This is a genomic window from Streptomyces sp. Y2F8-2, assembly GCF_014905555.1.
In the GTDB taxonomy this organism is placed as follows: domain Bacteria; phylum Actinomycetota; class Actinomycetes; order Streptomycetales; family Streptomycetaceae; genus Streptomyces; species Streptomyces cynarae.
In genome coordinates this window covers 169689-226793 of the sequence record NZ_BNGS01000010.1, presented here as the reverse complement: position 1 = coordinate 226793, position 57105 = coordinate 169689, and the positions used below count along the sequence as shown (strand labels likewise).

The 57105-nt window shown below is 68.3% G+C and carries 51 protein-coding genes, 1 tRNA gene and 2 pseudogenes (2 of these 54 running past the window's edge); 26 read left to right on the top strand and 28 right to left on the bottom strand.

From position 1 onward, the window contains the following. A protein-coding gene (locus SY2F82_RS30280; RefSeq protein ID WP_200422337.1) for an ArsA-related P-loop ATPase crosses the window boundary here: on the top strand, positions 1-918 show its 3' portion. The gene continues 60 nt to the left of window position 1, outside the view; the window shows 918 of its 978 coding nt (coding positions 61-978); its start codon lies beyond the left edge, outside the window; the stop codon is at positions 916-918. Continuing rightward, entirely contained in the window at positions 915-2381 is a 1467-nt protein-coding gene (locus tag SY2F82_RS30275; RefSeq protein ID WP_236041879.1) for an ArsA family ATPase, read from the top strand. Before SY2F82_RS30280 ends, SY2F82_RS30275 begins: the two co-directional genes overlap by 4 nt. A 396-nt stretch (positions 2382-2777) precedes the next feature. Here SY2F82_RS30275 and SY2F82_RS30270 read toward each other — a convergent pair whose 3' ends face one another. Next, positions 2778-3116, bottom strand: a complete 339-nt coding sequence (locus SY2F82_RS30270; protein ID WP_200422454.1) for a WhiB family transcriptional regulator — start codon at positions 3114-3116, stop codon at positions 2778-2780. A gap of 409 nt (positions 3117-3525) precedes the next feature. On the opposite strand from SY2F82_RS30270, the gene SY2F82_RS30265 reads away from it, so the two are divergent. After that, positions 3526-5811 carry a transglycosylase domain-containing protein gene (locus SY2F82_RS30265; RefSeq protein ID WP_200422336.1) on the top strand — a complete coding sequence of 762 codons (2286 nt, stop codon included), beginning with the start codon at positions 3526-3528 and terminating at the stop codon, positions 5809-5811. An 81-nt stretch (positions 5812-5892) separates the two neighbouring features. Here SY2F82_RS30265 and SY2F82_RS30260 read toward each other — a convergent pair whose 3' ends face one another. After that, positions 5893-6360, bottom strand: coding sequence for a GatB/YqeY domain-containing protein (locus tag SY2F82_RS30260; RefSeq protein WP_103837934.1), 468 nt, complete (start codon positions 6358-6360; stop codon positions 5893-5895). 155 nt (positions 6361-6515) lie between these two features. Between SY2F82_RS30260 and SY2F82_RS30255 the strand changes: the two genes are divergently transcribed. From SY2F82_RS30255 to SY2F82_RS30235, 5 genes are all read left to right on the top strand, one after another. Beyond that, entirely contained in the window at positions 6516-7457 is a 942-nt protein-coding gene (locus SY2F82_RS30255; RefSeq protein ID WP_200422335.1) for a metallophosphoesterase, read from the top strand. Positions 7458-7524: 67 nt separating this feature from the next. Further along, positions 7525-8301: a Pr6Pr family membrane protein gene (locus SY2F82_RS30250; protein WP_200422334.1), complete on the top strand. Its 777-nt coding sequence runs from the start codon at positions 7525-7527 to the stop codon at positions 8299-8301. A gap of 32 nt (positions 8302-8333) precedes the next feature. Further along, positions 8334-8407: transfer RNA gene (locus SY2F82_RS30245), tRNA-Pro, on the top strand. A gap of 236 nt (positions 8408-8643) precedes the next feature. Beyond that, the gene (locus tag SY2F82_RS30240) at positions 8644-9501 is read left to right on the top strand and encodes a TIR domain-containing protein (RefSeq protein WP_236041878.1); all 858 of its coding nucleotides are present in this window, start codon (positions 8644-8646) and stop codon (positions 9499-9501) included. Position 9502: 1 nt separating this feature from the next. Continuing rightward, on the top strand, positions 9503-9967 hold the full coding sequence (locus tag SY2F82_RS30235; RefSeq protein WP_058081349.1) for a hypothetical protein: 465 nt from the start codon (positions 9503-9505) through the stop codon (positions 9965-9967). Between the two features lie 78 nt (positions 9968-10045). On the opposite strand, the gene SY2F82_RS30230 is transcribed toward SY2F82_RS30235, so the two are convergent. The 3 genes from SY2F82_RS30230 to SY2F82_RS30220 are packed head-to-tail and all read right to left on the bottom strand — an operon-like array spanning position 10046 to position 12316. Further along, the gene (locus tag SY2F82_RS30230) at positions 10046-11578 is read right to left on the bottom strand and encodes a LacI family DNA-binding transcriptional regulator (protein ID WP_058081348.1); all 1533 of its coding nucleotides are present in this window, start codon (positions 11576-11578) and stop codon (positions 10046-10048) included. A gap of 51 nt (positions 11579-11629) precedes the next feature. Next, complete coding sequence (locus SY2F82_RS30225; RefSeq protein WP_058081347.1) at positions 11630-12010, bottom strand: helix-turn-helix domain-containing protein; 381 nt, start codon at positions 12008-12010, stop codon at positions 11630-11632. Between the two features lie 48 nt (positions 12011-12058). Beyond that, positions 12059-12316, bottom strand: a complete 258-nt coding sequence (locus tag SY2F82_RS30220) for a helix-turn-helix domain-containing protein (protein ID WP_058081346.1) — start codon at positions 12314-12316, stop codon at positions 12059-12061. 512 nt (positions 12317-12828) lie between these two features. Between SY2F82_RS30220 and SY2F82_RS30215 the strand changes: the two genes are divergently transcribed. From SY2F82_RS30215 to SY2F82_RS30195, 5 genes are all read left to right on the top strand, one after another. Beyond that, positions 12829-13761, top strand: a complete 933-nt coding sequence (locus SY2F82_RS30215) for a hypothetical protein (protein ID WP_200422333.1) — start codon at positions 12829-12831, stop codon at positions 13759-13761. After that, positions 13758-14459, top strand: a complete 702-nt coding sequence (locus SY2F82_RS30210) for an ATP-binding protein (protein ID WP_200422453.1) — start codon at positions 13758-13760, stop codon at positions 14457-14459. Before SY2F82_RS30215 ends, SY2F82_RS30210 begins: the two co-directional genes overlap by 4 nt. A gap of 231 nt (positions 14460-14690) precedes the next feature. Beyond that, a complete protein-coding gene (locus SY2F82_RS30205; protein WP_236041877.1) occupies positions 14691-15974 on the top strand; it encodes a hypothetical protein in 1284 nt (427 codons plus the stop codon). A gap of 183 nt (positions 15975-16157) precedes the next feature. Further along, entirely contained in the window at positions 16158-16649 is a 492-nt protein-coding gene (locus SY2F82_RS30200; protein WP_200422331.1) for a plasmid mobilization relaxosome protein MobC, read from the top strand. Further along, the gene (locus tag SY2F82_RS30195; RefSeq protein WP_200422330.1) at positions 16646-18379 is read left to right on the top strand and encodes a relaxase/mobilization nuclease domain-containing protein; all 1734 of its coding nucleotides are present in this window, start codon (positions 16646-16648) and stop codon (positions 18377-18379) included. The genes SY2F82_RS30200 and SY2F82_RS30195 overlap by 4 nt, the downstream gene beginning before the upstream one ends. Positions 18380-19156: 777 nt before the next feature. Here the strand turns inward: SY2F82_RS30195 and SY2F82_RS30190 are convergent. Both SY2F82_RS30190 and SY2F82_RS30185 read right to left on the bottom strand, forming a co-directional pair. Continuing rightward, positions 19157-19978 (bottom strand): DUF317 domain-containing protein, encoded by an 822-nt coding sequence (locus tag SY2F82_RS30190; protein ID WP_058081340.1) that lies wholly within the window; start codon positions 19976-19978, stop codon positions 19157-19159. 37 nt (positions 19979-20015) lie between these two features. Next, positions 20016-20369, bottom strand: coding sequence for a DUF317 domain-containing protein (locus SY2F82_RS30185; protein WP_058081339.1), 354 nt, complete (start codon positions 20367-20369; stop codon positions 20016-20018). A 191-nt stretch (positions 20370-20560) separates the two neighbouring features. On the opposite strand from SY2F82_RS30185, the gene SY2F82_RS30180 reads away from it, so the two are divergent. Further along, the gene (locus SY2F82_RS30180) at positions 20561-21265 is read left to right on the top strand and encodes a nucleotidyltransferase domain-containing protein (RefSeq protein ID WP_200422329.1); all 705 of its coding nucleotides are present in this window, start codon (positions 20561-20563) and stop codon (positions 21263-21265) included. 48 nt (positions 21266-21313) lie between these two features. Here the strand turns inward: SY2F82_RS30180 and SY2F82_RS30175 are convergent, their stop codons facing one another. From SY2F82_RS30175 to SY2F82_RS30105, 15 genes and pseudogenes are all read right to left on the bottom strand, one after another. Then, positions 21314-22267, bottom strand: coding sequence for an FAD-dependent oxidoreductase (locus tag SY2F82_RS30175; RefSeq protein ID WP_200422328.1), 954 nt, complete (start codon positions 22265-22267; stop codon positions 21314-21316). Between the two features lie 102 nt (positions 22268-22369). Then, complete coding sequence (locus tag SY2F82_RS30170; protein ID WP_200422327.1) at positions 22370-22585, bottom strand: hypothetical protein; 216 nt, start codon at positions 22583-22585, stop codon at positions 22370-22372. Positions 22586-22801: 216 nt separating this feature from the next. Next, positions 22802-23227, bottom strand: a pseudogene (locus SY2F82_RS30165) (restriction endonuclease); the annotation flags it as partial. 384 nt (positions 23228-23611) lie between these two features. Next, on the bottom strand, positions 23612-25138 hold the full coding sequence (locus SY2F82_RS30160) for an amino acid permease (RefSeq protein ID WP_200422325.1): 1527 nt from the start codon (positions 25136-25138) through the stop codon (positions 23612-23614). 44 nt (positions 25139-25182) lie between these two features. After that, positions 25183-26034 (bottom strand): hypothetical protein, encoded by an 852-nt coding sequence (locus tag SY2F82_RS30155; RefSeq protein ID WP_200422324.1) that lies wholly within the window; start codon positions 26032-26034, stop codon positions 25183-25185. Between the two features lie 141 nt (positions 26035-26175). Continuing rightward, positions 26176-26826, bottom strand: coding sequence for an L-threonylcarbamoyladenylate synthase (locus SY2F82_RS30150; protein WP_200422323.1), 651 nt, complete (start codon positions 26824-26826; stop codon positions 26176-26178). A 3-nt stretch (positions 26827-26829) separates the two neighbouring features. Continuing rightward, on the bottom strand, positions 26830-27594 hold the full coding sequence (locus tag SY2F82_RS30145; protein WP_200422322.1) for a phytanoyl-CoA dioxygenase family protein: 765 nt from the start codon (positions 27592-27594) through the stop codon (positions 26830-26832). After that, entirely contained in the window at positions 27578-28417 is an 840-nt protein-coding gene (locus SY2F82_RS30140) for a creatininase family protein (RefSeq protein WP_200422321.1), read from the bottom strand. The genes SY2F82_RS30145 and SY2F82_RS30140 overlap by 17 nt, the downstream gene beginning before the upstream one ends. Next, the gene (locus SY2F82_RS30135; protein WP_200422320.1) at positions 28414-29211 is read right to left on the bottom strand and encodes a trans-aconitate 2-methyltransferase; all 798 of its coding nucleotides are present in this window, start codon (positions 29209-29211) and stop codon (positions 28414-28416) included. The genes SY2F82_RS30140 and SY2F82_RS30135 overlap by 4 nt, the downstream gene beginning before the upstream one ends. After that, positions 29208-29873, bottom strand: a complete 666-nt coding sequence (locus SY2F82_RS30130; RefSeq protein ID WP_200422319.1) for an HAD family hydrolase — start codon at positions 29871-29873, stop codon at positions 29208-29210. The genes SY2F82_RS30135 and SY2F82_RS30130 overlap by 4 nt, the downstream gene beginning before the upstream one ends. Next, positions 29870-30316, bottom strand: a complete 447-nt coding sequence (locus SY2F82_RS30125) for a hypothetical protein (protein WP_200422318.1) — start codon at positions 30314-30316, stop codon at positions 29870-29872. Before SY2F82_RS30125 ends, SY2F82_RS30130 begins: the two co-directional genes overlap by 4 nt. Further along, complete coding sequence (locus tag SY2F82_RS30120; protein WP_200422317.1) at positions 30298-31368, bottom strand: enolase C-terminal domain-like protein; 1071 nt, start codon at positions 31366-31368, stop codon at positions 30298-30300. Before SY2F82_RS30120 ends, SY2F82_RS30125 begins: the two co-directional genes overlap by 19 nt. Continuing rightward, positions 31365-33410 carry a hypothetical protein gene (locus SY2F82_RS30115; protein ID WP_200422452.1) on the bottom strand — a complete coding sequence of 682 codons (2046 nt, stop codon included), beginning with the start codon at positions 33408-33410 and terminating at the stop codon, positions 31365-31367. Before SY2F82_RS30115 ends, SY2F82_RS30120 begins: the two co-directional genes overlap by 4 nt. Beyond that, on the bottom strand, positions 33410-34504 hold the full coding sequence (locus SY2F82_RS30110) for a hypothetical protein (protein ID WP_200422316.1): 1095 nt from the start codon (positions 34502-34504) through the stop codon (positions 33410-33412). The genes SY2F82_RS30115 and SY2F82_RS30110 overlap by 1 nt, the downstream gene beginning before the upstream one ends. Positions 34505-34651: 147 nt before the next feature. Beyond that, positions 34652-35350, bottom strand: a complete 699-nt coding sequence (locus SY2F82_RS30105) for an HAD family hydrolase (RefSeq protein WP_200422315.1) — start codon at positions 35348-35350, stop codon at positions 34652-34654. A gap of 98 nt (positions 35351-35448) precedes the next feature. On the opposite strand from SY2F82_RS30105, the gene SY2F82_RS30100 reads away from it, so the two are divergent. Then, complete coding sequence (locus SY2F82_RS30100) at positions 35449-36198, top strand: helix-turn-helix domain-containing protein (RefSeq protein ID WP_200422314.1); 750 nt, start codon at positions 35449-35451, stop codon at positions 36196-36198. A gap of 7 nt (positions 36199-36205) precedes the next feature. Beyond that, complete coding sequence (locus tag SY2F82_RS30095) at positions 36206-36673, top strand: NUDIX hydrolase (RefSeq protein WP_200422313.1); 468 nt, start codon at positions 36206-36208, stop codon at positions 36671-36673. Positions 36674-36677: 4 nt separating this feature from the next. On the opposite strand, the gene SY2F82_RS30090 is transcribed toward SY2F82_RS30095, so the two are convergent. Then, positions 36678-37253: an HD domain-containing protein gene (locus SY2F82_RS30090; protein ID WP_236041876.1), complete on the bottom strand. Its 576-nt coding sequence runs from the start codon at positions 37251-37253 to the stop codon at positions 36678-36680. A 224-nt stretch (positions 37254-37477) separates the two neighbouring features. Here SY2F82_RS30090 and aspS point away from each other — a divergent pair. The 3 genes and pseudogenes from aspS to SY2F82_RS30075 form a co-directional block, all read left to right on the top strand. Then, positions 37478-38374, top strand: a pseudogene (gene aspS, locus SY2F82_RS30085) (aspartate--tRNA(Asn) ligase); the annotation flags it as partial. 71 nt (positions 38375-38445) lie between these two features. Then, the gene (locus SY2F82_RS30080; RefSeq protein ID WP_200422311.1) at positions 38446-39069 is read left to right on the top strand and encodes a nucleotidyltransferase domain-containing protein; all 624 of its coding nucleotides are present in this window, start codon (positions 38446-38448) and stop codon (positions 39067-39069) included. An 81-nt stretch (positions 39070-39150) separates the two neighbouring features. Then, positions 39151-40008, top strand: coding sequence for a hypothetical protein (locus tag SY2F82_RS30075; RefSeq protein ID WP_200422310.1), 858 nt, complete (start codon positions 39151-39153; stop codon positions 40006-40008). Positions 40009-40096: 88 nt separating this feature from the next. Here the strand turns inward: SY2F82_RS30075 and SY2F82_RS30070 are convergent, their stop codons facing one another. Then, a complete protein-coding gene (locus tag SY2F82_RS30070) occupies positions 40097-40747 on the bottom strand; it encodes a hypothetical protein (RefSeq protein ID WP_055704534.1) in 651 nt (216 codons plus the stop codon). 494 nt (positions 40748-41241) lie between these two features. Between SY2F82_RS30070 and SY2F82_RS30065 the strand changes: the two genes are divergently transcribed. The 4 genes from SY2F82_RS30065 (at position 41242) to SY2F82_RS30050 (ending at position 48561) form a co-directional block, all read left to right on the top strand. Then, the gene (locus tag SY2F82_RS30065) at positions 41242-42717 is read left to right on the top strand and encodes an ATP-binding protein (RefSeq protein WP_200422309.1); all 1476 of its coding nucleotides are present in this window, start codon (positions 41242-41244) and stop codon (positions 42715-42717) included. 63 nt (positions 42718-42780) lie between these two features. Continuing rightward, positions 42781-45552 (top strand): Z1 domain-containing protein, encoded by a 2772-nt coding sequence (locus SY2F82_RS30060; RefSeq protein WP_200422308.1) that lies wholly within the window; start codon positions 42781-42783, stop codon positions 45550-45552. Continuing rightward, entirely contained in the window at positions 45549-46559 is a 1011-nt protein-coding gene (locus tag SY2F82_RS30055; protein ID WP_200422307.1) for a PD-(D/E)XK motif protein, read from the top strand. The genes SY2F82_RS30060 and SY2F82_RS30055 overlap by 4 nt, the downstream gene beginning before the upstream one ends. After that, the gene (locus SY2F82_RS30050) at positions 46552-48561 is read left to right on the top strand and encodes an AIPR family protein (RefSeq protein ID WP_055704538.1); all 2010 of its coding nucleotides are present in this window, start codon (positions 46552-46554) and stop codon (positions 48559-48561) included. Before SY2F82_RS30055 ends, SY2F82_RS30050 begins: the two co-directional genes overlap by 8 nt. Before the next feature lie 28 nt (positions 48562-48589). Here the strand turns inward: SY2F82_RS30050 and SY2F82_RS30045 are convergent, their stop codons facing one another. After that, complete coding sequence (locus tag SY2F82_RS30045) at positions 48590-48778, bottom strand: hypothetical protein (RefSeq protein WP_004939606.1); 189 nt, start codon at positions 48776-48778, stop codon at positions 48590-48592. Here SY2F82_RS30045 and SY2F82_RS30040 point away from each other — a divergent pair. Next, positions 48777-49331, top strand: coding sequence for a very short patch repair endonuclease (locus tag SY2F82_RS30040; RefSeq protein ID WP_308437798.1), 555 nt, complete (start codon positions 48777-48779; stop codon positions 49329-49331). The two genes, SY2F82_RS30045 and SY2F82_RS30040, sit on opposite strands and share 2 nt — an antisense overlap. Here SY2F82_RS30040 and dcm read toward each other — a convergent pair. After that, a complete protein-coding gene (gene dcm, locus SY2F82_RS30035) occupies positions 49270-51237 on the bottom strand; it encodes a DNA (cytosine-5-)-methyltransferase (RefSeq protein WP_055704539.1) in 1968 nt (655 codons plus the stop codon). The genes SY2F82_RS30040 and dcm overlap by 62 nt on opposite strands. Positions 51238-51658: 421 nt before the next feature. Here dcm and SY2F82_RS30030 point away from each other — a divergent pair, with 421 nt between their 5' ends. Together SY2F82_RS30030 and SY2F82_RS30025 are read left to right on the top strand one after the other, a co-directional pair. Further along, positions 51659-53899 carry a sensor histidine kinase gene (locus tag SY2F82_RS30030; RefSeq protein WP_055704540.1) on the top strand — a complete coding sequence of 747 codons (2241 nt, stop codon included), beginning with the start codon at positions 51659-51661 and terminating at the stop codon, positions 53897-53899. Continuing rightward, complete coding sequence (locus tag SY2F82_RS30025) at positions 53896-55131, top strand: response regulator (protein ID WP_004939595.1); 1236 nt, start codon at positions 53896-53898, stop codon at positions 55129-55131. Before SY2F82_RS30030 ends, SY2F82_RS30025 begins: the two co-directional genes overlap by 4 nt. A gap of 762 nt (positions 55132-55893) precedes the next feature. Here the strand turns inward: SY2F82_RS30025 and SY2F82_RS30020 are convergent. Further along, positions 55894-56301 (bottom strand): (2Fe-2S) ferredoxin domain-containing protein, encoded by a 408-nt coding sequence (locus tag SY2F82_RS30020; protein ID WP_200422306.1) that lies wholly within the window; start codon positions 56299-56301, stop codon positions 55894-55896. Beyond that, positions 56298-57105, bottom strand: partial view of a heavy metal translocating P-type ATPase gene (locus tag SY2F82_RS30015; RefSeq protein WP_200422305.1) — the end only. It continues 1163 nt past the right edge of the window; 808 of the gene's 1971 nt are visible here — the last part of the coding sequence; its start codon lies off the right edge, out of view; the stop codon is at positions 56298-56300. The genes SY2F82_RS30020 and SY2F82_RS30015 overlap by 4 nt, the downstream gene beginning before the upstream one ends.

Here is a 57105-nt window from a genome sequence, read left to right as displayed (position 1 = left end):
GCACTCGCGCTCGCCCTCGCGACCGAGGGCAAACGCACCCTTCTGGTCGAGGTCGAGGGCAGACAGGGCATCGCACAACTCTTCGAGACGGAGACGCTTCCGTACGAGGAACGGAAGATCGCGGTCGCCCCGGGCGGCGGCGAGGTGTACGCGCTCGCCATAGATCCCGAGCTGGCGCTGCTGGACTACCTCCAGATGTTCTACAAACTGGGCGGCGCGGGACGGGCCCTGAAGAAGCTCGGCGCCATCGACTTCGCCACCACCATCGCGCCCGGCCTCAGGGACGTGCTCCTGACCGGCAAGGCGTGCGAGGCCGTCCGCAGGAAGGACAGGAGCGGCCGGTTCGCGTACGACTACGTGGTGATGGACGCGCCTCCCACCGGCCGCATCACCCGCTTCCTGAACGTGAACGACGAGGTGGCCGGCCTCGCCAAGATCGGCCCGATACACAACCAGGCCCAGGCCGTGATGCGGGTGCTGAAGTCCCCCGAGACGGCTGTGCACCTGGTGACGCTCCTGGAGGAGATGCCCGTCCAGGAGACCGCGGACGGGATCGCCGAACTGCGCGCGGCGAAGCTTCCGGTGGGCCGGATCATCGTGAACATGGTGCGGCCCACGGTCCTGGACCAGGCGGACCTCGAGCTCGCGCACGCGCTGCCGCGGACGGCCATCGCCCAGTCCCTCTCGGGCGCCGGGCTCGGCGGCGCGCGGCGCGGTGGACTGGCAGAGCGGCTGGTGGGCCCGCTGCTGAGGCAGGCCGACGAGTACGCGGAGCGGTTCGGCCTTGAGCGCGAGCAGCGTGGCGTCCTCACGCGGCTGGGCCTGCCCCTGCACGAACTGCCGCTGCTCGCCGAGGGAATGGACCTGGCGGGCCTGTACGAACTGGCCACGGAACTGCGTCAGCAAGGGATCTCATGAGCTCGGACCCGGCCCCCACGCACAACGATCAGGCCCCCGCACAGGCCGACACGGCATCCACGCACGACGACACCCGCGACGACACGGCCCACCGGCACGCCGGGGCGGCCGATCCGGCCCACGATGCCCCGTACGCCCACGACACGGGCTCCACGCGCGCGTTGAACCCGGTGCCCGTCCTGGAGATCGACCCGCTCCTCGACGATCCGCAGACCCGCATCGTCGTCTGCTGCGGCTCCGGCGGCGTCGGCAAGACGACCACGGCGGCGGCCCTTGGGCTGCGCGCCGCCGAGCGCGGCCGCAAGGTGGTGGTGCTCACCATCGACCCGGCCCGCCGGCTCGCCCAGTCGATGGGCATCGACGCGCTCGACAACACCCCGCGGCGGGTGAAGGGCATCGACGACGCCGCGGGTGGCGAACTGCACGCCATGATGCTCGACATGAAGCGCACCTTCGACGAGATCGTCGAGGCGCACTCGGACCGGGAGCGGGCGGCCGCCATTCTGAGCAACCCCTTCTACCAGTCGCTCTCGGCGGGCTTCGCGGGCACGCAGGAGTACATGGCGATGGAGAAGCTGGGGCAGCTGCGGGCGCGGGACGAGTGGGACCTCATCATCGTCGACACCCCGCCCTCGCGCTCGGCGCTGGACTTCCTGGACGCCCCCAAGCGGCTCGGGTCCTTCCTGGACGGCAGGCTGATCCGGGTGCTGATGGCCCCGGCGAAGATGGGCGGCCGCGCGGGGATGAAGTTCCTGAACGTCGGCATGTCGATGATGACGGGCGCCCTGGGGAAGCTGCTCGGCGGTCAGCTCCTGAAGGACGTCCAGACCTTCGTGGCCGCCATGGACACCATGTTCGGCGGGTTCCGCACGCGCGCGGACGCCACCTACAAGCTGCTGCAGGCGCCCGGCACGGCGTTCCTGGTGGTGGCGGCCCCGGAGCGGGACGCACTGCGGGAGGCCGCGTACTTCGTGGAGCGCCTGGCCGCCGAGGACATGCCGCTGGCCGGCCTGGTGCTCAACCGGGTCCACGGCAGCGACGCCGCCCAGTTGTCGGCCGAGCGGGCGCTCGCCGCCGCGGAAAATCTTGACGAGTCCCGCATTGTGGATCAGCAGGGCGGGAAGGCTGGACTTCGTAACGCTCCCGACACGTACGGCAGTTCAGAATCCCCCTCATCCGGAGCCTCTGGCCCCGGCGCGGACTCCCCCACCGCCACGGACCAGGACCGGAGCGTCGAGCAGCTCACCGTGGGTCTGTTGCGACTGCATGCCGAGCGTATGCAACTGCTCTCCCGAGAGCAGCGCACGCGTGACCGTTTCACCGCGCTCCACCCCGAGGTGGCCGTGGCGGAAGTGGCTGCGCTGCCCGGCGACGTCCACGACCTCGCGGGGCTACGGGACATCGGTGACCGCCTCGCGGCCAACCAGCCCGATCGGCCCGAGGAGCGCGAGGCATACGCCTGAGGACCCCGACGGTCGCCGGGACGCAGCCGAGACCGGTGTACGACCTCCGGATGCCCGGGGCGCTCGGAGGACCGAGGCAGGCATTCAGCCGTGCACGGGCCCAGGGCGCGGCAGTCGGCCTCGCCGGGCCGCGCAGGCAGGGCTGCTGACGCCTGCGCGCCGCCCGTGTCGGCGCGCCCGCCCGGTCGTGCCCCGCCGCCCGTGGCACAGACGTGCGGCCGCGCAGGCCATGACACACCCGCCCCTGGCGGCACCTTCCTTGAAGAGGGCCCTCGAAGAGGCCCGTTGAAGGACACCTGCGAAGAGACCCAGGCCGGAGTGGAAGGCACGCCGAGGGCACCATGAGGTGCCCGTTGCCCGCCGGCGTCGGGCGCCCGCCTCGGACGGTGGCCGCCCTCAGCTCACCGCCGCGTAGTTCTCGTACGTCTCTTCCTCAACGAGGGGCAGCAGGCCCGCCCCGCGCTCGTACTCCGTACGCGCGGTCTCCAGCAGGTGACGCCACGAAGTGACGGTCGGCCGCCTGCGCAGCAGTGCGCGGCGCTCCCGCTCCGTCATGCCACCCCACACGCCGAACTCGACGCGGTTGTCCAGCGCATCTGCCAGGCATTCCGTGCGTACCGGACATCCGGTGCACACCGCCTTGGCCCTGTTCTGCGCTGCTCCCTGAACGAACAGTTCATCCGGATCGGTAGTGCGGCAGGCCGCCTGCGCACTCCAGTCGGTTACCCAGCCCATACCGGCGCCGTCCTCTCCCGAATCGAGGCTCCCCCACGGCGGCAGCGGCATATTCACCGCCGCCAGTTGAGGACGTTACGGAAGGAGGGGACAGCGCAACACCCCCTTCGGGCCCAATCTTGAATGGTCCGAACGGACTATGGGTAAACGGCAGATCACCCGTGGGAGTGAGCTGGTAACGAACGTGACTTTCCGGACAGACCAGGGCGATTCAGTGGAGTCACAACGGACGCCTGGTGACACACAAGGCGAATCCGGGCACGCATCTGCCAAAAAAGTTCGGGGAACACCGGAACGATTCGGGGTCGCCGGACGTACTTGATACGTGGCCCTACTGCTGTGACAGTTGGGAGCAGCTTAGGCCAAGGCCTATACGCGTGTCCGGCGAATGAGAACGTAGGCTGCCCTCATGCCAAATATGCGCTCGGGCGGGGGGCAGTCCCCTGTGCAGCAGGCCACCAAGTTCCTCGGAGTGAGTGTGCTCGCGGGGGCTGTGATGGCCGGCATCGCGCTGCCCGCCGCGGGTGCGCTCGGTCTTGTGGCCAAGGGGTCGGTCCAGGGATTCGACGACATCCCGGCCAGTCTGAAGAGCCCCCAGCTCAGCCAGCGCACCACCATCCTGGACAGCCAGGGCGGCCAGATCGCCACGGTCTACTCGCGCGACCGCACGGTGGTGGACCTCAAGGACGTCTCGCCGTACATGCAGAAGGCGATCGTCGCCATCGAGGACTCGCGGTTCTACCAGCACGGCGCGATCGACCTGAAGGGCGTCCTGCGCGCGCTGAACAAGAACGCGCAGAGCGGCGGAGTGGCCCAGGGCGCCTCCACGCTCACCCAGCAACTGGTGAAGAACTACTTCATCGAGGAGGCCGGCGACGACCCGACCAAGGTCGCCCAGGCCACCCAGCAGACCCTCGGCCGCAAGATCCGCGAGCTCAAGTCCGCGATCCAGATCGAAGAGAAGCTCGGCAAGAAGAAGATCCTCGAGAACTACCTGAACATCACGTTCTTCGGCCAGCAGGCCTACGGCGTCGAGGCCGCCTCCGAGCGCTACTTCTCCAAGCACGCCAAGGACCTGAACCTCCAGGAGTCCGCGCTCCTCGCCGGCCTCGTCCAGTCGCCGACGCGCTACGACCCCGTGAACGACGCGGCGGAGGCCAAGCAGCGGCGCAACGTGGTGCTGCAGCGCATGGCCGACCTGCACGACATCTCGCAGGCGGACGCCGACAAGGCCAAGGCGACAGGGCTCGGCCTGCACGTGAGCCAGCCGAAGAACGGCTGCATCACGGCCGTCAAGGGCGCGGGCTTCTTCTGCGACTACGTCCGCGAGGCGTTCCTGAACGACCCGATCTTCGGCAAGACCCAGGCGGAGCGGGCGAAGATCTGGAACCAGGGCGGTCTGACGATCCGCACCACGCTCGACCCGCAGGCGCAGGACTCTGTGCAGAAGTCCATCAAGGACCACGTCAACAAGAGCGACGAGGTGGCCACGGCCGCGACCATCGTCGAGCCGGGCACCGGCAAGATCCTCGCGATGGGCCAGTCCCGTCCGTACGGCTTCGGCAAGGACGAGACCCAGATCAACCTGTCCGTGGACCGGAACATGGGCGGCGGCGCCGGCTACCAGGGTGGTTCGACCTTCAAGCCGATCGTGGCCGCGGCCGCCATCGAGGGCGGCAAGCCGGCGACCCAGGAGTACTCGTCGCCGTACTCGATGGAGTACCCGAGCCCGGTCGCCGCCTGTGACGGCAAGCAGTGGAAGAACACGGACGGCACCAAGCTCACCAACGAGAACGAGACGGAGCACGGCCCGTACCGCATGAAGGAGGCGACCGCCAAGTCGGTCAACACCTACTACGTGCAGCTGATCAGCGACATCGGCATCTGCCCGGTCATAGACACGGCCAAGAAGATGGGCTTCCACCGCGCTGACGGCGCGCCCATCGCCCAGGCCCCGTCGATCGCGCTCGGCACCCAGGAGGTGTCGCCGCTGACCATGGCGAGCGCGTACGCGACCTTCGCCGACCGCGGCACGTACTGCACGCCGGTCGCGATCGAGTCGATCACGCAGACCGTCGGCAACGAGAAGAAGTCCCTGCCGGTCCCGAAGTCGACGTGCTCGCGCGCGATGTCGGAGACCACCGCGGACACGGTCAACACGCTCCTGAAGGGCGTCGTCGAGGACGGTACCGGTACGGAGGCCGGACTCGGCAGCCGTCCCAGCGCCGGCAAGACCGGTACGACGGACTTCCGGTACGCCGCCTGGTTCGTCGGCTACACGCCGAACATGGCGGGCGCGGTCTGGGTCGGCGACCCGGCGCACAAGCGGCAGATGACCCACATCACCATCGGCGGCGTCAGCTATGACAAGGTCTTCGGTGGCCAGGTCCCGGGCCCGATCTGGCGCGACATGATGACGGGCGCGCTGGCGGGCAAGCCGGCCCCGGACTTCAACCTCGTCGACATCCCGGACGACCACGGTGGCGACAAGGGCAAAGGCGACGGACACGACAAGGGCAGGGGCAACGGCAACGGCGGGCAGCAGACGATCGGTGGACTGATCGGCGGCGCGGCCGACAACGGCGGTACCACCGGCGGACAGTTCCCGACGCCCACCTTCTCCTTCCCCGACGGCTTCATCCAGGGCACCGGAAACGGCGGCAACGGGAACGGCAACGGCGGGCGAAGGGGATAGCCCTTCATGACAGCGGGGGCGCCCCTCTCGATGAGAGGGGCGCCCCCGTCGGCGTATGCGCCCGCGAGCAGGCGAACCGGTTCAGCCGCTCGCGAGAAGCTGCTTGACCACGGCGGCGACGCGGCCGCCCTCCGCCTGGCCGGCCACCTTCGGGTTCACGATCTTCATGACCTGCCCCATGGCGCGCGGGCCCTCGGCGCCCGCCGCCTTCGCCTCCTCCACGGCCTGCGCGACGATCTGCCGCAGCTCGTCGTCGGACAGCTGCTTGGGCAGGTACGCGGCGAGCACCTCGCCCTCCGCCTTCTCCCGCTCGGCCTGTTCGGCGCGACCGCCCTGAGCGAACGCGTCGGCGGCCTCCCGTCGCTTCTTCGCCTCACGGGTGATCACCTTGGTGACCTCCTCGTCGGAGAGCTCGCGCTTCTCCTTGCCCGCGACCTCCTCCTTGGTGATCGCGGCGAGCGTCAGCCGGAGCGTCGAGGAGCGGAGCTCATCGCGCTCCTTGATCGCGGCGTTGAGGTCTTCCTGCAGCTTCGACTTGAGCGTGGTCATGCCTCTGATTGTCGCAGGTGCGGTGGGGCGGTTGCCCGTACATTTCCGGGGCGTGGTGGGCGACCGGGAGCGTCGGTGCCGATCTCAGGCGTCGCCGGGTCGGGGTCGTCCACAGGTGAACGCGGGGCGGCAGCCGGTTCTGACACGATGGTCGTATGCGCGCACGATACGGAGTACCCCTGGGAATCACGGCGGTCGCCGCCGCCGGACTGCTGTACTCGGCCGGGTTCGAGGCCCGCTCCTTCCGGCTGCGCCGGGTGACGGTCCCGGTGCTGCCCCCCGGGGCGCATCCTTTGCGCGTCCTGCAGGTCTCCGACATCCACATGGTGAGCGGGCAGCGCAAGAAGCAGCGCTGGCTGCGCTCACTGGCGGGCCTGCGCCCCGACTTCGTGATCAACACCGGGGACAACCTCTCCGACACCGAGGGGGTGCCGGAGGTGCTGGACGCACTGGGCCCGCTGATGGAGTTCCCGGGGGCGTACGTCTTCGGTTCGAACGACTACTACGGCCCCAGGCTCCGCAACCCGGCCCGCTACCTGGTGGAGAAGGCGAGGGGCCACCACGGTCTGAACGGCAACCCGCCGGTGGTCGGCGCCATCCACAACCCCTGGGAGGAGCTGCGCGACAGCTTCGACGCGGCCGGCTGGCTGAACCTGACGAACACCCGGGGCACCCTGAAGATCGAAGGCTTGGAGATCGAGCTGACGGGCCTGGACGACCCGCACATCAAGCGCGACCGGTACGCGCGCGTGGCGGGCGGCCCCTCCTCCTCGGCGGACTTCTCGATGGGCGTGGTCCACGCGCCGTATCTGCGCTGCCTGGACGCGTTCGCGGCGGACGGTTATCCGCTGATCCTGGCCGGCCACACCCACGGCGGCCAGCTGTGCATCCCCTTCTACGGCGCCCTGGTCACCAACTGCGACCTGGACGCGGACCGGGTGAAGGGCCTGTCACGGCACACGGCGGAGGGCCGGACGTCGTACCTGCACGTGTCGGCGGGCTGCGGTACGAACCGCTACACGCCGGTCCGGTTCGCCTGCCCGCCGGAGGCGACGCTGCTGACGCTGGTGGAAAGGGAGGCATCGCCCGAGGCGTAACGCCGGCCATACCCCGCCCGGACCATCCCGTATCGCCCCTTCTGCCCCACCCGCTTAGCGTGAGGGCATGATCACGCCGATACCCAAGGAGATCCCGGACCTCCCCCCGGTGCCGGGCAAGCCGACGCTGGCGCCTTCCATCGTCCCCGCCGCGGCCGTGGTCGCCCCGGTACGCCGCCCCGTAGCGGCCCGCTACCGTCTGCTGGTGGCGCTGACGGCCGCGACGGCGGTGGCCATGGACCTGGCCCTCGGCAGCCCCGCCCGGGTCCTGAGCTACTTCACCATCCAGGCCAACCTGCTGCTGGCCCTGACCTTCGCCCTGTCGGCCTGGCGGGCCCGAACGGCCCGCCACCCGCTGCCGGCGCTGATCACCGGCGGCGCGCTGTTCTACGTGCTGATCGCGGGCCTGGTCTACCACGTGCTCCTGGTGAACGAGCCGGGCCCCTTCTCGATGACGGACAGGCCCACGATCTGGTCCGCACTAGCCAACCAGGTACTGCACACGGTCACCCCGATCGCGGCCCTTCTGGACTGGCTGCTCCTGACCCGCCCGGCCCCCCTGGGCCTGCAGCACGCCACGCGGTGGCTCCTCTACCCCCTGGCGTACCTGATCTTCACCCTGGCGCGCGGCGCACTGCTCCCACCGACCGCAGACGCGCGCTACGTGTACCCGTTCCTGGACGTCGCCCACCTCGGCTACAAGAGCACCCTCGCCAACGCACTCCTGCTCGGCCTGGCCTTCTTCGGCCTGGCCCTCCTCCTGGTCCTCGCCGACCACGTCCGCCCGGACCCCACGCGCCGCCGCCGGAAAACCGGATTTCGTCTCCGGCCACCGGTGGGCTAGAGTAAACGTCGTCGCCGCGACAGCAGCGACACCGGGGTGTAGCGCAGCTTGGCAGCGCGCTTCGTTCGGGACGAAGAGGTCGTGGGTTCAAATCCCGCCACCCCGACGCCGTAGTACCAGGTCAGGGGCCTGATCCGCAGAGCGGGTCGGGCCCTTGAGTGGTTCCGGGGACCATTCTGGGAGCCAGTTGGGAGCCAACTTCGGAATCCGGCTCCCATCATCGGGCTCCATTCGTTGTCAGTGCCTGCCGCTACCGTCGCTGAGGACAGTTCTCCCTCGACCGTGAGTGGTGAGCAAGACATGGCAGACCGAGTGGCCGAGGGCGGCGCAGACCCTCGCAAGGTGTTCGTGATCCACGGACGGAACGAGCTCGCGCGCAAGGGGCTCTTCGAGTTCCTGCGCGCTATCGGCCTCGATCCAATCGAATGGTCCGAGGCCATCCAGATGACTGGCAAGGGCTCCCCATACATCGGCGAGGTCCTGGACACCGCGTTCTCACAGGCGCAGGCCGTGGTGGTGCTCCAGACCCCCGACGACGTCACCTACCTGCACGAGAGCCTCACGTACGCCGGAGATCCCGAGTGCAACCCGCAGATGCAGCCCCGACCGAACGTGCTGTTCGAGGCAGGGATGGCCATGGGCCGGGATGAGAACCGCACCGTGATAGTCGAGCTCGGGCAGGTGAAGGTCTTCAGCGACATTCACGGCCGGCACGTGATCCGCCTCGACAACTCCACGAGGAAGCGGCAGGATCTCGCGACTCGTCTACAGACTGCGGGGTGCGCCGTGCGGCTGACCGGTACGGATTGGCATGACGCCGGCGACCTCACTCCGCCTGTCCCACCAGGTGGCGGGCTTCCGCTGGGACGGAAGCTTCCGTCGTCGCAAGCAGCCGGTACCCCTCGGCTCAGTGCCCGCTACGTCGACAACGGGTCGAGAAAGATGGGGACGGTCGTGATCACCAACCACGGCCCAGGAGACGTCTACGACCTGGATGTGGAAGCCGAAGAGGAGAACAGGCTCATTACCCACAGCGAGGGTGAGTTCCCCGTCCCGAAGTTGCCCGCCGGTAAGTCGGTGCGGGTAATGAGTGCTCGCTCTCTGGGGATGGGGGCCAGCTCGTACTTCAACGTCGTCCTGACGGGGAAGACCGCCGACGGGGTGCCGATCAGGGTCGAAGAGTTCGTGGATGGGGCGTGACATGGAAATTCCGATGAGCCTGCCCCTGGACCACGACGGCTTCGTGCGTCGGGAGTGTCCCCACTGCATCAACCAGTTCAAGTGGCACCACGGACCGGCGAATGAAGAGGCCGAGCAGCAGCCGTCGCCCCCTGCCTACTACTGCCCTCTCTGTGGGCAGCCGGCGGGGCCGGACTCCTGGTGGACGCAGGAACAGATCGACTACGCCAGGGGCCTGATCGCTCCCGCCGCAGCGCGAATGGTGGAGGACGAGCTTAAGAACGCGCTCAAGCCGATCCGCAGCAAGCACGTGAAGGTCGACTTCAAGGGCACCGTGGATACTCCAGAGGTTCCATCACCCCTCACCGAACCCGACGACATGGTCATCGTGTCATCCCCCTGTCACTCGTACGAGCCGGTGAAGGTACCCGAAGACAAGTCCGGCCCATATCACTGCCTCGTATGTGGTCAAGCCTTCGCAGTCTGAACCGAGGCGGCCGCAGCGGCGGTCACGAACCACGTGTGCCCCTACACGGTGATCGCGTAGGGGCACACGTTCCGAGCATCACCCAGACATCGCCAACCGGTGGGCATCCCTGCGTGTCCGCAGGAGCTCGTTGAGCACGCGCACCGGCGACGCCGGAGACAGCGCCAGTCGGGCGTCGAGCGCCGACTCCCATTGCTCGGTCAGCCCGAACTTGAGGCGCTGCCGCATGCCTGGGGTGACGTGGGCGTAGCGCGCCGAGACCGAGCCGTCGATGTGGCCCATGCGTTCATCCATGAGCACCTTCTCGGTTCCCAGGTCCTCCATCATCGTCCGGTGGGTGTGGCGAAGGCCGTGGGGCGTGAGCCCCTTGGCTATCGGGAGCCAACAGGCGTCGGCCCGATCGCTGGCACCCCGCCCCCGTGCTGGGACACCGGGCCACGGCTCGCCGAGCAAGGGCACTGGCCGTGGCTCCTGCGGCGCCTTCTTCGGGTACCAGCCGGAGACCGCCGGCGTGAATAGCCAGGTCGCGAAACCGTTCCTGCGCCAGTGGGCGGCATGCTCCGGCACGACGCCGCCCCGCACGAACCGGAGGTCCGCGATGGCCTGCTCGACCTTTGCTCGCGTGGCCTCGGTGACGCGTTCGGGGTGGTTGAGGACGTTGGACACCGTGCCAGTTGAAACGCTGGCACGACGGGCGACGTCGACGAGCTTCGCGCCCTGGTGGCCCCCGGTACGGGCCGCGCCCTGTCCTCGGAAGACGTAGGTCTTGCCGTGGCAGGGGCACGGCTTGGGCTTCGTGCGGGCGATGTGGTTGGCGACCAGTGCCGACAGCCAGTCCATCGAGTCGATGGTGCGGTAGCTGTCGTCCTTCGGCGGGCAGCGCACCAGCTCTCCCGTGTCGAGCTCGTACAGCTGCCACTCGACCCGGACGGCTCCAGGGCGGACGAACGCGGTCTCCAGGCCGACGATCTCGCCCCAGCGCATGCCGGTGTAGCCCTTGAGGACCACGGCGACGAACTCGTCGTCGCGGCCGGAGAGCAGGGCGGCACGCTCGGCGGCCAGCAGGATGCCGAGCGCGTCGGTGACCACCTTCTCCGGACCACGGTCTCGGGAGCGGCCGGCGCGCTTACCTCGCCCGCGCCGCCGGGCAGCCGGGTTGGACGTGATCAGGCCCTCGTCGATCGCGTCCTCGAAGATCAGGTGGAGCGTCGAGCGCCAGGTCTTGACGCTGGAGGCGGCATAGAGGGCCTTCTCCGTCTTCTCCCACAGGTCGACGTCCGTACGCAGGATGCCGGCGAGCGCCTTGTCCTCGAACTCGGGGAGCAGGTGCTCCTCGATGTGGCGCTTGTAGTTCTGCATGGTCGAGGCCGCCAGGTCCTGGGCCTCGTACCAGCGGTTCGCGTACTCGCCGAAGGTCTCCTGGCCGAGGGCCGGGTCGCGCCAGTCGCCGCGACGGTACTTGTTCTCGGCCTCGGCCGCTGCCCGTTGGGCCTCGCCCTTGGTGGCGAACCTGATCGCCTTGCCGTTCTCGTCGACGACCGTGTTGTGCTTGCCGGGCGCGACCTTGTACCGGCCACGCCAGTAGTTTCCGCGCTTCTCCGCGAAACCCAAGTTCCGCTGTCCCCCTCTTGATTGTCCTCGTCTACGGCAGGTTCGATCCGGTCACGCGACAGTGCCGTACTGCTGCTGTCGACGCGGCGGGCGAGCCCGTAGGCGGGTCGTCGGAGCAACGACAGGGCGGCGACGTTGCGCGGAGCCGGTCTGCGTACCGGGCTCGGAGAGCAGCTCGGTCGCCCGCGCGGCTGTCTGCGCAGGCTGGGCCGGCCGCTCCTCGTAGAGGCGGATGATCTCGGCCAGATGCTCGGCGGTGAAGCGGTAGGCACGGCCGACCCGGGTGTGCGGTATCAGGCGCCGTCGCGCTCGGTCCTTGACCCACCAGGCCGAGCAGCCGAGGGTGTCAGCGATCTCTTCGGGGCGGTAGAGGCGGGGCGGAGGGGCGTCGGACGGCCTGTGGGGGACGGACGCGGGCGTGGATCGGTGCAAGGGGGGCGGCTCCTAGTCGCGAAGTCGGGGGACGGATGCGTGAGCGGCTCAGGTGGCGCCCGGGCCCTGCAGGAGAGCGAGGGGTGATACCTGCAGGGCTTCGGCGATAGCGACGAGGTCGTCGATATCGCATCGCCGCTTGGCGAGTTCGATGCGGGACAGCATCGTGTTGGACATAGGGCGACCCAAAGCGGAACACCGCGCGGCGAGTTGGCGCTGCCCAAGGCCGCGTTCCGTACGCAGGATTTCGATGGTGCGAGCCGCCAGCATTCCTGCGGGCCCTATTTCCAGAGATCGTGCTGCCATGGCTCCAGTTGTAGCGTGCATTCGCCGGTTTGGTTAACCGGCGATCGTCGGCTATGTTGCGCCGCGCTCAATGGGCGAGCGGGACGGTCGGGGTGCTGCGAAGGTCCGGATCCCCGAACGGGCCCCGACACCAGAGACCCTCTCTGACGTGGGGTGTTGTGTTGTAGCTTCATCGCTCGCAGGACGTCAACGGCTTCCCGATGTGATCCTTCCGGCTCGGGATGCCGGGCAACTATTTGGTCAACCGCCGATCGTGCCCTACCGTTTTCGCACCGCCCTCGCCGACTCGATTTCCAGCAGCATTTCTGCCGTGAGAGATTGCGCCGGATAGGGCTGGACTTGCGCGACCTGGGTGTGGCTATGTTGACGACACCCCCGGAAAGCGCGAGCGGCCATCAACGCACCCCGCCTCAACGGCCGGACATCCCCCGCCCTTCACGCCCGTCCCACCCCCGACCGACGGTGAACCGTGGGCACCCAGCCCACCGGTCACCGAGTGAGGACCGCCCCTCTTGGCACGAATCCGCACCATCAAGCCCGAAGCCTTCGTCTCCGAGTCCCTGGCCGCCGTCACCCTGACCGCCGAGCGCACCTTCTTCGGCCTGCTCACCCAGGCCGACGACCAGGGCCGCCACCGCGACCACGCCGCGATCATCGCCGGGCAGCTGTGGGTCCTGCGCCCCGAACACACACCTGCCGACGTCGAGAAGGACCTCGCCCAGCTCGCCGACACCAGGCTGATATGCCGCTACAAGGGCCCGGATGACAAGCGCTACCTGCACATCGTCACCTGGCGGCAGCACCAGAAGATCAACCGCCCCAGCGCGAGCCGGCTTCCCGCCTGCCCACACCACGACACGCCGGCCCGCACCGCACCCGGCGTCGGCGCCCCGACTGCGGGAGTCGGGCTCACGGAGCCCCCACCGCAGCCTCACGGAGTCCTCCGTGAGAGCTCCGGGCGAATACGCGAGCCTGCGGTGAATCCGGGCACCGATGAGGAAGTAGCAGGTCAGAGCGATTTCCGTGAGCCCTCCATGAGGCAGCAGGGACAGCTCAGTGAGGGAGCGGTGACAGCTCACGGTCCGGATCTAGGACCTAGGATCATGGATCTAGGAGATACCCCTTCGGGGGGCGCGAGCGCCCCCGCATCCGGCACCGTCTCGGCCAACCAGCTCATCGCCGAGTACGCCGTCGCTTGCGCACACCGTCCGCCCGAGAACGTCCTGGGCCATCTCGGCCGGGAGGCGCGAAAGCTGCTCCTGGAGGGCATCGCCCCCGCCCACATCCGGGCCGGCCTGGAACGGCACCGCGCCAAGGGCCTGCATCCCAGCACTCTGCCGAGCCTCGTGCACGAAGCCATGAACGCGGCCCCCGCCGCGCCGGTTGTCCACAGGGCGTGGACAAACCCCGCCGATGTCGAAGCCGCCTACGGAGGTGACCTCTGACCGCCACCCTCACCCGCGAGCCTCACCGGGTCGGCCCGCTTGCCGACCGGCTCAACGGCATCCTTGCCAGTCGCGGCATCGACCTTGCCACCGCCGCCGTCGAGGAAGGGCACGTCGAGCCCGTCACCGCGCTGGAACTCGCCGACGCCAGGATCCCCGCCCGCTACCGCCGAGCCCTGGCCGACCACCCGAAGGTCACCGCCTGGGCCGACGAGATCGCCCGCGCCGGACGCCCCGGCCCCGGCGGGCCGGGCATCGCCGAAGGCCCGTCGCTGCTGATCGCCGGCCCCACGGGCACGGGCAAGACGTACCAGGCGTACGGCGCCATCCGCACCCTGCTCGCCCGAGGGGTCCGTCTGCGCTGGGAAGCGACCACCACCGCCGACTTCCACGCGCGCCTGCGCCCCCGCGCCGGCCACGACGCCGAACGGGAGCTGCAGACCCTGGCGCGCTGCCCGCTGTTGTTCCTGGACGACCTCGGCGCGGCCAAGACCAGCGAATGGACCGAGGAGCTGACCTACCGGCTCATCAATCACCGGTACGAGCACATGCTCCCGACACTCATCACCACCAACCTTCCGATGGAGCAGCTGCGCGTCACCCTCGGTGACCGCGTCGCCTCCCGCCTCGCCGAGATGACGGAGCGCGTCATCCTCGACGGCCCCGACCGACGGCGCCGCACAGCGCCCGCCGCCTGACTGGCCGCCTCAGCGCCCTCTCCTAGCCGGGCCCGCCGCATCACCGCGCTCACACCAGCCCTGCCCGCGCCAGCCACTCGCGTAGGCGGTTGCTCAGCGCTCCGTCGATTCGCCCTTCGCCCTCAATCCTCGACGCCTTGGAGCCCCCTCCTGCCTCCTCTCAGCCCCGTCCTCCTCGCCATACGGATCAGCGGCACGCCGCTCCTCCCTGACTGGGCCACCTCCCCGGTGATGACCGTGGCGCTCCTCATCCCGCCCGTGCTGCTCGGCCTGCTTGCCGGGTGGCTGATCCGCCAGCACCGCCGCCAGCGGCATCACACCAACCGCTGGCGTGGGACCGCCGCGGTGCCGGTCGCGGCCGTGGCGGCGCTCGGCTGTACCGCCTACAGCGCGGACACCAGCTGGCGGTTCGCCGCCGACTACCTCGACATGGGCGGCACCGCCGAGCGCGTCGCGATGTTCGCCGCCGCCGAGCTGGCCCTGTTCGCCACCGCCCTGATGGCCCGGCAGAACCTAAACGGCCCGAAGCAGGCACCCGGCCTGCCCGGCACCCTCACCTGGGTCATCACCACCGTCCAGGTTCTGCCCGCCTACGCCGAGTCCGGGCCGGTCGGCGGCACCGTGCGGGCCTTCGTCGGCCCGGTCATGGCCGCGATGCTCTGGCACCTGGCCATGGGCATCGAGCTGCGCCACCGCGCCCCCGACGCCGCCTCACGCAGCCTGGCCGCCGTCCTCGTCCGCCAGGCACGCGAACGCCTCCTGGCTCGCCTCGGCATCGCCGACCAGGACGCCGATGCCGCCCGACTCATCCGCGAGCGCGCGCTGAGCGAAGCCGTCGCCCTGATCCTGCGCGCCGAGTCGATGACCGACAAGCGCGGCAGACGGCGGAGACGACGCCTGGCAGAGCGCCTGCACCAGGCTCTCGAGCGGGCCGGCGTCGACGGCGACCCGCTCCAGGACAAGCTGCTGCTGCACAAGCTCGCCACCCGCAAGCAGGCCCTCGGCCTCGCTTCCATCACGCTGCCGCCGCGCTGGGAGGTCCCGGCCTCCAACCCCGCCCGGGAATCCGGGCACAGCAGCCCGCGCGCCGGCCGCACGGCACAACTGCCGCGGGCAGAGGAAACTGCCCGCCCGCACCCGTCAGATCGGGGTGACGACGAGGTCCCTCCGGCTGCCCGCCCGCAGCCTGCCCGCCCGGAGTCCGGGCTGCCCGCACGGGCAGAAACTGAAGAGAGCCGGGCGCTCACGGGCAACAGCTCGGGCAGCCCTTCGGGCAGGCACGAGCGGAAACCGGCTGCCCGGAAGAAGCGCGACGCCAGCAAAGCCCGTGCCTCCGACGAGGTCATCCTCAAGCACGCTCGCCGCATCCATGAGCAGACCGGCAGCGTCGGACGCGACCGGGTTGAGGACGCCCTGCGCGCCGCTGGCTACACCGTCTCCAGCGACGGCGTCGGACGAGTCGTCCGCGAGTTCAAAGCCCAGCTCAAAGCCGTAGCCGGTACTGCGTCCCGCTGATCCCCGCAGCACCAGAGCTCCCAACCAGACCCCGACCCGAAGGGCCCCATGCACACCCCGCACCACGAAGACCCCGTGCCTCACAAGCAGTCTCTGCTGATCACCCCTGCCCCAGGCGGAGCAAGTTGGAGGTTCGGACACTCCCCCGTCGGGGGAGCGCCCGAACCCGAACCCGCCCCGGGGGTGGCGGGGCCCGTCCGGCGCCAGGGGGCGCCGGACGGGAAGGCTGCGACCGGGGGCGGACCGCAGCCAGGCAAGGCCAGCCGCAAGGGCAAGGCCAGGAAGGGGAAGTCGCGTCCGCGTGACAAGAAGCAGCGCTCCGCTCACAGCGTCCGCCTCAACGAGCTAGAACTCGCCGTCATCCAGTCCGGTGCCGACCACGTCGGCATGAGCGTGGCCGGGTTCCTGGCCCACTCCGCCCTGGCCGCTGCCCGCGACCAGTCCCGCACCGCGGCGGCCATCGCCACCGAGCGGGACATCCTGACTGCCCTCTTTGGTGTGCGTCGTCAGCTCGGCTGGGCGGGCGGCAACGTCAACCAGATCGCCAAGGCCCTCAACTCGGGTGCCGATGTACCGCACTTCGCCGCTGCCCTCGCCGACCTGCAGCGTGCCGCGCAGGCGGTCCAGCGGGCAGCAGACAGGGTCGCCAACGGGCAGGAGGGCGAGGCGGCTTGATCCCCCGGGTCCACCAGCAGGGCAGCAACACGCTCGGGCTCCTGCACTACCTGTACGGCAAGGGCACCCACGAGGAGCACATCGACCCGCACCTGGTCGCCTCCTTCGACGGCATGGCCCCTGACCCCGGCCGCGACCCTGCGGTCATGAAGAAGGACCTCCAGCACCTCCTCGACCAGCCCCTGTCCCTGCTCGACGCGGGCCAGCGTCCCGACACGCACGTCTGGCACTGCTCGGTGCGCGCCGCGCCCGACGACCCGATCCTGTCCGACGAGCAGTGGGGCGACATCGCCCGCCGCATGGTCGCCGCCACCGGCATCGACCCCGGCGACGGGGCCGGCTGCCGCTGGGCAGCCGTCCGGCACGCCGACGACCACATCCACATCATCGCCACCCTCGTCCGCGAGGACGGCCGCCGCCCCGACCACCACCGCTCCGGCAAACGCGCCCAGGCCGAGTGCCGGCTGATCGAAAAGGAACTCGGGCTGCACCAGGTCGCCCCCGGGGACGGCACCGCCGCCAAGCGGGCCACCAGCGCGGAGCGGTACAAGGCCGAACGCACGGGCAGGCAGCGCCCTGCGCGCGAGGAGCTGCGGGAGACCGTACGGCGCGCGGTGGCCGGCGCGACGAGCGAGGAGGAGTTCTTCGACCGGCTGGCCGCCGCCGGCCTGCTGATCCGCAAACGCGTCGCGCCCTCCGGCGACCTGCTCGGCTACAAGGTCGCCCTGCCCGATGACCGCAACGGTGAGAAGGAGCCGGTGTTCTACGCGGGTTCCACGCTCGCACCCGATCTGTCCCTGCCCCGCATCCGCGGACGCTGGACGCTTCCTGCGGAGGCCGCTTCGGCGGACGGCTCACGGCCGGAGCAGCCCGCCCTGCCGGACGTGACAGGTCCCGCGTTCGCGCGGCGCCGGGCCACCGCAGCCACCTGGCAGGCACTGCTGATCATCGACCACGGTGACGACGGTGCAGCAGCGGCGCAGATCGCCGCTGCGGGTGAGGTCCTGGACGCGCTGGCCAAGACCTCCGCCGCCCATATCCGCGCCGAGCTGCGCGAGGCGGCCTTCGTGTTCGAGCGGGCCAGCCGCTCCCACGTGAGGGCCGTACGCGGGCACGACCGCGCCCTGCGCCAGGCCGCCCGCGACCTCGTCCACAGCGGACCAGCCCTGGGCCGCGGGGAAGACGGCGCCACCGCCGCCATGCTCATCGACATGGCCTTCTTCCTCGCCATCGCCGCGGCGAACTGGCACGCGAAGAAGGAGCACGCGCAGCAGGCCGCCGCAGCTCAGCAGGCAGCTGAACACCTTCGGGCAGCCTACGAAACCGCAGCAGCCCAGCCGATGGCCGTCCTGCGGCAGCGAGGCCAGCGTCTGGCGCCGCGTGTTCGGCAACGGCACGCCGCGCTACTTCAGCAAGTGCTGCCGGAGCTGGCCGAGCGGATCCGCGCCGAGTCCGGCTGGGCCGCCCTGGCCGCCACCCTCGACGAGGTCCGGAAGGCCGGCCACGACCCGGCCGTTCTGCTGGCCGACGCCGCCCGACGACGTGAGCTCGACACCGCCGACTCCATCAGCGATGTCCTGGTGTGGCGCCTGCGCCGCAGTGCCCACCTGCCGGCACTACCCGCAAGCCCCGACGGAACGGCCACGATGGGCACTCGGCGCACCGCACCCCTCGCGCCCGTCACGCGACCGGCCACCAGCGCCGTGAACGACCCCAGCCGACGGCGCTGACCAGCGAAAAACGGGCGAAACATAGCCGACGATCGGCGGTTGGCCAAACCGGCGATCCTCCGGACCATTGGTGCCCCAGAAGCCCCACAACATGCCCTTGGCACCCTCGTCCCTACCGCAGTCGAGCGCGCGGCACCCCCGCCGCCGGCCCACGCTGAGCAACCACCCTTCCGCGAGCACCCTGCTTCTCGCAGCCCACACCTCCTTGACCAAGGCACCCGCACATCATGCCCCGAGCACCACCTGCCAGCTCACCAGCACAAACCGATCTCACGACACCACACAAGGAACCACCCATGCCCTCCTCCGTTCGCCCCGAAGTCGTCCTCCTCCTCACCAAGTTGACCTCAACCACCCCGACATCCGGACGCGCCCTTACCACCGCGACGGACGCCCGTTCACCCGCGCCGAGCGCGACCTGCTGATCACCTTCACCCCGGAGGAAAAGGCCGCCGCGATTGCGCAGATAGAGCTCGAAGACGAATGGCAGCGTGAACTCGACGAGATGAAGGACGCCTTCGTCGACCTGCTCATGAAGTACTTCGCCAAGCTCTCCCAAGGGATCCGTGGTCAGCGACGCCGTCGCCATCATGACCGACGAGGACTACGCGGAGTTCGAACGCCTGGCCGAGATCGTCACTGCGGAAGACACCCTCGAATTCCGCGCCCTGTACGAAGGAAGCTGACCGGCCGCACACCAACGGCGGCCCAATCTGCGGGTACACGAAGCCGGGCCTCCCCGACGGGAGGCCCGGCTTCAATGCGTTGGACGGGCCCTCAGCAGGCCGGAGCGCGCAGGAGCCGATCGCGCGTACTCTCCGGCAGCACCCGGCGCAGCACCGGCGCGCTGGAGCTGAGGGAGTCGGCGAACGCGGCGACGAGGTCGTGCGGCACTCTGGCGCTGAACGACGCGGCCCACAGGTAGCCCGCGCCGAGCACCGGCTCGGCCCACGCCTGCCACCCGGCCAGGGCCGCCTCCTCCGCCTCAGCCACCAGCGCCAGTGGATCGCCATCCTGGATGAGGGGCGGCACCTCGCCGAGGCGGACGTGCGAGGCGAACGTCGGATCCACCGCGCCCGTGCTGGGCTGGTCGACGTCGCGCAGCCAGCCGTGCGCCGTTACCGCGTCGAGGACCAGCTCGGGGCCACCGCATGGCAGGGCGGGCTGATTGCGGGCGTCGAGCGCGGTGAGGAAGCCGGCGAGGATCTCCCCCGGGACGTCGGGGGTGAAGTAGGCCGACCACTGGGCGAGCGGACTGCTCGGGTGGGTACGCGCGGACACTTGCCAGGCGATCGGCAGGTTCCCCAGGTGGAAGGGCTCGTCCGGCAGGACCCACTGGGCCCACCGCAGGGAGTCGGGGCTGATGTGCAGGACGGTGCTGCGCAGGACCTGACGGTCCTCCGGCGCCTCCTCCGGCTCCTGGCGCCCGCGGACGAGCGTCAGGCTCGTCCAGCCCAGGCCGGCGAGTGTGTCAGCGACGGCGTCGTAGAGGCGTCCGTCGTCACCGGCCAGGTGCCGGGGACCGACCCAGTAAGCGGACGGGACGCAGGCCGGAGCGGGTGGATCGATCGGGAAATCGGGATGCAGGTATGCCTCCAAGAGGTTGGGGGGCTGGAGCGACTCGAGCCTCTGGCTGTCACACCCGCTGGGAGGTCTCCAGCACGCGCGCGACTGCGGCAGCGACGACGTCCGCCGGTGTCTCCGTGTCGAAGGACATGTGGTAGCCGCGCACCTTGGCCGTACCGGTGACGGCGATCTTCCACCCCTCGCCGTCGGTACCAGGGCGGCCGGACGGAAACCACCCGAGATAGAAGGATCCATCCTTCGAGTTGACGTGTACGTCCGCGCGGTCGTCGACGACCAGGTGGAAGTCGTCGGCGGAGAACTGATCCATCACGAGTGTGGCCTGGCCCGGGCCGAGCAGCCATTCACGCAGCCGCAGGGCCTCGACGCTGGTGGAGAATCCGGGGCCCTGGGGTGCCGCAGTCACGAGCAATCACCTCTTTGACCTGGTGTTTTGCGAGAAGGTCGTCCAGGTTCACATGCCCTTGCGGCGCTGACCAGTCATTCGTGGATCTTTGCTGTCTGCCCCCGGCGAACTGAGACGCAGTGCGCGAGACCTCGCTGTCCAGCCGCGGAAAACGGCGTGCGCCCGGTGTGGGCAGTGCTGATAGTTGCCGCATGGATGCGATCGAGGCCGCACGCGCCGTCGTGGATGAACAGCACCCCGAAACGCGCACCGCGTTCCTGGGCGGCAGCGTCGTGACAGCCCGCCGAACGGCCACGTCGGACCTCGACGTCGTGGTCCTGCTCCACGGAGCCCCAGCCCCCTACCGGGCGAGCCTCCAGTACGCCGGCTGGCCGGTGGAGATGTTCGTTCACACCGAGGCGACGTGGCACGCCTACGTCGAACGGGAGCTGCGCAAGCGCCGGTCACCGCTGCTGTGGATGTGTGTCGACGGACTGCTGCTCTTCGACACCGACGGTCTCGGAGCCCGCCTCGCCGCACAGGCCCGGAAGCTGACCACCGCCGGACCACCCCCGGTGTCGATGGAAGAGATCGACGACCGCCGCTACGCGATCACTGACCTGCTGGACGACCTCGCGGGAAGCGACGACCAGAGCGAGCGTCTCTTCATCGCGACCGAACTGGTCCGACGCACCGGTGAGCTGACGCTGGCCATTGGCGGGTCGTGGGGTGGCGGTGGGAAGTGGCTGGCACGCCGTCTTGAGACGACCGCGCCAGGGCTCAGCACACGCCTCCACCACGGCCTACAGGAGGCACTAGACGGGAGAGCAGAGACCCTCGTGGCCGTCGTGGACGAGGTGCTCGGACAGACCGGTGGCCGGTTGTGGTTCGGCTACAAGCGTGTCGGGGCGCCCTGAGCGATCCCGCGCTGCGGACATCGCAACGTCTGTTCTTCCACATGCAGATCACTTGGCGGAGAGCAACGCCCGAGCCTCCTCGGCGCACCCCCACGACAGCGTGACGCCGGCGCCTCCGTGCCCGTAGTTGTGCACGACCACGGTGCCGTCCTCCCCCACCTCTTCCTCCACACGGACCGTGGCGCGGGTCGGTCGAGCGCCGACCCGGTGCTCCAGGACACGGGCCTCGGCGAGGCGGGGCTCGACCTCGGCGCAGCGGGCGAGGATGCCGGCCGCCGCCTTGTCGTCGGGGGCCAGATCGCCTTCGCCGTCGATCGCTGTGCCGCCCAGGACCACGGTGTCGCCGTGGGGGTAGAAGCACAGGAGGTCCGGGGAGAGGCCGGTGTCCTCGGAGAAGAACTCGGTCAGTCCGGGGTTGGTGACGACGACGTGCTGACCGCGGATGGGCCGGAGGTCGGGGTCCGGAACCAGGTCGCGCGCCCCGAGGCCCGCGCAGTTGACGATCGCCGAAGCCGGACCGGCGTCCGAGAGCGAGGTCAGCCGTCGCTGCTCGACCACACCGCCAGCGTCGCGGAGTCGGCGCAGGAGGTAGTCGAGGTAGGTGGGCATGTCGATCAGTGGCACGGTGAACCGGTAGCCCGCCGTGAACCCGGCCGGGAGTTCAGCCCGCTCGCACGGTCGGAAACCAGGCAAAGTGGTGGCCCAGTCCGGCGCGGCTTCGGCCGTGCGGGATGCTTCGATGCCACTGGTGAGCCGGACGCCCGTCGCCGGGTCCTGGGCCAGCTCCCGGAAGATCTCCAGGGACCGTTGTCCCCACTGGTCGACCTTGTCCTTCGGTTCGACCAGGTAAGGCCCCCACATCGCCCCGGCCGCCAGCGACGTGACCCCCGGCACCTGCTCGGCGATCACGTGCACCGAAGCCCCGGCCTCGGCGAGAACGACGGCCGTGGTGAGCCCAGCCACCCCAGCCCCGACAACGACAACGCGCTCCCCTGCGGTCATGACTGCGAGCCTAACGGCCGGATCACGTCGATGGGCACGTCATGCCAGGGCCGCCTGTGAGGCCGCTGCGTCGTCAGACAGCCTCATCTGTAACGCTCAAGATCAGGGGCTACTGGTCTGCGACAGGCTGTGGGCTACCTGGCCGACAGCGTTGAGAACGCCCTGCCCGAAGCTCGTGGGCGCGATCAGCACACCGAACACCAGCACGATGACCACAGTCAGCTTTTCATCGAACCGGCTCCGGGCCTCTGTGCGTCGACGGAGCCGCAAGACGATGACGACTGCCAGCAGAACCGCCACGTTGATGCTCAGAACCACCCGGCCATTCCTCCCGTACGCAACACCTCTGCCCTCCCCTTTGCATAGCCCAGACTCGACCGCGGCGGGTTTCGATCACCAGCGAATGGCGACGGGGCGCTTGTCCAATGGCTGGATCGGGGCAGATTCGCCTCCCGCACAGTGGCGTCCAAGGCCGCAGGGGCGGACGCGCCCCGATCCGGGCCTTCCGCTGCATCAACCGCCCCGCCAGACAGGTCAAGACAGCGCGGATGAACGGCGCGGAGGAGGGATGCGGTCCAGCGAATCCCACAGCGGTCGGGACCCGGCCGCCCATTCACCCAGCAGACGGCGGTCCACGAGGTGTATCCGGTGTTCCGCGCCCCAGGGGATGGCCTTGGAGGAAAAGCGGCCGTTGGTGAGCACGACAGCTACGTCCGCTCCGTGGATCTGCCGTGCGGTGCCGTTGACCTGCTGCAGGACACCGACGCCGACGGCGGAGCCGCGGTCTCCGTCCCGGCGGTGCTTGCACTGGATGGCCCAGACGCGCCCCAGGGGATCGACGGCGCGTACGTCGCAGGCGTTGTCGCCGGCACCGCCGAGCTGCTCCGCCTGGCAGCCGTCCCGTCGCATCAGGTCCCGTACGGCGAACTCGAACGCGCGGTGGTCCAGGGCGTCCAACTGGTCGTCCTGCTTCTTGGAACGGCGGGCCGGCCGGCGCCGTGCGGGACGCCGCGCCGGACGTCGGCCGCTCATCGGGCTGTCCCCGGCTCAACCGGCAGGCTGCGTTCGGCAGACCGGGCCATGGCCCTTATCGGCACAGCGACCCGCTCGCACGCCTCCATCCGTACCGCCATGAAGTAACTCAGGCTGTTGACGATCCCCGCGCAGGTTATGAGAGCACGCACCACTGACAGCGGGTCGAGATGCGATCACCTTAAGTGAACGGTTTTCGGTCAGCGCGGGCCGCAGCCCGCTGCGGGCTGGTCACCGACGACCAGGGGCTTTCGGTGCTCGCCCGACACGCTTCAGCCGTTTCTCGGCAAGCACCGGATCCGGCCGCTCCTCTCAGCGGACGCCGGCCCTCCCACCGGCACCCGTCCGATCCAGCGTGGAGTTGCGCGGGTGCGCAGGATTGAGGAACCACTTGCGCGCGGACGCCAGCCACCAGATGCCGCAGAAGGCGATGACGACGCCGACCGCGACAGGCGCGTAGTTGAAGGTGTGCGCGGTGACGGGCGAAGTCTGCGGCAGCATGAACAGCACGGTGATCAGCAGGACCCAGGCGACGGCGATCGTGCCGACGAGTAGGGACCAGGAGCCGAGGTGCCAGGGGCCGCGCTCGAACCGGCTCCCCTGGCGGAGCCGGAGGTACGTGGGGATGACGTAGGCGATGTACAGGCCGATGGTCGCGATCGACGTGACGGCCGCGTAAGCGGTGGTGTTCCACAGGTAGGGCAGGCCGAGGACGAAGGCGCCGCCAGTGGCGAGCCATACCGCGTTGGTGGGCGTCCGCGTGGCGGGGTTCAGCTGGTGCCACACCTTTGAGAAGGGCAGGGCGCCGTCGCGGGAGAAGGCGTAGATCATGCGGGAGTTGGCGGTGACGGACGCCATGCCGCAGAAGAGCTGGGCGACGATGACGACCAGCAGCAGCCACTTGCCGGCCGCGGCGCCGAGGGCGTCCATGAGGATCTGCGCCGGGGGCACCCCGGTCCCGGAGGCGAGTGCGCCGGGGTAGGACTGGATGGCGTAGGTGAAGCCGAACAGCAGGATGAAGCCGGCGGCGAGGGAGACGAGGATCGAGCGGACGATGCCCTTAGGGCCGGCGGTGGAGGCGTCGATGGTCTCCTCGGTCATGTGGGCGGAGGCGTCGTAGCCGGTGAAGGTGTACTGCGCCATCAGCAGTCCGATCAGCACCACGTAGGTGCTGGAGGAGAAGCCGGTGTTGTTGACGAACTCGCCGAAGACGAAGCCGGTCGACCGGTGGTGGTCGGGCACGAGCACCAGGGCGCCGCAGATGATGACGACGCCGAGGATGTGCCACCAGATGGAGACCTCGTTGAGGAAGGCGACGATGCGGACACCGAAGGTGTTCAGCACGCCGTGCAGGACAAGGATGATCCCGAACAGCGTGATGGTGTGACCGGGCGTGGCCGCGAAACCGAACTGAAGGTCGAGCAGCGCGTTGAGGAAGGTCGCGGCGCCGAAGTCGACGCCCGCGGTCACTGCGATCTGGCCCAGGGCGTTGAACCAGCCGGTGAACCAGGCCCAGGCGGCGGCCGTTCTCGCGGGTGCCATGCGGTGGGCCCAGAAGTACAGTCCGGCGCTGGTCGGGTAGGAGGAGCAGACCTCGGCCATCGACAGGCCGACGAACAAGGTCATCAGGCCGACGAACAGCCAGCCCCACATGATCACGGCCGGGCCGCCGGTGTTCATGCCGTAGCCGTACAGGGTCATGCAGCCGGACAGGATCGAGATGATCGTGAAGCTGACGCCGAAGTTGGCCCTGCCGGACATCGAGCGGGAGAGCGTCTGCTGGTAGCCGAGCTGCTTCAGGCGTTCCTCGTCGGAGACGCGGGAGACGTCAAGAGGCATGGGGGTGCCGTCCTTCGTGCTTAGGAGGGGTGGTGTCAGGGTGGTCAGGGGTGCCGGCGCCTTGGCGGGTTGTAAGCCCAGGCGCGGTGCCGCAGGAACAGGTCTTCGGCCTGACCGCAGTAGGCCCAGGGAAGGTGCGTGGCGTACAGGCCGATCGCGTCGAAGACCTCCGCCGCCTCGCTGTGGCGGTTGGCGAACGACAGGGCGTGTGCCAGGTAGTTGGCGTCATCGGCGAAGCAGGCGTGCGGGCCGGGCGCGCGGTAGCGCCACCAGCGTTCCAGCACGGGGTCGATCTGAGGGCAGTCGATCCAGGGGTGGATGGTCAGCCCGTACGCCGTCTGGTCTCGCTCCTGACGGGATCGGTGGGCCTCGGCGATCACGACCAGGGGCAGGACCGCGATCGGCAGCCCTCGCGGGGCGATGGACGCCTGCTCCTCCGCCCACCACATCGCCTCCCCCGGCCGGCCGTGGTACCGCTGGAACAGGTAGGTGACGACCTCGTGGTGGGCCTCGCGGTTCCACGGGTCACGCTGCTTGATCTCCACCCACACCTGCCGCAGGGTTGCCCGGTCCGGTGCATGGGTCCGCAGCAACGCCAGCATCACTACCAGGGGCGCCACATCATCCGGCCACACTCCCAACGCGGTGCGGCAGGTGGCCCACGCTTCCTCCATCAGTGACCGGCCGCCGCCCTGCCCGGCGATCATCGCGCGAAGGGCCTGAACGTTCGCGAGGAGAGCCAGCGCGTGCGGCGAGCGCGGTTCCGCCTTCGCCCAGGTGTCGGCGAAACGCAGGCGAGCCCCCGCTTCGGCGAGCACCTGGAGGCGGAAGATTCGGCGGTCCCAGTCGGCACCGGTAGTGGTCAGCAGGTCTCGGGGCCCTTCCCATCGCCCCATAGAAGCGTCTTCGAGGACTCGCCGCAGCGCGTCGTCATCTCTTGCCGGGCGCATGTCAAGACCGGGTGGCCCTCCTGTCGTAGGCATCATGTTCGCTCCGGTAGTCCGCTCCTGTCTGCTTGGCAGGAGGAGGCGAAGTCGTCAGGCGGTCCGGATCTCGGTGCCGAGCGCCGCCGAGATGGCCCGCTGGTGGACGAGGCCCGTACGGACCAGCCGGGCCTCCGGGGTGAAGCAGTCGACGATGGTCATGTGGTTCGCCGCCGGGCACACCCCGCCGTCGATGATGACGTCGGGTTCCAGGCCCGAGGCGGCCAGGAAGGCATGGACCTGGTCGATGGTGATGGCCGGGCCCGGGTCGTCCGGGCCGGCGTCTCCGGAGATGTTCGCTGTGGTCGCCGCGAGAGGGACTTTCACCGCCGACGCGAGGTCCCCGAGGATGTCCGGAGCGATCGTGACCAGGGCGGGAGATCCGACTGCCGCGTGCTGGGCGGCGTCTTCGGCGTTCTTCCACGGCAGCAGCAGTGCGAGATCACCGGGCCAGAAGGCCGTCGCGAGGCGCCTGGCGTCCGGGCTGAGGATGAAGCGTTCATCACAGGAGGCGGTGGAGGTGGCCACATAGGCGAGTGGCTTGCCGCTCGGGCGGCGCTTGCCCGCGATGATGTCGTCGCATGCCCGCGCGTTGCTCGCGTCGGCGCAGACCATGTACCAGCGCCGGGTCGGGACGACGACGAGTCCTCCGGCCTCGATCGCCTGTACCGCGGCATCGAGGTCTTCGGGTCCGATGAGACGCATGGGCTACTCCTTTTCGGCTGCGGGCTGAGGCGCCGCGGCGAGAGGCGGATAGTCGAGCCACGGGTCGCGCAGAGCTTCGAGGCGGCGGCCGGCGTGGTCCGGGTGGGAAACGCGGAAGTAGGCCATCACCCTGGGGAAGGGGGTGAGGTTCCGGCCCACCGAATGCGGGACGAGGTGGTGCATGAGCAGGACGTCGCCGGGGGCACCGAGCAGAGGGACACCCCGCTCCTGGTCGACCTCTGGGGGCACCTGCTCCGTCATGCCGAGCGACCACTGGGTCCGGAACCAGTCCGCCATGGTGTAGTGACCGCCCGGCTGGTAGTGCAGCGCTCCGTCCTGCGCGCTGCACACGTCGGACAGAACGACGCCGACGAGGAGCGAGAAGGTGCGCAGTTCTCGCGGGTCGAGGTGAGGACAGGAGACCCCGTCCACGTGCATCGCCTTCTCGGGTTGCACGCCGGGGAATTCCGACTCGGGTACGCGGATCTGGATCTGGGCCGTGGCGACGGGGAGGGTGTCTCCGAGGAGGCCGGTGGCGAGTTCGGCCGCGTCCGTCTCCTCGTACAGGGCGAGGATGTCGGGGTGGTTCCCGAGTTCGGGGGCGAAGGTGCGCTGGCTGAAGGCCGGGACGTCGCTGGGCTTCAGACCGCGGTACCAGCTCCCGACCAGTGAGGTGGCGCGTTGGACGAGCGCGGGGGAGACCAGTGCGCGGCGTATGAGGACGCCATCCCGTTTGAAGGTGGCCTTCTCCTCAGGCGTGAGGGGCATGGTGCCTCCGTAAGCTCTGCGACGTGCCACGGGACGTGGCTCTGTGGATGCGGTCGAGGACGTGCGTGCTCGCGTCGAGCGCTGCGGCGAGAAGCCTGTGACCCAGCTCCGGGGTGGCGTTGCGCGGATCACCGCCGATGACACCATCGGCGGCGAGCTCGGGGTCGTCGGAGGACCAGGGCCACGTCACGCCGCGATCGAGTACGAGGTGGCCGATCGACCGGCGCCGGCCGGGGTCGGGGAACGCCTCGCTCGGCAGGAGGTCCAGCCGGACCCGATCCGGCTCAAGGGCGAGCATGAGGGCGGTCTCCAGCACTCCGGCATGCACCTCGGGCAACTCGCTGCCGATCGGGACGCGGCTGGCGGCGAGTGCGGCCGGGTGCAACACGCAGGTGGTGACGCCGTGGGAGTGGCGGAGCTGGTGGACGACCGCCTCCAGCACGCCGCGGTTGCCGCCGTGGCCATTGACGAGGAGCACGGAGCCGACCCCCGTGGAACGGATGTACTCGGCCACGAGCGTGGTGATCAGCGTCGCGTACAGGTGGAGGTCCAGCGTGATGGTTCCCGGCGCGCCGGCGTGTTCGGGCGAGAGGCCGTAGGGGATGGCCGGCCCGACCCACAGGTCGTGCCGGCCCGCTGAGTGCGCGGCCAGACGGTGCGCGAATCGCTCGGCGATGACGGTGTCGGTGTCCAACGGCAGGTGCGGACCGTGCTGTTCGATCGACCCGAGTGGCAGGCACAGGACGGACCGTTCGCCGAGCTCGGCCGCCACACTCGGGGCGGTGAGCGCGGCGAACGCCCGTCTGTTGCTGGCGGTCGTCACCTCCTGCTCCGCCGCCCGAAGCGGATCAGGAACTCGTTCTCCTCCGGGAAGGTGTCGTCCTTGCTGAAGTCCGTGAGCCGCTCCTTGACCGCGGTCTCGAATTCCGGCAGCCGGTCGCCGAAGAGGTGGGGTGCGGCGAAGGAGGTGGAGTAGAGGTAGCCGAGGATGCTCTCGGTGGTCCAGGTTCGGTGGACGGGGATCCGTGCCTCCTCGACCTGGTCGAAGGGCGACTCCTCCATGATCTCGCTGTAGGGGCGGTTATGGTGCTGGAAGGTGCCGGAGCCGGCCCGCCGTTCCTCGCCGAGGAACGTCTTGATGACGTCTCGGACGGCTTCCTTCCAGGGACTGGTGGCGGTCCAGAAGCTGCTGTCGCCGAAGATGGCGACGACACCGTCGGGAGCGACCTGATCGTCCAGGCGGGCCAGTACGGCGGCCTGGTCGAGCCAGTGGAACGCGCGGCAGACCGTGACCAGGTCTGCCTTCCAGTCGGCGGGCGGCACGAAGTCCTCGGCGGTGCTCTCGACGAGCGACAACCGCGTGCCCTCGGGGAGCTTCGGGTGCAGTGCCGACTCCGCCGCGGCGAGCATGTCGGCGTCGTTGTCGATGGCGATGATGTCGTCGAAGCGACCGAGCAGCGCCTCGGCGACCAGCCCGGTGCCGGTGCCTACGTCGAGCAGGCGTCGCGGGCCGTCGGTCCGGGTGGGGGCGGCCTGGTCCAGGGCCGCTGCGACGTCTTCGGGGATGCCGGGGCGGAACTGGCGGTAGTAGCTGGCGGTTCCGGTGAACAGGCTCATGTGGCGCTCCGTGGTGCGAGGTGCTGGATGTGGGCGGCGGCTGCCGCCAAGTCGTCGGCGACGAGCACACCGTGATCAACGAGCAGGGACTCGTCGGGGACCTGCCTTCCGCGCGAGATCCATATGGCGCGCGCCCCTGCTTCGACGGCACCCACGATGTCGCACGTCCAGTCATCACCGACGTGGATCAGGCCACTTGGCTCCGTGTGGAAGTGCTCGGTCACGGCCTGGAAGGCCCGACGGTCGGGCTTGGTGTGGCCAATGCGGCAGGACGGAAAGAAATCGCTCACCCAGGGAGAGAGGAGCGTGCGCATTCCATCGGTGTCGGCGTCGACGCAGGTCACGTTGGAGAGGGTGACGACGGTGGCTACAGAGCTGATCTGGCGCAGGGCCTCGGTCGTGCCGGGGTAGAGGCTGAACGGGGCCGGCGGCACATCGCGGGGGAACGTCTCCGCCGGCACCTGGATGGCGTCGCAGACCTCGTGCACCAGGGAGTCGGTCAGGGCCGGTCGGGTGTGGAGGCTGGAACGAAGGATCTCGCGCGTACGCGCCGGAGGGAGCGGGGACGCTTCGACAAGCCGCATCGTCAGGCCGGGTCCGTCGGCCATGCCCAGGGTGCCCCCGACGTCCACCGAGACCAGCAGTTCGGGTCGTGTCGTCACTGGGTCCTCCCCACGGTGGCCGGGAGCGCGGAGACGACGGCTTCGATTCGGGCCTGTCGGATGTCCGGGGTGGTGGCTTCCGACAGGAAGGTGAGGGCGTACCGCAGCTCCGCCTCATCGAGCGCGTCGAGTGATCGCCCTTCCTGATCGGCGGCGGCGTTGAGGTCCGGTGGGACGCTGCGCGGGCGCAATCCGTGCGGCAGGTGGAGTCGACCGTGCCAGTGCTCGCCGTCGGCCGGCGCGGGGAACTCGCTCGTGGGCCGCAGGACGGTGACGTCGTCCAGGGTCAGGATGCGTACGGGGATGGACGAGTCCGCGATGTCCAGGCTCCCGGTGAGGAAGGTGTCGTGGCCGTCAAGCCGTCGCGTCAGGCGGAGCAGGGGCCCTTCGGGGCTGTGGGTGACCGTGCCCTCGACGGGAACGTTCAGTGGGGCGCTGGGCATGCTGTGCTCCTTGGCGTGGTGCCGAGACCAGAGGCGTCCGGCAGGCGGATGTGGCCGTCTTCAGGGCGGCGCGGCATCTCGTAGAGGCGTTGGCGGCCGGGCTCCCAACGCAGCCGGTACTCGACGGCCGGAACGGCGTCGGGGTAGGCAGCGGCGAGGTGGAGGCCGGGCACGAGCGAGCGGCCGTGCGGATACACGGGGACGCCCTGGGCCTGAGCGACTGGGATGATCTGTGCTGCTCGGGTCAGTCCGCCGCATCCGACGGCGTCGAGGGTCAGGGCGCTGGGCCGTATGTACTGGATCAGGCCGACGGGGTCCTCGTCGCAGTGCGCGCGTTCGCCGACTGCCAAGGGCAGCGGGGTGGCCGCCAGAAGCTCGTAGGTGTCCGCGTCGTGGCGCGGAAGCGGGTCCTCCAGCCACCGAAGGCAGGAGGGATCGGCTACCTGTGCGAAGGCCAGGGCCACGGCCGGTGTCCAGGTGCCGACTGCGTCGACGGCGAGCGGCGCGTCGAGAGCCTGAGAGCAGCGCTCGACCGCCTGGGCCATGCGGACCGCCGCTTCCCCTGATGGGTCGGACGGATTCCGGCGAAGCCCCCACTTGGTGAAGCTCCAGCCGCCTGCCATGACGCCGGCCAGTACGTTCGGGCTGTTGATGCTGCTGAGATCCTGGGTGAGCCAGGAGGCGTACGCCGGGATCAGCGGCCGAGGTGGCGTGGTGGTGAGGAGTTCGGCCACGGTGCGCTCGGCGAGTCGGCCGTGGAGGTCCCAGACAGCGCAGTCGACCGTGCCGACCGCCCACGAGGCAACCTCATTGGGGCGCCTGCGAGCCGCAGCCCGCAGATGGTCCAGCAAGCCGGCGTGGTCAGTGACCAGCGCGTCCTTCGTCTCAGGGGCCAGTACGTCGTTCACGTAGCGTCCCACGCGTTCGCTGACCGGGCCGTACCAACCGAGCGTGTGCCCAGCGCGGACCGCGACGAAGAAGGAGTCGTCCCCGGCTGCCGTCGCCTGCCTGGCCTGGACCACGCGGAGGTCCTGGATGGTCCACGAGGTCATCGGACCACCTCGCGAGATGCCAGGAGGAGGTCGGCGGCCCGCTCGACTCCCGGCACGTCCAAGCCCATGGTGCGGGCGAGATCGCGCTGCCGCATCGGGCCGGCGGGCTCCTGCCAGCCGATGACGTCGACGGGGCGGCGGAGGCTCCCCGCCAACAGCCCCCATACAGCCGCGGGGTGGCCCAGGGTGAGGAAGAGAACGGAAGCGTGGGAACCGAAATAGTGCTCGACCTCGCAACCCTTCAGCCCCCTCGGCCAGGTGCTTGGGGCACCGAGAACCGTGAGGTCCAGCAGGTTGACGACGCGGACCCGGCACCGGTGACTGTCGCGAATACGGTCGACGGCTTCCGTGGCTACGGCAGCGGGGATGTCTCCCGCTGTCACGATCGTCAGGTCGGGCTCGTCGTCGTCGCTGAGGTGCGACCACACCGCGAGACCACGGCTCCGCTCCTCGTCCAGCGAATCTTCCGGGTGGAGCGTGCGGTTGTGCTTGCCGGTGACGATCAAGTTGACGCGGTCCATCGAGTCGAGCGCCTCATCCAGGACAGCCGCGGTACGAGTCGGGTCCGCCGGCGTCAGCACCCGGACTCCGGGTGCACCGAGGGCCAACAGGGCAGTGGCGAGGGACGGGTCGCCGTGCGTGTGGACGTTGTGCCAGCCGTAGGAAGTCAGGAGGACGTTGAGACTGGGCAGGCCCTTCGCGCCGTCGAGGCGCCGCTGCTTGATGTGCGCCACCAGCCCGCTGGTGAGCAGAGGGGCGAAGCTCTCGTACGACACGAGCAGGCCCCGTCGCCCGCTGGCGGTCCAGCCGGCGAGCCACTCCAGCAGCACCTCCTCCGCCAGCAGCTCGTGAGCCCATCGCTCACGTGCGAGGTCAGGAAGACGATTGGAGGCCAGTTCGTCGGGGCTGAGGAGAAGGAAGTCGCCTCGTCCTGCGTGCCGCCGGACTGTCCCAGTGACCGCGCTCGTGAATGAGGCAGCCTTGGGTACTCGCGGGGCATCCGGGGTGGCCGACCGCGCACGGGGCAGGGCGCACCAGCGAACCCGGGCGACTGCCTCCGCCAGGGGCCCTCGGCTGCGTCCCCGCGTGTCGAACAGATGGGAAGGCCGGTAGGAGGCAAGCCAGTCGTCGAGCTGTGACAGCTGTTGCGCGTCGGCGCGCGGGTTTGTGAGAGGTGTCTTGTGCAGAGCGGCCGTACCGATAAGCGTCTGGCCGCCGAGGGCGCCAGGGCCAGTCCATCCCTTGACGCAGCGCAGGACCAGTGCCGTGGGCCGGCCTGCGACAGTGGCCTCCAGGGCGTCCCATAGGGCGGCGTGGAAAGCTGCGTGCTCCGCCTGCGATCCGGCGGTGACGTGGACGATCCCGGCCCGCCATCCGATACCGGCGAAGTACGCCCGGAGCCGGACGTCGTCCAGTCGTCCGAGCAGCGACGGACCGCCCATGCGGAAGCCGTTCACGTGCACCACGGGAAGTACTGCGGCACCGGTGAGATCTCCGTGGGCGAGCCAGGCCGCTGCTGTCGTCGGGGTCTCGCACTCGCCATCACCGATCACAGGCACGACGACCCTGCCGGGAGCGTCGAGCGCGGCCCCTTGGGCGAAGGGCAGGCAGCCCCCGAGTCGTCCGCCGAGAAAGGCACCGGCCGGAAGCGCCGGGGTGACTTCGGCTCCCATCCCTTCCACGTCAGGGAAAGCCCGGGAGAGCCGCCGCAGGCCGCCGGCGTCCGGTCCGAATTCCGGACGCAGCCTGCCCAACTCACCTGTCACCCAGGACGCCGAGAGCTGGACCACGCCGGCATGACCGGCTCCGAGCAGCGGCACGAGGCCGACTTCCCCGTCGAGAGCCCCAGCAGCAAGGGCGAGGTGGGTCAAGGCGAAGGCGGTCCCCGGCACGGTCCCCCAGTGGCCGGACGGACGCTCCTTCACGTGTTCGGCAGTCAGCGGCTGGCTGAGCAGGACATTGTCCCGTAGGTGGAGTTGGCACACCGAGGCGTAGCAGATCGCTCTCCACAGGGCCTCGGCCAGAACGGCATCGTTCTCCATCAAGCGCCGACCAGGGTCTCGTCAGCGAAGGTGAAGTACCACAGGGGGCGATAGCACTCCCATGCCGTCGGCCGGAGCCCGGAGGGCTCCATGATCTTCTCTATCTCGGCGCGGGCGCGGAGGTAGTACTCCAGCTCCTGAGCGCCGGAGGCGCGCAGGCCGGCCATGATGCGGTTGTGGGCCTGGTAGACCTGGAAGTTCGGGAACTCGGTCACGTACGGCGCGAGGGTCTCCACGCCGGTGCGCAGTGCGTCGAGGTCGTCCAGACCCGCGATGTACGTGAACGACGTCCCGTGGCCGGCGGCGACCGCCCGCCTCAGCACTTCCGGCATCGAGGCCGTCGTCAGCACCGCCTTGCTGGCTTTCAACAGGAGGTCACGACGCGTGAAGCATTCAGCCGTGAGCCGGAGCACGAAGGGGCCTATGTCGGCAAGCTCGTCGAACGCCTGCCTGGAGTGAAGCACCGAGGTGAGGAAGCCGAGCCTGGCTTCGATGCCGTACTCGGCCAGAACCGATCGCAGGGCCCGCATGTGGTCGACGGCCGCGGGCTCCCGCTCGAAGCATCCGGTGGAGACGTTGACCTCTCGGACTTCCGTAAGGTCCCGCCTGGGGTGCTGCTCGCGCAGCGCGGCGAGGAGTTCCCGGAGGTCCTGTTCTTCCGACAGCCGAGGGTCCGCCGCTGCCTCAAGGGTGTTGGGGCAGAAGGCGCAACCCACGCAGCGGCTGCGGGCATTGGGGTTGAGCGTCAAAGCGGCGCCGCCGTCGCGGAAGTAGCCACCGACCGCCTCATCGGCGTCGATCCGCTCCACCGTGCCAACCGGGGAGTCCCCAAGCAGCAGTTGTCCATCGTCCATCAGCCGGAAAGGCGACTCCGCCGCATTCAGCGGAACGATGAGCTGCCAGGGCACGGACCGCGCGCTGTCCAGTCGCACCTGCAGGCGGGCGCGATGACGCGGTGCTTCCCCGTCGATTCCGTGGAGGTTGATCGAGGTGAGCAGGGCGTCTTCGACCGGCACCCCGTACCGCCGCGCGAGCCGCTCTACGTCCGCGAGTGTGGACGCCGTGCCCGCCTGTCCGCCGAGTAAAGCTGTCACGCGCGTGCTCCATCCATGAGGCCGGAGAGGGATAGCACGTCGGCGGAGCGCGGGGGACGCTCCGCCGACGGCTCCCAAGAGCGTGCCGTCGTAAGGCAGGACGGCGAACCACGCGCAGGGACTTCTTACGGACGTCCTGGGACGTTTTCAGCAGACGGCGTGAGTCAACGACCGTAGGTGACGCATCAGGGCGGCGACGTCCGTGAGATCGGTGAGCACGGTGCCTGCGCCGGCCGCCCTCAGCTCGTCCGCGCTGTGGACGCCAGAGGCCACGCCGATCACATGCGCGCCGGAGTGGAGGGCGGCTTGGACGTCACGCGGCGTGTCACCGATGAGGACCACAGGCGTGTCGGGCGGCGTGCCATAAGTCGCCCGTACACGGGACCGGGCGACGTCGACCAGGTCCGCCCGGTCCGTTGCGTCCGCTCCGTACGCTCCGCACTCGATGTCGACCAGACTGTCCAGTCCAAAAGCCCTGAGCTTGACATGGGCGTTCGCCCGGACGTTCCCGGTGAGGACTGAGGAAATCATGCTGGGCTCGGCCGCTACCGCGGCGAGCGCCTCACGGGCACCGGGAAGCGCCCGGCCACGACGGGCAAGATCAGCCTCACGTGCCGCGCCGGCGGCCTCTAGGGCTGGCTGGATCAACGCCCACTCCGGGGGCTCCATACCGTGGTCGCGGAACATCCCCGCGAGGATCAGCCGGTCGGTCCGGCCCTCGGTGCGGGCAGGATGGTCAGCGGTACGGCCGGCGACGCCTTCGAAGGCGGCGGCGTAGATCTCTTTGCTGACGCCGGCGTTCTCGATGAGGGTGTGGTCGATGTCCCAGAGCACGATCAGTGGCACCGGTCCAGCGTAGGCGTACGAACAGTTCCGGCCACAACCGCGTCCAGCGGGGCCATCGCACTTGCGGCCTGCTGTCATGGTCCGGTTGGCTTGCCTGAGTGAATGAGCGACTGCGTTCCGCACTCGTGCAACGGGGCCTGACGGTGGAGGAGTTGGCCGAAGCCTGCTCCGTGGATCCCAAGACCGCCAGCCGATGGATCGGTGGCCGAGTCCCCCACCGCCGGCACCGTTGGACGGTCGCGAACCTGCTTCGGGTCGACGAGACATACCTGTGGCCCGAGAACGGCCAGGGGGCTCAGCGGCTCGGCGCGGCCCGCTCGGAACTCGTCGACACCTACCCCAACCGGGCGAGCGTCCCACGCGATGTGTGGCTCTCCCTGCTTCTGGGTGCCATGAAGCAGGTTGACGTGCTTGTGTTCTCTGGCACCTTCTTCGCGCAGACGAACCCGCACATCGCGAGCATGCTCCAGGAAAGGGCGCAGGCGGGCGTGCGCGTCCGGCTGTGTTTCGGTGATCCGTACGGGGAAGCGGTGCGTGTCAGGGGCAGGGAGGAGGGCATCGGAGACACGCTCGCGGCCAAGATCAAGGCGTCCCTCACCTACTACCGCGACCTCGTCGGCTACCCAGGCTGTGAGGTGCGCCTTCACGACACGACGCTCTACAACTCGATCTTCCGATACGACGACCACCTCATGGTCAACCCGCACATCTGGGGCCAGCCGGCCAGCGCCAACCCGCTCCTCCAGCTCCGCAACACCGACGGCGGGGAATGGTTCCAGCGGTACAGCGACAGCTTCGAGGCCGTGTGGGCATCCGCGCGCCCCTGGGCGCCCGACAGGCAGGAGTAGCAACACCGTGGGCAGGACCGAGTACTACAACGACCCCAAGGCCCCCAAGGCCAACACCCTGATCCCCGCCAGCAACATGCTCGTGATCAACGACGAAGGCGCCATCCTCCTCCAGCGACGCCGCGACACCGGCCAGTGGGCCCTGCCCGGCGGAGCCCAGGACATCGGCGAGACACCAGCCCAATGCGCCGTGCGTGAGTGCGAGGAGGAGACAGGCATCGTCGCCGAGGTCATCGGCTTCCTTGGTGTCTACTCCAACCCGGAGCACATCATCGAGTACACCGACGGCGAGATCCGACAGCAGTACGAGGCCGTGTACATCGGCCGTCCCGTCGGCGGCAAGCCCACAGTCAACGACGAGGCCGATGGCGTGCGGTGGGTCCACCCGGACGAGCTGCACACGCTCGACATCCACCCGAGCATGCACGAGCAGATTGGCCACTACCTCACCGGGGCGTATCCGTACCTCGGGTGACGACTCACGCTCCCAGCTGGATGCCAGCCTCGATCGCAGCCGCCCGCACTCGATCCACGCTCGCGTGGATGTGCGGCGCGGCACGGCGGATGAAGCGGCCGACAACGCTGTCCTCGCCGTAGCGGCCCAAGATCTCCTGCAGCCGCTCTTGGTACGTCGTCCGCTGCCCGTCCGGCGTCGTGGTCATGTCGCAATAGACCAGCGCGTCTGCGAGCAGCGGATCATCCAGGAGAGGGAACTCAGCGGCCAGCTCGTCACGCAGGCCGCGCTCCTCGGCTTCCAGTAGGGCGTACGTGTGGTTCGCCACCAGCCTGACGATCCGCTCGTCCGCCGCGTGTGCGTTCCTCAGGTAGCGGGCTCCGTCCAGCGGATGGAACCCAGTCTCGACAAGCGGGGGCGCATAGCCGATGTCGTGGAGCACTGCCGCGGATTCCAGGACCTCAGCGTCGTCGCCGACCAGCGGCGCCAGCATCTGGGCACAGGCGGCAACGCCCTGCGTGTGTGCCCATCTGCGCGGAAGGCGGTCCCGCAGCAGCTCGCCAGCCAGCTCATACGCCCAGTCGACCTCTGTCGTCCCCACGCTGGGAGGATACGCAAGCAACTTCGCCGACGTCTGGTCCATTCACGGGGAAGCACGCACGCTGAGGGAGTCACCAAGGGATTTCTCGATTGCGGACGAGATCACGGCGTTCATATCCTTCCGGGCAACGCGTTGACGGAGACGAGTAGCCAGGGACCACGCGAGCAGAGAGAGCCGCCGGCAGCTGGGAAGGCGGTCTCGCGCCCCGAGGCGAAGACCCTCACCTGGAGCAAGGGATGCGCGAGTACGCCTACGCGCAGGGCGCCACGGAGATGCACACCCCCAAGCTCATGGACACCACCTCGGAGTCTGGAGCGGAGGTCTTCGAGCTCGGCTACTTCGGTCGCAGCGCCTACTTGGCCCAGTCGCCCCAGTTCTACAAGCAAATGGCGATCTCGGCCGGAATCGAGAGGGTCTTTGAGATCGGTCCCGTCTTCCGTGCCGAGCCGTCGTTCACCTCCCGGCACGCCACCGAGTTCACCGGCGTCGACGTAGAGCTGGCCTGGATCGACGGCGTCAAGGACGTCATGGGGTTCGAGGAGCGGATGCTCGCCCACGCGATCGCCAAGGTGGCCGACGCCCACGGCGAGGCCGTCCGCGAGCGGTTCGGTGTGGAGATCACGGTCCCCACGACGCCCTTCCCCCGTATCACCATGGCCGAGGCGCACGAGATCCTGCGCAAGGGCGGCTGGCACCCGGAGGGGATCAAGGAGGACCTGGACCAGGAGGGTGAGCGGAGTATCAGCGCCCATATCCGGCAGGCCACCGGCCACGAGTTCGTGTTCGTCACGCACTACCCGGTGGGTATCCGGCCCTTCTACCACATGCGGCCGGCCGACGACCCGAGCGTGACCCTGAGCTTCGACCTGCTCTGGAAGGGGCTGGAGATCACCACCGGCGCCCAGCGCGAGCACCGCTACGACGTGTTGCTGAAGCAGGCCGCCGAGAAGGGCATGCGCCCGGAGCCGATGCAGGACTACCTGAACGCGTTCCGGTACGGGTGCCCGCCGCACGGCGGCATGGGCATGGGCCTCGGACGCGTACTGATGGTCATGCTCGGCCTGGAGTCGATCCGCGAGGCCACCTTCCTCTTCCGCGGACCGAACCGGCTCACCCCATAGCCGACCACTGCATTCTGCCTACCTGTGATGTCCCCCTCTACCAGAGCCTCGTTCGCTGAAAGCATGGACGGATGAGTGTTCACGAACTGGGGCCTTGGGTGCCGACGCGCCCGGAGGACCTGGCCGCGATGTTCGCCGAAGCCGACTTCCCGTGGTGGATCGCCGGCGGGTACGCGATCGAACTCGCCGTCGGTCGCGAGCTACGCCCGCACGGCGATCTCGACGTCCTGGTCCTCCGCCGCGACCAGGCGCTTGCGCGAGAGATGCTGAGCGACTGGGACATGCACGTGGCGGACCCGCCTGGCGCGGGGCGCCTTCGTCCCTGGCGTCCGGGCGAGATGCTTGAAGTGCCCCTCCACGACATCTGGTGCAGACGCACACGTAAGGCGCCCTGGTCGGTGCAACTCATGCTGGACGAGGCCGAGGGCGCCCAGTGGGTCTCGCGGCGCAACCCAGGGGTCCGACTTCCGCTCGCGCGATTGGGGCGGAGGAGTCCGACCGGCATCCCTTACCTTGCGCCCGAGGTGCAGCTCTTCTACAAGACGAAGGCCACACGGGACAAGGACGAGACTGACTTCGAAGCGGTATTGCCGCTCCTGGACGAGTCGCAACGCGTCTGGCTAGCGGATTCGATCGCGGTGACCGCCCCGGACCATCCCTGGCGGAAACGTCTCTTGTCCGCAGACCGAACCTGAGAGGCCAGCCGTCTTCGCCGTGTCGCACGCCGATACCTCGACTGCCTGAGCCGGGCTCGCTCCGCTGCTACGGTCGCCGATATGGCGCTCTCAAGTCCCGCTACGCAGCCAGTTGATCTACGGGTGGAGCCGGTCGACGAGGTTCTTGATCGGGTTGAGCGGTGTCTCCGGGTGTCCCTACTCCCGGATTCGGTGATCCGCAAGCGTCGGACCGTCGGGGCCCGGACAGACCGTGATACGTGGATCCGGGTGGAGCGGCGCGCACACGCCCAGATCCCAGAACAGGGGTGGAACGGCACAGAGTGTGCCGCACGTCTCGAAGGCGTCGCCCAGCCCGAATGGCACGGATGTATGGTCTGGCGAGCGGGAGACGGCTCGGCGATGTGGCGGGCAGACGAGACCGAGCTCCTGCCGAGCCCTCCTGTCGGCACCGCTGTGCTGAGCCAGGCTCCGAAGCTTCCGAACGAGTGGTGGAATGCGTTGAACGCCACATTGGACGCGCCGGCGTCGCAGCCCACGAGGCGGATCGCCACGCCGGACACCGCCGCCATCACCCAGGAGCTCGTCACTGCGTCCATCCGCAGTGTTTTCCCCGAGGACTTCGACACGACCGTCGAGCGGTGGATGCCAGCCCACGCCGACCTGAACTGGGCCAATATCACCGCACCGGTGTTCAGCCTCTTCGACTGGGAGGACTGGGGCAGCGCGCCGCTGGGGCTGGACAGCGCGACATTGTGGGCGAGTTCTCTTGTGATCCCAGCCTTGGCTGATCGCGTGTGGCGGGAGCGCCGGCGCGACTTCGAGACTCGGGACGGCAAGTTGATGACGCTGTTCGTTTGCTCAAGGCTTCTTGGTCCGTACGCGCACCCTGAGGATCCCCGGCTGCGGCCAGCAGGACGCATGGCCGAGGAGGTCAGCAAGCAGCTCCAGGCCGGGTGATCGCGAGAGGTAGCTCTGCACGCCGAAGCCGGGGCATGTTCGACGGATGCTGCTCAAGATCGAAAACCGCCGATCCGGCAACAGCTACCTACCTGCGAGGGGACTGCCGCTCCACCTGCCCCAGTATGCGGCTGGCCAAGTCCATGAAGTTCGTGATCGACGGCGCTTCCACGATCAACAACCGTCCGTGGCTACTGCCGTCGTCGAAACCGCATCCTGTGTCGCGGACCAACGGTGTCAGCCAGTGGACGGTCGGGCGCTCCGCTGCGAAGTAGACAACCGGCCGCGGAGACCATGAGTGATCGGACAGGTGGCTCCGGCAGCTTGCTGCAGTGAAGCAGCCAATGGATGTAAGGGCATACGAGAGGCCCGCCACGCCGAGTTCAAGGGAGCCGAGAAGTGGTTCGGCGGTATAGCCGTCCCCGACGAGTTCGACGATCTCACTCTCGGGATGCTCGGCGACAAAGCCTGCTGGCAGGCTGTCCGGGTCGTTTGACTCCAACGCGTTGGCGATTGCCTCGAAGTCAACGTGGGTCAGCGCGGCACGGTCGACCAGGTTGGAGAGGTGTCGCTCCTCCTTGACCATGGCGACGGCTTCCTCGTGGCTCACATCGCCGATGTCCCACACTCCCCGAAAGAACCCGTATCCCTCTTCATCGATCTCGTCCTCAGGTGGCAGACCTAACGCCACATTGGCAGGAAAGCTGGGGTCAACCTCTATGTCCACGACCGGAATCACGGGCGGCTCCAAGTAGTTGTCAGCGACCTTCTACCCCACCGTAACCCTGCCCTTGGCCCATTCACATCAGTCGCTTGCACGCCTGGCTGCGCTGACGATTGCCATCGCCGCTCTCGTCTCGTTCCGGTCTGGCCCCATGGCACAGGTATCCGGCGGGCCGCCGAGGCGCGGGTCTAGAACACAGCCCGAACGCGCTCTGTACTTCCGAGCGATGGCCGGGTCGCGGGAGTAGCTGAAGCGGACGCGCAGCCAGCCTCGGGGCGCCTGCACCATGTCGCTCCGAAGCTGCAGCACAACGACTGCTCCTGGCTGCGGACATACGGAGGTCCTGTTCCTCCGTGCCAGTACCATTAGCGGCGGGTGGGGGGAGCCCTGCGTGACCGGCCTGGCAGGCGTGTTCCAGTCGCGGTCTCTGTCCGCCTGGTGCCTCTGGCTCTCCGGGACAGCTGTGCACCGACCGAGGGTCCCGGGGAGAAGTGGGACTGGGACCACACATGACGTACGACATCGCAGCTCCCGAGCCCGCCGGGATGGTCGCCTCGCTGAGCTCGCTGGGCTACTCGTTGCCGGCAGCGATTGCCGATCTCGTCGACAACAGCATCTCCGCGAAGGCACAGAACATCGACGTCGAGTTCGCCTGGGCCGGAAGCGACTCCTGGATCGCGGTCGTGGACGATGGCGACGGCATGAGCCAGGAGGAACTCGTCACGGCCATGACCGTGGCGGCGCGAGGACCGGCAACGCCTCGCTCGCCCACTGATCTGGGGCGGTTCGGGGTCGGTCTGAAGTCCGCGTCGTTCTCGCAGGCGAGACAGCTCACCGTGGCGACAGCCTGCGACGGCCAGTGGCACACGCGCACGTGGGACCTCGACGTGGTCGAGAAGTACGGCGAGTGGCGGTTGCTCCACGGGGCCGACGACGACACCGCCGCCATTCTCCAGAGAGTCCGGCCTTGCGGCGGCCGTGGCACGGTGGTGCTGTGGCGTCGGCTCAACGGCTATCACACCGTCGCTGTCACCGAGGACGACGAGCGTACCCAGAAGCAGTTCTACGCCGAGGCGACACGCACCGAGGCGCATCTCGGCATGGTCTTCGCACGGTTCCTCGTGGGAACCCGGCGACGCGCTCTAAGGGTTTCAGGAACCGCCGTACAGCCCTGGGACCCCTTCATGACTGCTCATCCCTCGGTCCAGCGGCTGCCTGCCGAGGAACTTCCCCTGGGTAACGGATCGGTGAGGGTCGAAGCGTTCGTCCTCCCGAGCGCCCACCGCCTGACTCCTGATGAGTTCAGCCATGCGGCAGGACCGCAGGGATGGCTTGATCAGCAGGGCTTCTACGTGTACCGGCGCAACCGTCTGATTCTTGCGGGGGACTGGTTGGGGCAGCGCGGGATGCGTCGCGAGGAGAAGTACAACCTCGCTCGCATATCTGTCGACATCCCGGCTGAGTCAGACGCCGAGTGGGGAGTAGACGTGCGAAAGTCCAGCGTCGTCCCGCCTGTCAGCCTACGACCCCACCTTCATCGCATCGCACGTCAGGCCCGCACGAGGGCCGCAGAGGTGCTGCGACACCGCGGCCAGGTCGCCGCACGTACACACGGCGATCCCCTGGTGTACGTCTGGAACGTACGTCGTGCGGACGGCCGGCTCACCTGCCGGATCAACCGCAGTCATCCGCTGGTCCAGGCCACGCTGAGGCAGGGAGGCGCGAACCCGGCTGACGTCCGTGCTCTGATCCGTCTCCTGGAGGAGACGGTACCCGTCGCCACACTCCGTGTGATGCACGAGACCGACACCAGCGACGATCCCGATCCCTTCGGCGGGGCGGGTCCCGCTGACGAGACTGCGACCGAGGTCGCACAGCGCATCTACGAGTCCCTTGTCTCAGGTGGCCGTTCGCCTGCTGCAGCGCGCGAACGGCTGCGCACCATGTCTCCCTTCGACCAGCTACAGGGGTTCTGGAGTACCTGAGCCTGTTGTCGGTGGTCCCCCATACTCTGCTCCATACCGTCTCAGACCAGTTGGAGGTTCCCCGTGAGCTCCACCCCCGACGAACCCCTCGCAAAGGCGAAGCGGTTGGTACGCAGCTTCCTGCCACAGGACCGGCAGCCCAGCCCGGACGAGGTGCAGATCGCGGTCAACGCGATCTTCGGCATGCTGGCCGCACAGGGGGAAACTCTGGACCGGGACCAGCTGGCCAAGGAGATCGAGGCCATGATCACGGTGTTCCAGGAGCGTTCCCTGGGACTCGTTGACCCCAAGGGGCACGAGCCCTGGCTCCCTGAGGCGAAGAACAACCGTTCCTGGGATTTCTGGGAGCGATACCGCTGGTTCCTCGAGGATGTCGAGGACCTGCCGCTTTCGGTCGTGCGACGGCTGGACCAGACCTCGGACGAGGTCTTGAGTCAACTGGAGGATCCGCGGCGGCCTGGCCCCTGGCGCCGCAAGGGGCTCGTGATCGGCCAGGTGCAGTCAGGCAAGACCGGACAGTACATCGGACTCGCTTCCAAGGCGGTTGACGCGGGCTACAAGCTCGTCGTTGTTCTCGCCGGCATCCACAACGACCTCCGGAGCCAGACGCAACTGCGCATAGACGAGGGCCTGCTGGGCTTCGACACCCAGCACCAGATGCGCTCCAACGAGAACGGGGACTCCCGCACCATCGGTGCTGGACTCATGCCGCTGCAGGGCAAGAAGCTCGACATCGCGTCTCCGACGAACAGCTCCGAGAAGGGAGACTTCGGACGCCAGGCCGCAGCCACGATCAACTTCCCGCTCGGCAGCTTTCCTGTAGTGCTCGTCGTCAAGAAGCACTGGAAGATTCTCGAGTACCTGCGCAGGTGGGTGACCGACGTGCAGGGCACCGAGGGCGAGAACGGCCGCAAGATCGTGCGCGACGTTCCGCTCCTGGTCATCGACGACGAGGCCGACAACGCGTCGATCAACACGGTCCGCGATCCTGACGACGACCCCACCAGGACAAACAGGGCGATCCGAGACCTCATCAACAGTTTCGACAGGGCGGCGTACGTCGGGTACACGGCCACTCCGTTCGCCAACATCTACATCGACCCCGACGCAGACCACGACGAGGTGGGCGGGGATCTCTTCCCGGAGAGCTTCATCCGCAGCCTCCCCTCGCCCTCGAACTATCTCGGCCCGGAGCGCGTGTTTGGACTCCAGGTGGATGACGAGGATGAGGAGGACGTGGATCCGTTGCCGCTGGTGCGTCACGTGAACGACTCCGACAGCTGGTTGCCGAGCCGGCACAAGGCCGGCGACAGGCCCCGTGGGGATCTCCCTCGGTCTCTACGTGAGGCCGTTGCGTCGTTCGTGCTCTCGTGCGCGGCTCGCCGGGCCAGGGGCCAGGTAAGGGTGCACAACTCCATGTTGGTGCACGTGACCCGGTTCACGGCTGTGCAGAGCCTTGTCCGTGAACAGGTGGAGGACCACCTGCACTTCCTTGTGGACTCGCTCCGTGACCGGTACGGGAAAGGGCCGAAGCTTCTTGCGGAGTTCCAGGAACTCTGGGAGCGCGACTTCGTTCCCACCACCGCGCACTTCCCGGCTGACGAGGCTGAACCTCTGACCTGGGAGCAGGTGTCGACGGAGCTTCTGGACGCGATCAGGAAGATCCAGGTCAAGGCGGTGAACGGCACTTCCCGGGACGCTCTCGACTACTACGACAACCGCAAGGACGGCCTCTCTGTCATCGCCATCGGCGGCCAGAAGCTGTCCCGGGGCCTCACGCTTTCAGGGCTCACGGTCAGTTACTACCTGCGCTGGGCCAACACGTACGACACGCTGCTCCAGATGGGCAGGTGGTTCGGGTACCGACCCGGGTACGAGGACCTGTGCAGGCTGTACACCACGCCTGCCGTCGAGGACGCCTACGTGGAGGTCACGGCTGCGACCGACGAACTACGCCGCGAGGTCGAGGAGATGGCCACGCTCGGTCTTACACCCCGGCAGTTCGGTCTGAAGGTCCGCTCGTCGTCGCTGGGGCTCATGGTCACTGCGGCGAACAAGATGAGGCAGAGTGAGAGGATCCTGCTCAGTTACTCCGGCGAGGGGCCGGAGACGGTGATCTTCAACCTTGCCGACCGAGCTGTGAAGCGTAACTTCAAGTCGCTCGAGGACCTGGTGCGGCACCTCGACGGCATCACGGAACCCGAAACGGCGGTCAGCGGCGGCACGGTGATGTGGCGGGGGGTACCGCCGGAAGTGGTCTCCGAGTTCGTGGCCTCCTACGAGACCGACCGCATGGCCCAGAGGGTCCGTCCCCGACTCATCGCAAAGTACATCGAACAGTGTGCCAAGGTGGGTGAGCTGGGCAACTGGACCGTCTGCCTGGTAGGCAAGTCGGCGGCCACGCACGTGGACGTCGCCGGGCATTCGGTCGGACCAGTTACGCGTGCCCCGCTCAACCCGGAGTTCAGAGCAGAGGGGCGGTACACCATCCGTCGTGTCCTCAGCCCGCGCGACGAGGGCCTCGACCTCGACGAAGCACAGCTTGAAGCGGCACGGGCGGCCGCTGGGAAGGCAGCGAAGCAGAAGGAGAAGACCTCGGTCCCGAAGCACCCGTCGGGTCCGTACCTCCGTCGTCAGCGACGTCCCGACCAAGCCCTGCTACTCATCTATCCCATTGAAGTACCGGGATCCGAGGACGACTCCCCGGAGCTGCCGCTGGTGGGCTTCCAGGTGAGCTTTCCCTACTCCCGTAACCAGTCGAAGACCGAGTACGTGGCGAACAGCATCTACCTGCAGGAGGACATCTACGCCCTCGACGAGGAGGACGAGGCGTGACGGTCACCGAGGAGGACTGGCACGAGCTTGAGCGCCCTCACGACTCGCCAGGACGCTCCAGCCGTCGGTTGCATCCGGACTCCCCGCTGGACGTGTTCCTCTCCGTCGCCCATCCGGGGGGACAGCGCATGCTGGTACTCAGGGCCGACGCCCGCTCGGCAGACCACATCGTGCGTTCGGTTGGGCGACTGCCCCGGGCGGCCGGCATCGAGATGCAGCTGAGTGCGGTGTCCCGTCTCGAGTACGAGCTCCAGTTGGTCCTTACGGCGAACGACCTCCGGGAAGTGTTCAACCCACTCGTGACCGACGTTGCCGACACCGCGCGTTCAGCGCCGGCCGCTGCCGACGCTCTGACAGCCGCCGTGAGCAGGTTCGAGCGCTGGCAGGATCTCCTGCGCACGGTTGGCACGGACGGGCTGGGAGCGGAGGCGCGGAGGGGGCTCTACGGGGAACTTCTGGTGCTTGGTGACCACCTCCTGAGCACCCTGTCCGAGACCGAGGCTGTGGAGTCCTGGACGGGACCGACAGGCGCCAACCAGGACTTCCAGCTCCCTGGAGTCGCGATCGAGGTCAAGGCCAGTGCCGCGAAGCACCCCCGCAGCGTCCGCATAGCGAGTGAGCGACAGCTGGATGACACCGGTGTCCCGCACCTGCTGCTGTGCATGATGGTGCTCGACGAACGACGGGGTGGGTCCGGCGAGAGCCTGAACCGTCGTGTGGAGCGCGTCCGGGGGCACCTTGCCAGCGCTGCTGCCAGGGCCCGATTCGACGGCCTGCTTATCCAGGCAGGTTACCTGCCCGGACATCACGATCTCTATGACGAACCTCGATACACCGTTCGTGACCTACGCTTCTGGCACGTTCGGGATGGCTTTCCCAGGCTTGTCGAGTCGGACCTTCCCGAGGGCGTCAGCGACTGCACCTACCACGTGACCGTCTCGGGGTTGGACAGCTATCTGGCGTCAGTCGACGATGTGAGCATGTTGATCGGGGGAGCCCATGAGTGAGCAGGACCTGGCCGAGTACTCCCGGAGCCTCGTCGCTGACGTTCAGGCGACCGCGGACGCCGAGGGAACGACAACTCCGGAGGCGTTCACACACAGGGTCCTGTTCGACCTGGAGAAGGCCGGCGTCGTCTCCAACACCTTCAGCGCGTACCACAAGGCCCACGGTCACGAGGTCCATGCGTACGGCATCGGAGAGGCGGGGGAGTCCTTGGACCTCTTCCTCACCGATTTCCACCTGGCCCCGCTGGAGACGAAACTCACCAAGGCCCAGACCGAAACCTCGTTCAAACGGCTGTTGACCTTCGCACGTCGTTGCCAGGAGGGCCTGCAGCAACATATTGACGAGTCCTTCGACGTGTACGACATGTGCGAGGCGGTCGAGAAGGCCCTGACCGAGGTGCAGAGGATCAGGCTCTTCCTCCTCAGCAACCGCGTCGCCACGACCGTGGAGGTCCCACCCACCCACTTCGACGGCCTCCCGGTCGTCCACGAGGTGTGGGACCTGGCGCGGCTGCACCGTCACGAGACGTCGGGATCGCTCAGCGAGCCCATCGTGGTTCCCTTCACGCCTCCGCTGCCCTGCGTTTCCGCTCCGAGTTCGGAGCGGGACCATTCCGTCGTGCTCGCTGTGATACCCGGAGAGTTGCTGGCGGAGCTGTACGCGGAGCACGGGACACGGCTTCTCGAACTCAATGTGCGTTCGTTCCTGCAGGCCCGTGGTTCCGTGAACCGAGGCATCCGGGAGACCCTGTTGCACGCGCCCGGCCGCTTCCTGGCCTACAACAACGGGATCACGGCAACGGCCTCCCAGGTCGACTTCGTGACAGGCCCGGACGGAGAGCCGACCCACATCTCCCGCGTACACGGCCTCCAGATCGTCAACGGCGGGCAGACCACGGCGTCACTCCACTATGCCCGGTCACGGGACAAGGCCGACTTGTCCCAGGTCCGGGTCCAGATGAAGTTGACGGAGGTCTCGCCCGAGCGTCTCACCGAGATTGTTCCCAAGATCTCGGAGTACTCGAACACGCAGAACCGGGTGACCCAGGTCGACTTCAGCTCGAACCACGAGTATCACGTGGCGATCCAGCGGATCACCCGTTCCCTCTGGGCTCCCGCAGCCGACGGCAGTGGTCAGGAGACCCACTGGTTCTACGAGCGGGCACGCGGCCAGTACACGGACGAGCTCGCCAAAGCCCGTACGCCTGCCCGACAACGCCAGTTCAAGAGGATCAATCCGACGAAGAAGAGGTTCACCAAGGCCGATCTGGCGAAGTTCGTCCACTCGTGGATCCAGCTGCCCCACCTGGTGAGTCGGGGTGCACAGAAGAACTTTGTCGAGTTCATGCTGCGTATCGACGAGGCGCCACCACGTGTCGACATCCAGTACTGCCAGCGGGTGATCGCAATGGCGATCCTGTTCAAGGCCGTGGACCAGGTTGCCGCCGGCCATGGAGCGGGCAGTCACAAGAGCCTTGTGACGACGTACACGATGGCGAGGCTGTCCCTGGCCACCAAGCAGCGGATCGACCTTGACCGGATCTGGCGTGAGCAGGGGATCTCCGCCGCCCTGGAAGCCGCGGTGGACGATCTGTGCCCCCGCGTCATGGAGGCGGTGACGAACCCGCTGGAGGGCAACCACGTGGGCGAGTGGGCCAAGAAGGTGGGGTGTTGGGACGCCGTTTCACGAGTGCGCTGGGCGGTCCCCGATGCCCTGGCGGCCGAACTCCTGGACCTGCCCCTGGACGAAGCAGCACTGGCCGGCGGCAGCCCGGACGCCGAGGGGGCGGTCGAGGAACTCCTGGTTGTGCCAACCGGCGAGTGGTACGCGCTGGAGCGGTGGGCCAAGGAGACGCACAACCTCGAACCCTGGCAGAGGCAGCTGGCCCAGTCCGTCGGGAGACGGATGGAGAACGGCCAAGAGGTGCCCGAGACACAAGCACTCCAGGCCCTTCACGCGCGTAGCGAGGCTCTGCGCCTGGGGTTCACTCCTGCTCAGTGATGGGACCACGCAGGTCCTGAGTCCTCGGTCAGAGCATGCCCTTCTCGACCAGGTCCCTGACAGCGTCCTCGGCCCGCCTCAGGACAATCCGTCCGTCACCGTCACTGAAGGCGACGAGATCGGAGCCCGGTGCGATGCCGGCCTCCGCCAGCAGGCCGAGCGGCAGCTCGACCCGACCCTGATCATCGACATGGAGTTCGGCTGGTTCCCGGAGCATGGGAAGAGTGTGGCACCCTCCGAGTCGAGGACGTCTACAGACTGGGAATGTGGTCATGAGTGGAGGAGGGCTGACGCCGGACCGTGGGTGGGTCGCCACTCCGGAGGGTGAGCACCTTCGCGGCCGGCGCGTGAGGGACACCAGGCCGGAGGTGGCCCTCAGGAAGGCGGTGCACCGGCTGGGCCTCAGGTTCCGCCTTCACCAGAGGGTGGCTCCCAGGTGCACGGCCGACTTCGTGCTTCCCAGATACCACGTGGCCGTCTTTGTTGACGGCTGCTTCTGGCACGGCTGCCCGAAGCACGGCCCCAAGGTGTTCCGCGGACCGAACGCCGAGCGTTGGACGGACAAGATCGAGACCAACAGGGCCCGAGACAGACGCAACACGGAAGCAGCGGAGGCCGCCGGATGGACCGTGCTCCGGGTCTGGGAGTGCGAGGTCAAGGCCAGTCCAGCGGCGGCAGCACTCATGGTTGCCGAGCGGTGTCCGGCTCCTACTCGCGTGACTGGGCAGGAACAGGCTGCCGACCGTGCGTCCCACTCAGAGCATCCGTGACCAGGTCACCCGCAGCACTTTCCCTGCCCGCGCAGTAGCTACTGAGAGGACACTGGTCACAGAGAGGATTCTTCGCGTTGCACAGGGTGCTTCCGATGAGTCGTAGCGCAGCCATGCGCAGGGGGGCCTTTTCTCCTGCACCGACGAGCTTCACCAAGTGCACCCGGCCGTCACTGAGCCGGTTGGTGCGGTCAGAGTCGCTGTCGTGCAGCCGGGCAGCGACGCGCAGCGCACTCTGTCCCACCCACAGAAGGTCGTCATCGATCAGCAGCCGGTAGAGCGCGCCCTCGGCTGGTTTCATCCCCAGGCGCTTGGGCAGCTCCTTCTGCTTCTCCTCGTCCTCGGACCAGACGCTTGACTTGCCGGCCACGGCGGTCAGCCTGTCGAGGCGCGCCCGAACGGCTGCCGTGGGGGCTGATTCAAGGAGAGTGCGCAGAGCGGACTTGGTCAGAGTCGCGTGCTCCCGGATCGTCTCGAGCATCTCGTGCATCTGACCAGGCTGCACCCGGGTTCCCGCCAACACCGCCACGACCGCCGCGTGCACTGACGACAGCTTGGGCAACTGGTACCAGTTCTCCCCGTTGCGCTGCCGTTCCGCCCAGGCAGTCAGGTCCTCGCGGGCCGTGCGCCAGCGGGGCTGGAGTCCGCCTTCCCCGGCCTGGCACCCCTCGACAGGCAACAGCACTTCCGCGGCGGCCTTGCCCAGGAGGGGTGGCACCGCGTTGCCGATCTGCCGGAAGGCGTCACTACGCGTCCCAGCGAACCTGAACCGGTCCGGGAAGGTCTGTACCCGTGCCGCCTCCCGAACGGTCAGGGTGCGGTTCTGGTCCGGATGGATGTACCAGTAGCCGTCCTTGGCGATGTGGGCGGTGATCGACCTGCTCAGGTCGTCCCAGTCAAGCTTCTTGTACTTGTCGGTGAAGTGCTCGGCGCTGTACCGCTGGAGCTCCGGGTCGATGTCCGAGTACAGGGTGTCGGAGTCCATGCTGTCGAAGATCACCCAGTCGTCCGGCCTGACCCTCCGGGTCATGTGGTCGAAGACGACCTCACGCTTCGCGCGCTTGCGCATCTCCCTGGCAAAGTCGGACAGATCTTCGGAGGGGGTGCCGTAGGCCATCTCACGCTCGCCGACACGCTCCGTGGGCACCACGGTGAGGGGAGGGAGGTCACCAATGGCGTGGCGCAGGGTGGTGCGTTCGTCCTCGGCGACCTCCTGCTGCCACTCGAACCTCTCGATGTCGTTCCTGGCCAGAAGGATGAGCCGCTTCCGGTGCTGGGGTACTCCGTAGCGCCATGCGTCGACAAGGCGTACCTGGGTTGCGTAGCCGAGCTCCTCGAGCTGCTGCTCGATCACGCGGACCACGAAGAAGTCGTCGCCGAGGCCCATGTCCGGGACGTTCTCCATGAGGACGGCGCGCGGCCTGATCCTCTTTATGACGTCCAGGTACGCGCTCCACAGCTCTTTACGGAGGTCGTGAGGGTCGCGGCCATGGTGCTCTACGAGGTGGCGGATCTTGCTCCGCCCAGCCCTGCTGAACGGCTGGCACGGCGGGCCCCCCGCCACCAGATCGATCTTCCCCTTCGCCGGCTCCAGCAGCTCCTCGAGCCTGTCACGCTCGGCTGGGTTCCCCAGGTCCATGTGCAGACTCATGCCGGGGAAGTTGGCCGCATGGGTCTCAAGGGCACGCTCGTCGAAGTCGACAGCGGCTGCAGTGGTCCAGCCAGCTCGCTGAAGCCCAAGACTCAGACCGCCTGCTCCGGAGAAGAGGTCCACGGCGAGGCGACGCCCCTTGCCGTACCCTTCGAGCCACTTTGCGAACCGCTCGGGCCTGCAGCTGTGCCGGTGCCGCGGGAGCTTGAGATAGTCGCTCCGTTCCAGGGGTACGCCATAGTGCGACTCCTGCACAGCACGCACCTCCACACCAGCGAGAACAACGAGCACCAGGAGATCACAGACGCGCTGGTGGAGGCAAGGATTCCACCACGCTGACCTCCGGAAATCCCGTGAGACCGATGCTGCGCTCTGCCGGGTACCGGCGCGAGTCCGCGCGGCCCCCCAGTCCTCGGCTTCGAACCGACGTTCTGGTGCGTTACCAGAGGCAATCGTAGAGGACAGCAGTGACAGCGTCGCTCCCGGGGCCCGGATTGGCCGGACAAGCTGGTCAACGATCCGGCGGGGCTGAAGACACGTTCGAGTCGGCCTGAACCTGTGCACGGTTTCGGCCACTTACGAGAGCCGCCCACCTAGCTCGCTGATGGGTAGTTAGTAGAATCTTGCCCGCCACACACTGCAGAACATGGCTGACAGTTGACGAGCGGGGGCATGGGTGGACTCCGAGAACGCGAAGGCGTATCTCCGGCCGCGGGCCAGGCTCATGAGCACGCTCGGCGAAGAACTGATCAGCAACGAACGCGTCGCCCTCACCGAGCTGGTGAAGAACGCCTACGACGCGGACGCCAGCCTCGTCCTGATCCGCTTCAACCCTCCCCTCGAAGAGGGTGAGGGCTCGATCGAGGTCTGGGACAACGGGCACGGCATGTCGCCGGCCACAGTGCGCGGCACGTGGATGGAGATCGCCACCCCGCACAGGCACCGGAACCCACGCAGTGAGTCAGGTGGGCGTCGCGTGCTGGGCGCCAAGGGCATCGGCCGGTTCGCCTCGGCTCGACTTGGCCATACCGCCACAATCACGACTCGGCGGGTCGATGAGCAGGAGGTCACCCTTCGCATCGACTGGGGGGACTTCACGGATGGTGACGCGTACCTGGATGAGGTTCCGGTCTCCCTGTCCACGACCACTCCGAGTGTCTTCGTAGACGGAGGCATAGCAGCGCAGACCTTTTCCGAGGTCCTCCGGGAATTTCAGTCAGCGCCTGCTACAGCCGTCGGCACGGCGCATGGCACCGTGGTCCGACTCGAGAGGCTTCGCACGGCTTGGGGCACGAACGAGATCGAGGCCCTCAAGCGTTCCCTGTCCAGGCTCCTCCCCCCGCCGCCTCCCGCCGAGCTCTCTGTGCCGGACCAGCCTGAGTTCTCGATCTACATCGACACTCCGGAGGGGCCGCTCCGCCACCACAGCGGGTTCGTTTCTGCGAGTGAGACACTGGCCCATCCCCGCTATCGCCTCGTCGGCGCCGTGGATGCCGACGGGGACGCGAGCCTGGCCATTTACGCCGGCGACGAAGAACCGGTGGAGGTCGTCCAGGACAACCTCCGGAAGGACTCGAAGAGGCCCTCATGTGGCCCTCTGAAACTGGACTTCCGAGTCTGGGACCTTGAGTCGTCGGCCATCAAGCCGCTCCTGGCACTCGACACCAGCGCGAGGAACACCAACGACGTACGGGAACTCATCCGGAACAACAGCGGTGTGGCCCTGTACCGGGACGGGTTCCGTGTGCAGCCGTTCGGGGAACCCGGGTTCGACTGGCTTGGTTTCGACCAGCGACGCATCAACAACCCGACGCTGCGTCTCTCCAACCGGCAAGTGGCGGGATTCGTCTACATCTCGGCCGATGACAACCCCGGCCTCCTGGACCGCTCGCACCGCGAAGGACTGATCGACACCCCTGAGTACGAGGAACTGAAGGCAGTCATACTCCAGGCGATTGCCAGGTTGGAGACGCAACGCTACCGGCTGCGTCGGGAACCCACTGCTCCGACGGAAGCCCCGCTCCTTGCCGGGCCGTCCGAAGGCAGGGGCCACGGGCTCTTCCAGAACTTCAACCTGGACCCGCTGCGACAGGTGGCTGCCGAGCGGCACCCAGAGGACATCATCCTCAGTCGCGCCATCGAGGATGCCACGGAGACGATCAACGAAGGCGTACGCAAGGTACAGGAGGTCATCGCCCAGTTCTCCCGCCTCGCGACGCTGGGCACCCTGGTCGACGTCGTCCTCCACGACGGACGTACCGCCCTTTCCCGCATCGGCGTGGGCCTTCGTCGTCTCGGCAAGATCACCACAAAGGTCGAGACACACGATGTGGAGTTGTCAGCTGCGCTGGACAAGCTGCGGACGGACTTCACCGCACAAGAAAGGGCTCTCGACCGGCTCTTCACTCGCATCGAGCCCCTCAGCGGACGGAAGCGTGGACGGCCCCGCCGGCTCTCTCTACACCAGAGCATTTCCGAAGCCGTTGACGTGCTGGAGTCGGAGATCACCAAGCACGGTGTAGATGTACAGATCAGCGGGGAGGACGTGATCGTCACCGCCGAGCCGGGTGACATCAGGACCCTTGTGGTCAACCTCGTGAGCAACGCCGTGTACTGGCTCTCCACAATGCCCAAGGGCACTCCCCGCGAGATCCTGATCGAGACGGAGCGCAATCACGAGGGCGAACTGGACGTGGTCGACATCACGGTCAGCGACAACGGCCCTGGGGTGCGCGAGAAGATCAAGGACCTGATCTTCGATACCTACTTCAGTGAAAAGCCGGATGGCGTCGGCCTCGGTCTCAGCATCGCAGGCAGCGTCGTGAAGGACTTCTACGACGGCGAATTGGGGCTGGTGAGCCCCGGCACCCTCTCGGGTGCGAGTTTCCGGGCACGACTGCGAAGGAGAGTTGGGTGACGTCGACCGACGTTGCGTATCGGGTGCTCATAGTCGATGACGACGCCCAGATGATCGCGGACCTTCGCGAAGTGCTGTCCGAGGAGCTCACAGACCTCGGGGAGATCCACTTCGAGTCCGAGCAGGACTTCTCCGCAGCCGAGCAGCGTTTGATTGACGAGGACTTCGACCTGGTCATCCTCGACGTCCGCGACGCCGCCGATGGCATACCCTCCGCTGCCGTCGAAGGACGCGGACACGAACTGTACGACGCCATCGCCGGCGCTCGGTGGCTGCCCGTGGTCTTCTTCACAGCTGTCCCCCAGCAGGTGCGTGACCTGGAGAAGCCTCCCCTCATCCGTGTGGTGACCAAGAACGCCTGGGACGAGGTCGCTCCCGCAGTCCGGGACGGGTTGCTCTCGGGAGTGTCGGAGTTGAGACGCCGTATCTCCGATCTCGTCGAACGCAAGGTCCGCGTTTTCCTCCGTGACGTCGTGGCCCCGCACTGGCACGAGATGGCGGGCGCTGATCCCCACGAGATCACCCCGATCATCGTCAACCGCCTCGCGGCCGAGCTCCGGGAGAACGGCCCCAGCGAACTGGGATACGCCGGGGACGGCGAGGCGGTCGCCACTGCTGGTCAACCCTCCGCTGCGCGGGTCTACTTGAAGCCGTTCGTGACCCACCACCTCACCGCCACGGACCTCGTGGTCAGCCCCGAGGGCGATTGGTGGATCGTCCTCACCCCTGCTTGCGACCTGTATGAGGACCACCCGGACGCCAACGTGGCGAGACCTCGTAAGGCCAAGGCACAGTACGTTCGCCTGGCCAAGGCTGACCGCATCTTCACCGAGGACGGCGAGGAGTCGGAGTCGCCAGCGATCGCCACATGGCTGGCCAGCTCGAAGAGCAACAGCCACAAGGACCAGGCCAAACAGGTCTTCGGGGACAAGCAGAACCGGTACCGCGCTCTTCCTGGCTACCTCGACATCCCCGACCTCTTGGTCGACTTCGAGAACGTGGTATCGGTCCCGCTCGCCGAGGCACGAACCTGGCGACGTGTCGCAACCCTCGACAGCCCGTTCTCGGAGGCGATGCTCATCGCCTACAGCCGCTCGGTGGGGCGTATCGGAACCCCGGACCTCAGCTTCGAGGACGTGAAAGTGCGGTTGGAACTCGAGAAGCCGAAGGCCAGGCACGTGCCGACGCAGGCTTCAACGTCATCAGCGAACGGCGAGATTGTGAAGGACTGAGCTTCCAGGCATTCGGACAGCGTGCGCGATCATCAGCGGAGGGTACGCCGGGCGCGGAAGCCTTGGCCCTCGTTGTGGTCACACAGGGATGCCTTGGCATAGACCTACACGCAGCCGGTGGTCACCACGCCCGGGGAGCCATCTGGGAGCCGACCCGCTCCCCGAACCCCTTCCAGGCCCCGCGACACCAACCGAGCCCACCCATCTGACCTGCGGAAACGCCATCGAGGCTGGCAGGATCACCAACCGAACCTCATTCGGGACGAAGAGGTCGTGGGTTCAAATCCCGCCACCCCGACAGTGAAGTACCCGTCAGGGGCCTGGTCCAGTGAGTGGATCAGGCCCCTGACGGGTTTCTGTAGATCGTTCGGGAGAAATCCGGAGAAGATCTTTGCCGGCCTCTCCAAGGGGGTGACTGTCCGGGCCGCGTGAAGTGTGGTGGCCGAGGGCGCTCGGGCTTGCGCTTTCGCGGCCGGCCCCGTAGACGGCCAGAAGGCTCCTGTTCGGCCGTCCGCCGCCCCAACCGCCCTTGGGATCTGGCACATGGCAGGGCCGTCGCCTCGCTCGTCGACGGCCGTCTCGATGTGGGCGCGGATGTACGGTTCACTCCCCTCAGCCACAAGAGGGGCTTCGGCAACACCGCCTCGGACAGGCGCTTGCCCAGGCCGGCATGGCGTACCCCCTCCTTCGTGGCCTGGCGAATCCCAAGGATGACCGTGCGCCGTGCCGAGCTCATCGGGGCGTGGCCTCTATCGCGTCGGGTCATTCCTCGGCAGCCTGGCGAATACGTCGGGAAGGTGTGAACGCGTACAGGTCGAGCACGCCGGGCGGGTCGGCCAGGCCGGGGCCGCCGGCGGTGATCCAGGCGGCGATGTCGGCGGTGGCGTCCGAATCGTTGACCAGCCCCAGCCACACGGGCCGACCGCCGGCCGCCCGTCCCGTGGCGGAGGGCTGGACGACCATCACGTTGGCGTGCTCGCAGGCGTCCAGGCATCCGGTTACCCGGACCTGTGCGATATCGGCGAGTGCCTGCCGCAGCCGGGCGAGTTGCTCGGCATGGTCCAGGCCGGGGATCTTTGCCGTGCCACAGCAGCAGCCGCGGCAGACGGTGACCGTGCAACGGGTCGCGCCCGCCGTGGCGGGGGCGGCTTTGCGGGGGCGGCGGCTCACAGCTCATTCCCGGCGCGGGCGCGGCGCCAGGCGCCGTCGGCCAGCAGGCGCAGGCCGTTGAGGCCGACGATGACGGTGGAGCCCTCGTGGCCGGCGACACCCATAGGCAGCGGCAGGGTGCCGGCGAGGTCCCAGAGGACCAGGCCGGTGATGAACACGGCGGCGATCACCAGGTTCTGCACCACCAGGCGGCGGGCTCTGCGCGAGAGCGCGATCACGGTGGGGATGGTGGCGAGTTCGTCGCGCACGACGACCGCGTCGGCGGTCTCCAGGGCCAGGTCGGATCCGGCCCGGCCCATGGCCATGCCGATGTGGGCGGCGGCCAGCGCGGGAGCGTCGTTGACGCCGTCGCCCACCATGAGTACCTTCCGGCCGGCCCGCCCCAGCTCCTGCACCGTGGCGACCTTGTCGTGCGGCAGCAGGCCGGCGCGCACATCCGTGATGCCGACTTCCGCGGCAAGCCGTGCGGCGGCGCGCGGGTTGTCACCGGTGACCAGCACCGGGGCGGTGCCGCTCAGGCGGCCCAGTGTGGCGGTGGTGGCGGCAGCCTCCTCGCGCAGCCGGTCGGCGATGCCCAGCACTCCTACCGGGGTGCCGTCAGCAGTGATCACTACCGCGGTGCGGCCCTCCTCTTCCAGGCCGGCGGCGAGCGTTGCGGCCGGGTGAGTGCTGCCGTTCAGCAGGCGTGCGGGGCTGCCGACCGTGATCGTGCGACCGGCCACCGTCGCCGTGACGCCGGTGCCCGGAGCGGAGACGAAGTCATCGACCAGCGGGATGTCCAGACCACAGGTGCGGGCGGCGTCC

Excerpts from the sequence above, each read along its gene's own strand:
- SY2F82_RS30275 (WP_236041879.1), top strand. The coding sequence starts at position 915 with ATGAGCTCGGACCCGGCCCCCACGCACAACGATCAGGCCCCCGCACAG.
- SY2F82_RS30270 (WP_200422454.1), bottom strand. The coding sequence starts at position 3,116 with ATGGGCTGGGTAACCGACTGGAGTGCGCAGGCGGCCTGCCGCACTACC.
- SY2F82_RS30265 (WP_200422336.1), top strand. The coding sequence starts at position 3,526 with ATGCCAAATATGCGCTCGGGCGGGGGGCAGTCCCCTGTGCAGCAGGCC.
- SY2F82_RS30260 (WP_103837934.1), bottom strand. The coding sequence starts at position 6,360 with ATGACCACGCTCAAGTCGAAGCTGCAGGAAGACCTCAACGCCGCGATC.
- SY2F82_RS30255 (WP_200422335.1), top strand. The coding sequence starts at position 6,516 with ATGCGCGCACGATACGGAGTACCCCTGGGAATCACGGCGGTCGCCGCC.
- SY2F82_RS30250 (WP_200422334.1), top strand. The coding sequence starts at position 7,525 with ATGATCACGCCGATACCCAAGGAGATCCCGGACCTCCCCCCGGTGCCG.
- SY2F82_RS30235 (WP_058081349.1), top strand. The coding sequence starts at position 9,503 with ATGGAAATTCCGATGAGCCTGCCCCTGGACCACGACGGCTTCGTGCGT.
- SY2F82_RS30220 (WP_058081346.1), bottom strand. The coding sequence starts at position 12,316 with ATGGCAGCACGATCTCTGGAAATAGGGCCCGCAGGAATGCTGGCGGCT.
- SY2F82_RS30205 (WP_236041877.1), top strand. The coding sequence starts at position 14,691 with ATGACCGTGGCGCTCCTCATCCCGCCCGTGCTGCTCGGCCTGCTTGCC.
- SY2F82_RS30180 (WP_200422329.1), top strand. The coding sequence starts at position 20,561 with ATGGATGCGATCGAGGCCGCACGCGCCGTCGTGGATGAACAGCACCCC.
- SY2F82_RS30175 (WP_200422328.1), bottom strand. The coding sequence starts at position 22,267 with ATGACCGCAGGGGAGCGCGTTGTCGTTGTCGGGGCTGGGGTGGCTGGG.
- SY2F82_RS30160 (WP_200422325.1), bottom strand. The coding sequence starts at position 25,138 with ATGCCTCTTGACGTCTCCCGCGTCTCCGACGAGGAACGCCTGAAGCAG.
- SY2F82_RS30155 (WP_200422324.1), bottom strand. The coding sequence starts at position 26,034 with ATGGGGCGATGGGAAGGGCCCCGAGACCTGCTGACCACTACCGGTGCC.
- SY2F82_RS30150 (WP_200422323.1), bottom strand. The coding sequence starts at position 26,826 with ATGCGTCTCATCGGACCCGAAGACCTCGATGCCGCGGTACAGGCGATC.
- SY2F82_RS30145 (WP_200422322.1), bottom strand. The coding sequence starts at position 27,594 with ATGCCCCTCACGCCTGAGGAGAAGGCCACCTTCAAACGGGATGGCGTC.
- SY2F82_RS30135 (WP_200422320.1), bottom strand. The coding sequence starts at position 29,211 with ATGAGCCTGTTCACCGGAACCGCCAGCTACTACCGCCAGTTCCGCCCC.
- SY2F82_RS30125 (WP_200422318.1), bottom strand. The coding sequence starts at position 30,316 with ATGCCCAGCGCCCCACTGAACGTTCCCGTCGAGGGCACGGTCACCCAC.
- SY2F82_RS30120 (WP_200422317.1), bottom strand. The coding sequence starts at position 31,368 with ATGACCTCGTGGACCATCCAGGACCTCCGCGTGGTCCAGGCCAGGCAG.
- SY2F82_RS30115 (WP_200422452.1), bottom strand. The coding sequence starts at position 33,410 with ATGGAGAACGATGCCGTTCTGGCCGAGGCCCTGTGGAGAGCGATCTGC.
- SY2F82_RS30080 (WP_200422311.1), top strand. The coding sequence starts at position 38,446 with ATGAGTGTTCACGAACTGGGGCCTTGGGTGCCGACGCGCCCGGAGGAC.
- SY2F82_RS30075 (WP_200422310.1), top strand. The coding sequence starts at position 39,151 with ATGGCGCTCTCAAGTCCCGCTACGCAGCCAGTTGATCTACGGGTGGAG.
- SY2F82_RS30065 (WP_200422309.1), top strand. The coding sequence starts at position 41,242 with ATGACGTACGACATCGCAGCTCCCGAGCCCGCCGGGATGGTCGCCTCG.
- SY2F82_RS30050 (WP_055704538.1), top strand. The coding sequence starts at position 46,552 with ATGAGTGAGCAGGACCTGGCCGAGTACTCCCGGAGCCTCGTCGCTGAC.
- SY2F82_RS30040 (WP_308437798.1), top strand. The coding sequence starts at position 48,777 with ATGGGAAGAGTGTGGCACCCTCCGAGTCGAGGACGTCTACAGACTGGG.
- SY2F82_RS30045 (WP_004939606.1), bottom strand. The coding sequence starts at position 48,778 with ATGCTCCGGGAACCAGCCGAACTCCATGTCGATGATCAGGGTCGGGTC.